The organism is Kitasatospora sp. NPDC058063 (assembly GCF_042885395.1).
In the GTDB taxonomy this organism is placed as follows: Bacteria; Actinomycetota; Actinomycetes; order Streptomycetales; family Streptomycetaceae; genus Kitasatospora; species Kitasatospora lactacystinica.
Map to the genome: position 1 here is coordinate 85680 of NZ_JBHVSD010000012.1, position 57671 is coordinate 143350.

Genomic DNA, 57671 nt, shown 5'->3' on the forward strand with positions numbered 1-57671 from the left:
ACTTATCTTTACCCCGCCCCGCCCCCCCGCCGGGCACCCCCCCAAAAAAAACCCTCACCCCGGGGGGGGGGGGCCGGGGCCCCCCCCGCGCCCCCCCCCCGCCCGAACGCCACCACCCATTACGGGGGCATGCCGGAGATTCAGGGGAAGAGCCAGGGCCCGCACGTCCTCCTCCAGGTCTTCCGTTCCGAGTCTTGGACCTTGCACTCGCCGATCTTGGTCGGCAGGGTGTCCCGGTGCGCGCCGATCTTGTTCCGGACGACCTGTGGGAGCGGGTGGCCCCGCTGCTGCCACCCGCTCCCACCCGACGCCGCCGCCATCCCGGGCGACTTCGCGCACCCGACAGGGCGGCTCTCGCTGGCATCATGTTCGTGTTGCGCACCGGCGTTGCCTGGCGCGACGTCCCCGCCGAAACCGTGGGCTGCTCCGGAGTCACGGCCTGGCGCCGGCTGCGGGACTGGACCGAGGCCGGCATCTGGCCGCGCCTGCACACCGCCCTGCTGACCGAACTGCGCCTCGCGGGCTCACTGAACCTGGACGACTGTGCCGTGGAAGGCTCGCACGTCCGGGCCCTCAGAGGGGGAGAGCACGTCGGCCCTCGCCAGTCGACCGTGCCCGCCCCGGCTCCAAGCACCACCTGATCGTCGACCGCCACGGCACCCCGCTCGCCATCACGCTCACCGGCGGCAACCGGCACGACGTCACCCAGCTTCTCCCGTTGCTGGATGCCGTCCCGCCGATCCGGGGCCTGCGCGGACGCCCCCGCCGCAAACCCCGGCGCCTGTACGCCGACCGCGGCTACGACTTCGACAAGTACCGCCGTCCGCTGTGGAGGCGCGGCATCAAACCACTGATCGCCCGGCGCGGCGTCGCCCACGGTTCCGGGCTGGGCAAGTTCCGGTGGGTGGTGGAGCGCGCGTTGTGCGCCACGAGGCGCTCTGTTTGTATCCCTGGCTCAGCCAGGGATACTCGGAAGGAGGTTCCTGGGCCGGATGACTCACCTGGATCCGAAAGGTGAAGGGGACAAGAGCATGTCAGCAAAACAGTGACCGGGCCCAGCCGGGCGGCGCCAGCAGGTCATGCCCGAGGCGAAGCCGAGTTCCTGCGGGAGGTGTTCCCGGGCGATCCCGGTGTGCAGGACGAACAGGATGCCCTGGAACACCAGCCGGTCCGGATGCCGCTTGCGCCCGGGATGCCGGGTCCGGCGCTTGACCTTGGGCGGCAGCGGCTCGATCACAGCCCACAACTCGTCATCGACTTTCCACGGCTTCGGTCGAGCCACCCCGCACCCCGATCAACGGTCCCGGAGTGATCCAACCACCTCGAAGATCATTTCGTTGGGAGTTCTTATTCCGTCTGGGCGTCGTTGGAAAGCCTGGTCATCGGGTGTGGTGACCTTGTGGAATGACAGGTGCCATCGGCTTGGGGATCTTGATGACGAACGCTGCGATCGTCACCGCCAGCGCCGCGAAGACCAGGCCCATCTGGAACGCGCTGGCGATGCCGTGGACCAGCACCTGTGAGGAGTACGGCGCCGGGAGCCGGCCGGTGGCCCGGGCCTGGGCGAGCTGCTGCGGGGTGGCCTGCCGCAGGAAGGCCCCGGCCTGCTGCCGGGCCTCGTTGCGGCTGGCCGTGCCGAACACGGTGACCAGGATCGACAGGCCGAGCGAGCCGCCCACCTGCTGGGTGGTGTTGAGCATGCCGGTGGCGGCGCCGGTCTCGTGCGGGGCGACGTGGGAGACGACGGTGAGGGTGGCGGGGACGAAGATCGAGCCCATGCCGAAGCCGAACAGCAGGGTCGGGCCGAGGATGCCGCCGATGTAGGTGCTGTTGATGTCGATCTGGGTCGCCCAGGCGACCCCGCTCAGCACCAGCAGCGAGCCGGTGACCAGGAAGGGCTTGGGGCCCCAGCGCAGCTGGTTGCGGGCGGCGAACTGGGCGGCGGCGACGATGGCCACGCTGATCGGCAGGAACGCGAAGCCGGCCCGCAGCGGGCTGAAGCCGAGGATCTCCTGGACGAACAGGGTGATGAAGAAGAAGATGCTGAACATTGTTGCGGCTACGCAGAGCATCAGCGTGTACGCGCCCGAGCGGTTGCGCTCCCGTAGGAGGTGGAGCGGCATGATCGGCTGTCGTGCGTGCCGCTCGTTCGCCACGAACGCCGCAATCAGCGCCACGGCGAGGCTGAAGGCGGTGAGCGTCACGGGGTCCGTCCAGCCGTGGTCGGAGGCGCGGATGAAGCCGTACACCAGGGAGACCATGCCCGCGGTGGCGGTGAAGGCGCCGGTCAGGTCGAAGCGGCCGGGGTGGCGTTCGGACTCGTTGATGTACAGCGGCGCCAGCAGGGCGATCGCGATGCCGATCGGCACATTGACGAAGAGCACCCAGCGCCAGGACAGCCAGGAGGTGAGCATGCCGCCGAGCAGCAGTCCGATCGCGCCGCCGGCTCCGGCGACGGCGGAGTAGACTCCGAAGGCCCGGTTGCGTTCCTGGCCTTCCTTGAAGTTGGTGGCGATCAGCGCCAGCGCGGTCGGCGAGGCGATGGCCCCGCCCACGCCCTGGAAGGCTCGGGCGGCCAGCAGCCAGGCCGAGGACTGCGCGACGCCGCCGAGCAGCGAGGCCAGGCTGAACACCAGCACGCCGACCATGAACACCCGCCGCCGCCCGAGGATGTCGCCGGCGCGCCCGCCGAGCAGCAGCAACCCGCCGAAGGTCAGGGTGTAGGCGTTGATGACCCAGGACAGGTCGGTGGTGTTGAACTTCAGCGCCTGCTGGATATGCGGCAGCGCGATGTTCACGATCGTGATGTCGAGAACGACCATGAGCTGGGTGGCTGCGATGACGGTGAGGGCTATCCCCGGGTGCTGGCCCCGACGTGCGGTCGCGGGCGAAGCCTCGGCCAGGGCGCGCGAGGTGGCCATGGCAGGTCCCCCAATGGGTTCGGGGGTGAACGGCGGGCAGGGGACGGATTCGTTCACCACTACCGACGGTATCCCCGGGGCATAGGGAACACAATCGTTCATTACGGACATGCTCATGCTGCCCGGCCGCCACCGTCCATCGGTGCGGAACCGGGCTGTCGGGGACGGGCGGCTGGCGGCTCGGTCGGGATCAGACCAGGCCGGCGCCCCATGCGCGGGCTCGGTCGAGTTCGCCGGCGTGCAGTGGTCCGTCGCTGGTCCGGGCGCCGGCGGGGCCCGCGCCGCTCACAGCCGGAAGTGCCGGGTCTCGCCGGGCCGGACCGTCGCCTCAGTGCCGCGCAGCCGGATGCGGACCGGCTCCTGGCGGTCCTGGCGCAGGCTCACCGTGACGGTGCGGCGGTCGATGGCGAGGGTGAGGCCCCAGTGGCCCCGGTAGCGCAGGTCCAGTTCCAGACGGCCGAGGGCGGAGGGCAGGTGAGGGTCCAGCCAGAGGGCGTCCTCGCGGACCTCCAGGCCGGTGTAGCAGCGTTGCAGCAGGTCCACCGCGCCCGCCATGGCGCCCAGGTGGACGCCCTCGGCCGTGGTGCCGTGCTGGCTGTCCCGCAGGTCGGCCACCAGGGCGTCGCGGAAGTGGCGCCAGGAGGCGCGGCGGTCGCAGCGGGTGAGCACCCAGGCGTGCACCACCGAGCTGAGTGTCGAGCCGTGGACGGTGCGCCGCAGGTAGTAGTCGGTGGTGCGGCGGAGCAGCTCGTGGGGCGCCGGGTGGCCGAGGCGCCGTAGCAGGTCGCGGACCTCGCGGGCGGAGAACAGGTACCAGAGCATCAGCGCGTCGGCCTGCTTGGAGGCCTTGTAGCGGTTGACGGTGTCGCCCTCGGCCTCCAGGATCCGGTCGAGCCGGCGCAGGTCCGGGTAGCGGCGCCGGTACTGCGGCCAGTCGAGTTCGGCGAGGCGTTCGTAGCCGTCGAACTGGCTCAGGACGCCGTCGTGGAAAGGGACGTGCAGGTGGCGTCCGACCTCCTGCCAGCGGTCCAGTTCCGCGGCGTCGAGGCCCAGGCGCTCGCGCAGCTCGTCGCGGCGGTACCCGGGCAGGGCGTCCAGGGCGTCCTGGGCGCGGGCCAGCACCCAGGAGGCCAGCACATTGGTGTACGCGTTGTCGTCCAGGCCGGGACGGGTCTCCCAGGGGTAGCCGTCGTGGTACTCGTCGGGGCCGAGCACCCCGCGGACGGACCAGTGGCCGCGGGCCGGGTCGTGGACGGCGGCGGAGGACCAGAACCGGGCGATCTCCAGCAGCATCTCGGCGCCGGCTCCGGCGAGGAAGTCCCGGTCCCCGGTGGACTGGTAGTACTGCCAGATGTTGTAGGCGGCGGCCGAGCCGACGTGCCGCTGGAGGTGGCTGTGGTCGGGCAGCCAGCGGCCGGACAGCGGGTTGAGGTGCAGCTGCTGGGACTCCTCGCGGCCGTCCCGGGCGCTCTGCCACGGGTAGAGCGCGCCGCGCAGCCCGAGGTCCCGGGCCTGGCGGCGGGCGGCGTCGAGGCGGCGGTGGCGGTAGCGGAGCACGGCCCGGGCGAGCTCCGGGAAGCGGAGGTTGAGCAGCCGCAGCACGAACAGCTCGTCCCAGAAGACGTGCCCCCGGTAGGCCTCCCCGTGCAGGCCACGGGCGGGGACGCCGACGTCCAGGTCGACGGAGTGCTCGGAGCAGGTCTGGAGCAGGTGGAACAGGTTCAGGTGCAGCGGGCCGGCCCCGTCGAAGTCGGCCTCGATCCGGCAGCGGCGCCACAACTGCGCCCAGCGCACGGTGTGCTCGACGAGCAGCTGGTCGAAGTCGCCCGCCTCGGCGGCGAGCAGGCGGGAGGCGAGCAGCGGGGTCTCGATCGCCCGGTCGTGGGAGGTGTGCACGGCGACGGTCTTCGTCACGGTGACGGGCCGGCCCGCCGAGGCCTCCAGGGCGAGGAGGCGGGACACCCGGCCCTCGCGGCACTCGGTCGTCGCGGTGTGCTCCCGGTCGGCGCGGATTCGGGCGCAGAGGGCGATCCGCAGCGACGAGTCGATCGCGTCGGCTTCGAGCCGGAGCAGACCGCCCTCGTCCACCCCCTGGTCGGCCGGGACGAGGTGGCGCTCGGCCAGGCCCCGGTAGCGGGCGACCCCGGTGTTGGCGACGCGGCCGTCCAGCCCGGAGCGGACCTCCAACGGGCCGGACCAGTTCTCCGGGGTGAAGGTGCTCTCCAGAGCGAGCAGGTGCGGCCGGGCCTGGCTGGCCAGGCGGCGTTGCACGAGCCTGGTGCGCCGGCCCTGCTCATCGACCACCAGGGCGGTGCGGGTCAGCAGTCCCCGGCGCAGGTCCAGTTCCAGGGTCTGCTCGGTGGGCGGCCCGGTGAACCACCCGCCGTCGGCCGGGCGGAAGGTCAGCGGCAGCCAGTTCGGGCAGTTGATCAGGTCCTCATTGGCCACCACGTGCCCGCCGACCGTCGACTCCGCACGGTCGTAGCAGCCGGCCAGGTACGTCCCCGGGTAGTGCACCCCGTCGGCGACCGACTCCGGCGCGGCGCCCCGGCTGACCAGGTAGCCGTTGCCGACCGCGCACAGCGCCTCCCGCAGCCCCTCCTCGGCCGGGTCGAAGCCCTGGTAGCGGAGGGTCCACGGGTCCGGCATGTCGGGATTCCCCGCGGGCGGGTCTGCTGCCACGACGTGACCTCCGTGCGACCGGTCTGCCTCCAGTCTGCGGACGACGGCACCGCGCCGCTCGGCGGTCCGCCCGGGGCCGGTCGGCCCTTCCCCGGACCAGGGCCGGGCGCCGAGGCTGGGAGACGGAGACCGGAGGTGTGCCATGTCGACCGTCCGTCCGCCGCTCGCCACCGCCGAGGCCCTGCTCGCCGACGGCACCACCGTGGAGCTCCGGCCGCTCGGGCCGGACGACCACCGCGCGGTGCTCGACCTGCACGCCGCCGGGATGTCCGAGGAGAGCCGCCGGATGCGGTTCTTCGGTGTCAGCCGCAACGCGCCCCGCCAGGCCGCCGACCGGCTCTGCGGGCCGCCGCGCGCGGGTCTGCTGGCGCTCGGTGCCCGGGCCGGGGAGGAACTGGTCGGCGAGGCGGACTGCGAACTGCTGGACGGCCCGCCGGAGACCGCCGAACTGGCCCTCGCGGTGGCCGACCGCTGGCACCACCGGGGAGTCGCCACCCTGCTGCTGGAGCACCTCGTGCACGCGGCACGGGCCGCCGGCATCCGCTTCTTCGAGGCCGACACGCTGCACGGAAACCACGCCGTCCACCAGGTCTTCGCCGACCTCGGCCTGCCCGTCGAGCGCCGGTACACGCAGGGCGAGGTCAGGATCAGGGTGCCACTGGACGAGAGGGACGAGCGCTACCGCTCGGCCGTGGACGAACGCGGGCGCAGCGCCGACGTGGCCAGCCTCGCCGCGCTGCTGCGCCCTGCCTCGGTCGCGGTGGTCGGCGCGTCCCGGCGGGAGGGCTCGGTCGGTCGGACGGTCCTGACGAGGATCCGGCAGGGAGGTTTCGCCGGTCCGCTGTGGGTGGTCAACCCGCACGCCGACGAGATCGCCGGTACACCCGCCCACTCGTCGGTCTCCGCACTGCCTGCCGTGCCGGACCTCGCCGTGCTGGCCGTTCCCGCCGGCGCCGTCCCCGCGGTGGCCGAGGAGTGCGGTGCCGCCGGAGTGCGGGCCCTGGTCGTGCTCACCTCGGGGCTCGGCCCGCAGGAGGCCCGTGGGCTGATGCGCGCCTGCCGTCGGCACAGCATGCGGCTGGTCGGACCGAACAGCCTCGGCATGGCGCAGACCGATCCGGCCGTCCGGCTGGACGCCGAGTTCGGTGGGGCCTTCCCCAGGCCCGGCACCGCCGGAGTGGCCGTGCAGAGCGGCGGCGTGGGGATCGCGCTGCTGTCGCGGCTGGCCTGGCTGGGCATCGGGGTGTCGAGCTTCGTCTCGCTCGGCGACAAGTACGACGTCAGCGGCAACGACCTGCTCCAGTGGTGGGAGGCGGACGGGCGGACCGACCTCGCGCTGCTCCACCTGGAGTCCTTCGGCAACCCGCGGGCCTTCGCCCGCACCGCCCGCCGGGTGACCGGGAGCATCCCGGTACTGACCGTCGACGCCGGCCGCTCGACGGCCGGCCGCCGCGGCGCGGCCTCGCACACCGCGGCTGCCGCCACCCCCACCGTCACCCGGGAGGCGCTGTTCCGGCAGGCCGGCATCACCGCGACCCGCAGTATCGAGGAACTCGTCGAGGCGGCCGCACTGCTGCGCGCCCAGCCGCTGCCCGCCCCGCGCGGAGCGGTGGCCGTGGTCTCCAACGCCGGAGGCATCGGCATCCTCGCCGCGGACGCCTGCGCCGAGGCCGGACTGGAACTGCCGGAACTCCCGACGGAACTCGGCAAGCTGCTGCCGTCCGGCGCCTCCGTCCGCAACCCGGTGGACACCACGGCGGCGATCGGACCGACCGAACTCTCCCTCTTCCTCCGGGCGTTGGAACGCGAGGAGGCCGTCGACGCGATCCTGGTGTGCCTGGTGCCGACGGCGCTGGGCACCACCCCGGCCCAGGATCCGGTGCGCGCCCTGCTGGAGGGACCGGCCCGGCGCCGCGTCCCGATCGCCGCCGTGCTGCTCGACCAGCAGGTGCCCGTCCGCTACCGCACCTGCGCCGACGGCGGCGTCGTGCCCGCCTACTCGGACACCGTCGCCGCCGCCCGGGCCCTCGCCCACGCCCGGGACCGAGCCCGCTGGCTCGCCGAAGCGCCCCCCGCGCCCGCCGAAGCACCGGACTGCGACCGGAGCACCGCCCGAAGCCTGATCGACGGCTACCTCACCGCCCACCCCGACGGCGGCTGGCTCGACCCGCTGTCCACCGCCGACCTGCTGGAGGCCTACGGACTGCCGCTGACCACCGCGGTGTGGGCCCGCGACGAGCACACGGCGGTCGCCGCCGCGAACGGACTGCGCACGCTCGGGCACGAGGGCAAGGTGGCCCTGAAGGCCTACTGGCCCGGGCAGGTGCACAAGAGCGCGCTCGGCGCCGTCCGCACCGGCCTCGGCACCGAGGCCGAAGTGCGCTCCGCCTACCGGGATTTCACGGAGAGATTCGGCCCGGAGCTGGCCGGAGCGGTGGTCCAGCCGATGGCCGCGCCGGGCGTCGAACTGCTCGCGGGCGTCGTCCAGGACCGGGTCTTCGGGCCCCTCGTGGTGCTCGGGGCGGGCGGCACCGCCGCCGACGTGCTGGCCGACCGGGCGACCCGGCTCGCCCCGCTGAGCGAGCGCGACCTGACCACCATGGTCACCGAACTGCGCAGCGCGCCCCTGCTGACGGGAAGCACCGGGGCACCCGCCGTGGACCTCGCGGCGGTCCGGTCCGTCCTCGCCCGGCTCTCCCGCCTCGCCGACGACTTCCCGGAACTCGTCGAGGCGGACCTCAACCCCGTCATCCTCCGCCCCGACGGCGCGCTCTGCGTGGACGCCCGGGTCCGGCTGGAACGCCGGCCGTCCTTCGACCCCTACCTGCGGCGGCTGCGCCGCCCGGCGGCCGCCGAAGCGGAGTGAGTCCCGTGGACGAGGCCATCCGAACCGAGGCCCTCACAAGCGCGCGGAGGCTCGACGCGAGGCCCGCCCCGGGGCGAGCAGGCCGGCGGTGAGCGCCCATGGGGGTGGGCCGGCGAAAGCACGGCGCAGTCCGACGGTCCTCCTCTCGCTGCGCCGCTTCTCGTTGGTGGGGCCTGGTGCTCTCAAGGAGCGCAAGAGGTGATTCGGAATCAAGTCCTCTCAAACCGGTCAAATGTGAGTACGTGGGCGAATTCTCAAGCATCCGAAATGTGCGCTTGTGGTGCGGAACGGCGGGAGGCGTCTCATTGATTCACTCCGCCGTCGACGAACAGTCACCATCCCGTTGTTCGACGAATATTATGCAATTCCGGTGGCGACACGGTCGGTGAGCGCTGATACTTTACGCATGCTCCGCTCGTGCTGAACAAGCATGCCAACGCCAGAAATCACGCCGACGTTGTCTCGGATTCGAAGGACTTGCTTTGCTTGAATCCGGCAGCGCCAGTGCGGAGGACACCACGGTCAGCGCTCCGTCCTCGTCGAACTGCGCGCCACCGGCTGAACCACCGCACTGCCGCCTTCTCCCGTGGCGGCGGCTTCGCCCGTCACCCGGACCGGCCCGACCGAGAAGTCAACACCCCGCTCGGACCGGGTCCGTGTTCACCGGAGCACGAGGCAGTCAGAGCCCATATCTGGTCCCGGCTGTCGGCGAGCGGCGAGCGCACGCCCTGACCCGCCCAGAACCTCTCTCACCCATCGGAGACCGAACCCTTGTCCCGCAAGCCCATACGCCCCGCCCTCAAGGCCGGCGCCCTCGCAGCGGCCCTCGCCGGTGCCATGACCACGTTCGCCACCCCGCCCGCCGGTGCCACCGCCGGTGACCCCGCCGCCAACGGCTCGTACGCCTACACCGCGCGCATCGCGATCGGCGACAGCTTCCGTGCCTGCACCGGCGCCCTCGTGGACCGGTACTGGGTGATCACCTCGGCCGCGTGCTTCGCCGACAACCCCGCCCAGCCGACCGCGGTGGGTGAGACCCCCAAGTGGGCCACCACCGTGACGGTGGGCCGCACTGACCTGACCGCGACCGGCACCGGCGCGACCAGCAAGGTCGAGAAGCTGGTGGCCCGTCCGGAGCGCGACCTGGTGATGGCCAAGCTCGCCACCCCGATCGACGGCATCGCCACACTGCGGGTCGCCACCACGGCGCCCGCCACCACCGAGAACCTCCGGGTCACCGGCTACGGACGTACCAAGACCGAATGGGTGCCCGACAAGCTCCACTCAGGAGCCTTCACCCTCGACACCGTGAACCCGACCGCCATAGGCACCACCGGCACCGCCGGCTCGGCGCTCTGCAAGGGCGACACCGGCGCCCCCGTGATCCGCGAGACTGCGGCAGGTGCCGAACTGGTCGCCGTGGTGTCCCGGTCCTGGCAGGGCGGCTGCCTCGGTGAGACCGAGACCCGCACCGGCGCCTCCCACACCCGCGTCGACGACCTCGGTACCTGGATCAAGGAGGTGCGCTACAGCACCGCGGACGTGAAGCCGGGTACCCACGTCCAGGTCCTCGGCTCCGACTCCACGCTGTGGGACACCGTCACCGATCACCGGTCCGGCCGCTGGGCCGACCGCTGGTCGATCGCCGACAGTGGCAGCGGCACCGGCACCCAGACCACCGTGGACAGCGTCGCCATCGGCAACGCCGTGCACGTCTACGCAATCGGCACCGACGGCCACGTCTACACCCGCGACGGTGTGGTCGGCGGTACCTGGTCCGCCTGGCAGGAGGTGCCCGGCGGTGCCAGCGGTGTCCAGGACATCACCGCCGCCACCCGTGGCAACACGGTGAGCCTCCAGGTCGTCGGCTCCGACGGTCGCTTGCACACCACCAATGTCGACTACGGCGCCGGCACCTGGGACCCCCGCTGGGTCAAGGTCGACGACAACGCCGTCAAGGCCATCACCAGCAGTGCCACCCCGGACAACACCGTGCACGTCTACGCCATCGGCACCGACCTCAACGTCTACACGCGCGACAACAAGCCCGACGGCACCTGGACCAACTGGCAGCTCGTCCCCGGCGGTGCCAGCGGTGTCCAGGACATCACCGCCGCCACCCGTGGCAACACGGTGAGCCTGCAGATCGTCGGCTCCGACGGTCGCTTGCACACCACCAATGTCGACTACGGCACCGGCACCTGGGACCCCCGCTGGGTCAAGGTCGACGACAACGCCGTCAAGGCCATCACCAGCAGTGCCACCCCGGACAACACCGTCCACGTCTACGCCATCGGCACCGACCTCAACGTCTACACGCGCGACAACAAGCCCGACGGCACCTGGACCAACTGGCAGCTCGTCCCCGGCGGCGCCAGCGGCGCCCAGGACATCACCGCCACCGCAGCCGCCACCGTCGGCTGACCTCACCCGCATTCCAGGGCTCCGTCCGGCACCGGGCAGCAAAACCGTTGTGCGTCGGCCGCATTCGCTCCGCAGGCAGAGCCGGAAGCCCTGGGCTGCACCGGCGACGTCATCGTCACCCGGACGGTCCGCACCACCGGCCCGGCCCGGCTACGCCGCCCCGTGACGCTCGTTGGCCCCGGGGATGCACACCCCGGGGCCAACACCGCAGCCGCCTCGCCGCAGCCGGTGCCCGTTCCTGCACCGCGTGAGGACAACAGGGCACACACGGCGGGTGGGTCAGTTCCAGACGGTGCAGTTGATGTTGGTGCCCCACTGGGGGTTGCCCCACGGGTCGCCCACCGCGAACGACGCGCTGCAGGCCCGTACCCAGTTGCCCGGCCCGTCGTAGGCTTCGGGGGTTTGGAAGTGGGCCTGCCCGGTGACCTGAAGCAGGTTCTTGGCCTGCCACGGCCAGTGTCCGTTGCCCGCGGTCTGCGAGACGTCCAGGTAGGCCCCGTCGCGGTTGTAGTCAGCTGAAATCCGCCGCTGCGTGCCCCGCCGAGCAGCCTTGACGTGACCATGCGTATTCTTTGCGTCTCGTTGCCACGACCGCGAGCTCGCCGACCGGGTCCGCTTCGAGCCGGCCGCCACCCTCGGCCCGGATGCCGCCGTCGAGAGCGACATCCGCTCCGAGAACGGCCGGATCACCCTGACGGGCGAACTGCCGGGCACCCTCTCCGGACCCCTCCTGGAAAGGCTGCTGCGCTCCGTGCCCGGCGTGGTCGACGTGGAACTCCGACTCGGCGCGCCGGCCTGAGCGGAGGCACGGGGACGGTCGCGTTCGCCGCTGGCGACGGCTCCCCGGAGAGCCTGGCCGCCGCCCGCCGGGCCGCCGTCCCGGACGTCCGACGGGCCCGGGCCGCCGACGCGCTGCGCGGGCGGGAACGGGCGCGGAGAATCGGTGGTGTCAGCGCCCCGTGCACCCAGGAGCAGGCCATGGACTCGCCCCAGCCCGTACGGGTGTTCCTGCTCGACGACCACGAGGTGGTCCGCCGGGGCGTCCGCGACCTCCTGGAGGCCGAGCCGGACATGGAGGTCGTCGGCGAGGCCGGCACCTGTGCCCAGGCCCTCGTCCGCGTACCGGCGCTGCGCCCGGACGTCGCGGTGCTCGACGTACGGCTCCCGGACGGCGACGGGGTGACCGTCTGCCGGGACCTGCGGGACCGGATGCCCGGGCTGGGCTGCCTGATGCTGACCTCCTTCGACGACGACGACGCCCTGCTCGACGCGATCATGGCCGGCGCGGCCGGCTATGTCCTCAAGCAGGTCAAGGGCGCCGAACTGGTCGGCGCGGTGCGAACGGTGGCCTCCGGCCGGTCGATGCTCGACCCGGCCACCACCCACAGGCTGATGGAGAGCCTGCGCCACCACGAGGAGAGCGCGACCGACACCGCGCTCGCCGGGCTCACCCCGCGCGAGCGGGAGATCCTCGCCCTGGTGGGGGAGGGCAGGACGAACCGCCAGATCGGCCAGGAGCTCTACCTCGCCGAGAAGACAGTGAAGAACCACGTCTCGCGGCTGCTCGCCAAGCTGGGCGTGGAACGACGCCTCCAGGCCGCCGTCATCGCCGCCCACGCCGAATCCGAGCAGCAGCAGCACCAGCGCCCGCACTGACGCCTCCGTGCCCTGCCCACCGATGCCCACCGACCGGCCCGGGCTCGCCCACCGGGCAGCGGGGCGCAACGGGGTCCATCGGCCCACCGGGAGCACCCCACCGGCCCCCTGGCGACGGGCGCGGCCGTGGAGAAGTCTGGAAGGGCGGGCGGAACCGTCCCGGCTCCGCCCTCCGAGAGGAGTGATCGCGGCATGAAGGCGCTCACCTACCACGGACCCGGCCGCCGCACCTGGGGCGACGTCCCCGACCCGACCGTCCGGGACCCGGAGGACGCCGTCGTCCGGGTGGACGCGGTGACCATCTGCGGCACCGACCTGCACATTTTCAAGGGCGACGTCCCCGAGGTCGAGGAGGGCCGCGTCCTGGGCCACGAGGCCCTCGGCACCGTCACCGAGACCGGCCCGGGCGTACGCACGATCACGGCCGGCGACCGGGTACTGGTCTCCTGCGTCTCCGCCTGCGGCCGCTGCTCCTACTGCCGTACAGCGGCCTACGGGCAGTGCACCGGCGGTGGCGGCTGGATCCTCGGCCACCTGATCGACGGCTGCCAGGCCGAATACGTCCGCACCCCCTTCGCGGACACCTCCCTGCACCGGCTGCCCGAAGGCGTCCGGGACGAGGACGCGCTGCTGCTCGCCGACATCCTGCCCACCTCCTACGAGGTCGGCGTCCGCAACGGCGGCGTCGGCCCGGGCGACACCGTCGCGATCGTCGGCGCCGGACCGATCGGACTCGCCGCCGTCCTCACCGCGCGCCTCTACAGCCCGGCCCGGATCATCGCCGTCGACCTCGCCCGCAGCCGTCTCGACGCCGCGAAGCGCTTCGGTGCCGACACCGTGCTGACCTCCGCCGAGGCCACCCCCGAGGCCGTCCGGCAGCTGAGCCGCGACGGCCTCGGCGTGGACGTCGCGATCGAGGCCGTCGGCGTGCCCGAGACCTTCGAGCACTGCACCCGCCTGGTGCGCCCCGGCGGCCGGGTGGCCAACGTGGGCGTGCACGGCAAACCGGCGGTGCTGCACCTGGAGGACCTCTGGATCCGCAACGTCACCATCACCACCGGCCTGGTGGACACCAGCAGCACCCCGATGCTGCTGGACATGCTGGCCGCCGGCCGGCTCGACACCGGTGGGCTGGTCACCCACCGCTTCGGCCTGGACGAGATGCAGGAGGCCTACGACGTCTTCGCCGACGCGGCCGACACCGGCGCGCTCAAGGTCGCGGTGTTCCGGACCTGAGCGCTATGGACGGAGGAGCCGACACCATGACCGCGCATCCCGACTGCGGCGACATCGCCCGCCGGATCCTCCGACGGAGCGATCAGCTCGGTCTGAGCGAAGGCATGCTGGCCCACCGGGCCTCGATGTCCCCTGCCTACTTGCGACAACTCCTCTACTCGGGGCCGGAGTTCGATCCGCCCGGGTTCGTCCGGATCGCTGCCGTGCTGGGGATGGCCTGGCCGGAGCTGCTGTCGGGGAACCGTCCGGACGCCCCGCCGGGGCAGACCGACACCGGCCGCCGCGGTCAGCTCCTGCGTCTCACCGAACCGCAGTGCTGGGAACTGCTCGGCACCCGCGGCGTCGGCCGGGTCGGTCTGCCCGGCTCCTCGGCGCCCGTCGTGCTCCCGGTCAACTTCGCGGTGGACGACCGGACGATCGCCTACCGCACGGCCCCCAGGGGAGCCGCCGCCCCGGCCGACGGCTCGCCCGTCTCGTTCGAGGTGGACCGGATCGACGAGCACCGGAGCGCGGGCTGGAGTGTCCTGATCCTCGGCCAGGCTCATCTGGTCGACACCTCGGACGAGGAACAGCACCTCGCGGCACTCCCCGGCACCACCCCCTGGGCCGGCGGCGCCCGCCCGCTCTGGGTGCGCATCCGCCCGGCCGCCGTCACCGGGCGCCGCATCGACACGGGGTGACGTACGTCGAACGGCGGCTCGCCCTGGCCGACGACCAGGCCCGCGTCGCGCTCAAGGCCCGCGCCACGATCCTGGGCCGCAACCGCGCCCTCATCGCCCGCAACCTGCCGCTCTTCGACGCCTTCTTCATCGGTCTGCGTCGTCAGCGCCCGAACCGGCCGGATCCGGGCGATCCTCGACGACCGCGGCCTGCTCACCGCCTGGCGCACCGCCGCCGCGGGTGCCTTGGCGACCCACGCCAGGGCCCGGCCCGACGCCGCCACCCTGGCCGTGTTCGGCACCGGGGAACAGGCCCGCCTCCGGGTCGAATGGCCGGCCGGGCTCCGCCCGATCGACACGGTCCTCGTCCACGGCCGCAGCCAGGCCGGGACGGGGGTGTGCGCGCCGAAGCCGTCCGCCGCGGCGGGCCGGAGCGGGCCCACGGTCCGGAAGGATGATCAGTCGGCCGCGGGGAGCCGGATCTCCAGGTGCCCGGAGAGCACCCGGGTCTCCAGCACCGGCTGGGGTGCGGTGGCCGGGCCGTGCACGACTTCGCCGTCCCGGAGCCGGAACGTGCTGCCGTGCCACGGGCAGCGCAGGCAGCCCTCCACGAGGGTGCCCTCGGACAGCGGCCCGGACAGGTGGGCGCAGTGCTCGGCCAGCGCGTGGCAGTGCTCGCCCTCGCGGACCACGACCACGGTCAGTTCGCCGGCCGTCGCCCGTACGGGCGTCCCGTCCGGGAAGTCCTCGACGGGGCCGAGGGCGACCCAGTCGGCCGGTGCCAGGCGGGGTACGGCGGCGGCCCGGTTCGGCCCGGCGGCCTGCCGGTAGGACAGGTGCCCGCCGAGCGCGGCCGCGGCCGAGACGGCGGTCGCCCCGGCCAGGCCGAGCAGCCGGCCGCGGGTCCGGTGCCCCCGGCAGCGCGCGAGGAGCGAGCCGGCGTACAGCAGCACGCCGGTGGTGTTGCCGAGTGCGTGCACCAGGCCAGTGCGGCGGCGCGGCGGGTCGAGCCGGGCCCAGTCCACCCAGCCGGTGAGGGCGGTGGGCCCGGCGGTCAGCAGTCCGGCCGCCACCAGGGCGTCGGCGGACCGGTGTTCGCCCGGGAGGTAGTCCAGCAGGGCGGCGGAGGTCCAGCAGCCGATCGGCAGTTGGATCATCGCGGGGTGGAGCGGGTGGCCGAGCCACACGCCGTGCAGCGCGTCTCGGTACGGCCCGAGCGGGAGGGCCTCGACCGCCTTGGCGAGAGGGCGGGCCGGGGCGTCGAGGAGGTCCCAGCGCTCCGGTGCGTCCATGGCTCGGCGCAGTCGGCGGGACCACCGGCGGGTGTGCAGTGGTGTGTTTTCCATACCAGAGCGGCTAGCCGGGCAGCGGACCGGCAAACCCGGACGGCGGGGTGTGTCCGGGGACCGGTCCGGGTGAGCGCGCGCAGGGGGTCGTAGGCCCGACCGCGGCCGGAGAACGCGCCCGGCCCACGTTCGCGGGACACCTCGCTCCTCTATCCTGCGCCGGGACCGGAGGCCGACACAGTGGCGGGCCGGGAGGCTGAGGAGTGGGCATGGGGACGTCGGCATCCGCCCGGGGCGGGGAGCTGAAGCGCCATCTGGGCGTGTTCGACGCCGTGGTGATCGGGCTCGGCTCGATGATCGGCGCGGGGATCTTCGCCGCCCTCGCCCCCGCCGCGGCCGCCGCCGGCTCCGCCCTGCTGCCCGCGCTCGCCGCAGCCGCGGTGGTGGCGTACTGCAACGCCACCTCCTCCGCCCGGCTGGCCGCCCGCTACCCGCAGTCCGGCGGCACCTACGTCTACGGCCGCGAGCGCCTCGGGCCCTTCTGGGGCTACCTCGCGGGCTGGGGCTTCGTGGTCGGCAAGACCGCCTCCTGCGCGGCGATGGCCCTCACCGTGGGCTCCTACGTGTGGCCCGCCCAGGCCCACGCCGTGGCGGTCGCCGCCGTGGTGGCGCTGACGGCCGTGAACTACGTCGGCGTGCAGAAGTCCGCGTGGCTGACCAGGGGCATCGTCACCGTCGTCCTGGCGGTCCTCGCCGCCGTGGTCACCGCCTGCCTCACCGGCGACGCCACCGACACCGCGCGCCTGGCCATCGGCGCGGACGCCACCCCCGGCGGGGTGCTCCAGGCAGCTGGGCTGCTGTTCTTCGCCTTCGCGGGCTACGCGCGCATCGCCACCCTCGGAGAGGAGGTCCGCGACCCCGAGCGCACCATCCCCCGCGCGATCCCGCTCGCGCTGGGCATCACCCTGATCGTCTACGCGGCCGCCGGGGTGGCCGTCCTCGTAGTGCTGGGGCCGGAGCGGCTCGCCCACGCCACCGCACCGCTGGCAGAGGCCGTGCGCGCCGCCGGCGTCCCGGGACTCGCCCCGGTGGTGCGCGCGGGGGCGGCCGTCGCGGCGCTCGGGTCCCTGCTCGCACTGATCCTCGGGGTCTCGCGCACCATCCTGGCGATGGCCCGCGACCGGCACCTGCCCCACGCCCTGGCCGCCGTCCACCCGCGCTTCCAGGTCCCGCACCGCGCCGAGCTCGCGGTCGGCGCGGTGGTCGCGATACTGGCCGCCACCGGGGACGTGCGCGGCGCGATCGGCTTCTCCTCCTTCGGCGTCCTGGCCTACTACGCCGTCGCCAACGCCTCCGCCTGGACCCTCACCCCCGCCGAGGGCCGCCCCGCCCGGATCGTCCCCGTCGTCGGCGCCGCAGGCTGCGTGGTCCTCGCGTTCGCCCTGCCGCTCGCCTCGGTCCTGTCCGGGGCCGCGGTGATCGCCGCCGGAGCCGCCGCCTACGGCCTGCGCAAGGGCGCCGCCCGCACCTGACCGGCGTCGGCCCGGACTCCACGATCGAGGGCTCCTGCGCCGCCGCGGTCGCCCGGCAGCTCTCCGCCGGTCCTCCCGCGCGGATCCGGGGCCCGGATCAGGTGAGCGGTCCGGCGGACCGCGGTGTCGCGGAGGCGGGCGGGAGGACCGGCGGCGAGGAGGCCGGCGGGCGGCCGCCGCAGGTGCCCGTGGAGTACAGGTCGTTGGAGGTCCGCTGCATCGCGGCGTGGTCGGACAGGTCGTACCGGTTGATCGAGGTGGCGAACTGCCGCTTTCCGGTGACCTCGCCGACCAGCAGGGTGTTGTAGCCGGGGATGCCGCCGCTGTGTCCCCAGAACTCGCCGCAGGGCGTGGTCATCCGCTGGAGTCCGAGGCCGTAGCCGACGGCCTCGCCCGGGCCGCTGGTGCGCTTCATCTCGGCGAGTTCGGCCGGGCCGAGCAGTTGCCCGCCGAGCAGGGCGGAGATGAAGCGGGTGAGATCCGCGGTGGTGGAGATGCCCGCCCCGGCCGAGGACGCCATCGACGGGTTGAGCAGCGTCACGTCGGCGGGGCCGGTGGCGAGCTTGTAGTAGCCGTGCGCGTGCGAGCCGGGAATGAAGGGCGAGTCGATGGGCATCGAGGTGCTCGTCAGGCCCAGCGGCCGGATGATGCGGCGGTCCACCTCCTGCGCCCAACTGCGACCTGTGAGGCGCTCGATGATCATGCCGACGAGCACGTAGTTGGTGTTGGAGTAGTGCCAGCCCTGTCCGGGGGCGAAGTACGGCGGGTACTTGTTGGCGATGTCCACGAGCTGCTGCGGTCGGTAGGACGTCCAGCGCCCACCCGCCAGCCACTGCCGCAGCGTCGCCTCGTTGCCGACGTCGAACGCCGGGTCCTCGGTGAAGTCGTGGATGCCGCTGGTGTGGTTGAGCAGTTGACGCACGGTGATGCCGGCGCCGTTCGGCACCACGCCCGGCAGGCGGCTCTCGACGGAGTCGTCGAGGCCGAGGCGGTGTTCCGCGACGAGCTGGAGGACCACCGTCGCGACGAAGGTCTTGGTGACGCTGCCGATCCGGAACCGGCCGTCCGGATCGGCGGGGGCACCGGTGGCCAGGTCGGCCACGCCGGCCGCACCCTTCCAGACCGTGGAGCCGTTCTCCCGGACACGGGCCAGCGTCGCCGCTGCGCCGCCCTCCCGCACCATGGCCCGGACCACCGCGTCCAGGGCCGCCCCGTCCGCTTTCCGCGCCCCGTCCGCCTCCACCCGGTAGGGCGCCGCCGGGGCGTCCGTCGCACCGGCGGCCGGAGCCAAGGCCGCCAGCAGGCCCGCGCCGGCGAGTACGACGACCGCCGACCGCCCGGCCGTGGCCCGCCACCGCCGACCCTTCGAACCGATCCTCCCGAGTCTCGGATCCGCCGCCCCGTCCGCCATGCCGTCCTCCCGAAATCGACCGACGGATGCCGTCAACATCCGTCACAACAAAGACAGTTGACACTGTGCCAGATCGCCGGGAAGCGAGGCGTCCGTCTGAGGTCCGGAGCATGTCCGCCCCGGGGCCCATCTTCCCGCCCGTCGAAGTCCACCTCAGGTCGAAGGCCGCCCCCGACGGATCCCTGAGCCTCGGCCGACCGAGCGACCGACGACGTGAGCACGGTCGTCTCCGCCCCGGTTCGATGGGGCACCGAAAACCGTCCCGAAGGCCGTAGATTTACCCGTGCCCAGGATGCGGGCACAGGGCGGGTGGGACGGCTGGAGACACTTTTGCGGGACAGTTTTTCCGATGGATTCCTTACGCGGCTGGCACACGACACGCATCCGGTGGACCTGATGTGCCTCTATCTGCTGCACGGCTCGGTCGAACGGATCCCCGGCCTGTTGGTCGATCGGGAGACGCTGTCGTTCGAGTACCTGAGTCGGCATGTCCGTACCGAGAACCGCTCCAGCCATGGCGACGCGGACCTGTTCTCGCTCTGGATCAGGAAGAAGGTCCGGGGACGGCTGTACGGCTTGGAGTTCAGGGTCTATTTCATCGCCGGTGAGCCCTGTGCCGACGCGGTGATTCCGTTCGGTGCCCCTGTCGGCCTGCCCCGGTTCATGCACCACCTTCGTGGGTGCTACGGCTCGGGCGGAGCCCCGGGTGACTGGGACTTCGACGTGTACACCGACGTGCGTGATCTCCGCGAGAGTGTCGTGCTGTTCGGCAATCGGCGCGAGGTCTGGTTCCAGGTCAACCGCGGTCCGGTGGTGGCCGGCGGGTCGAGGTTGATTTCCCGGAGCCGGGGCCGGTTGGTCACCGGCCGTCTGCACGGGAACCAGTTCGGGACGAATGCCCAACTGCACGCGGGGGGAGTGCTGTTCCCCGACCGCCTGGCCGCCGTCGAGGGCGTCTCGGCCGAGGCGCGGGCGTACCGGCGGTATGTGGCCAGGCTGCGCGATCCTCTTCCCTCGCGGGCGGGCCGGTCGGTCCGTCCCGAGTTCGGCGCCACGATGCGGCATCGCTCCGTGAACTGACCGATGCCGCCAGGCCGTTCATCGGCCCCGCCGGACCCACCGCGACGGAGGCGCGGCCGCGGGCCCCGCGGCCGGCCGTGCGCACACCGTCCGGGGCGCCGCGGACCCCGCGACATCAAAACGTAACGTCTCCGCGAGAAGTCGTCGGGCGTAAAGTCTTCCCCAAGTCCTGCCCAATCTGGCATGTTTCCTTCAATTCCCGTGCGATCCCCCTCACGCACGGGCCGAACAGGAGGACACGTGTCACCCCTGATATCCCGGCGGCTCGGCCGCCCGGCCGCAGCCCTCGCCGTGCTCTCGGCCATGGCGCTCGCCACCCCCACCGCGTTCGCGACCGCCGCCACCACGGCCACCACCCCCACCGTCCCCGGCACCGTCTCCGCGCCCGCCGCCCAGGCTCCCGTCGCCCAGGCCCCCGCCGCCGCGGGCGCCGCGGCCGGCTGGGCCGCCGGCACCCGCGCCTACCTGGTGATCAGCGCCCCCGCCGACATCGCCGCCGCCAAGACCGCCGTCGCCGCCAAGGGCGGTACGGTCTTCGCGAGTTACGACGCGATCGGCGTCATCGTCGCCCACTCCACCAGCACCGGCTTCGCCGCCGCGCTGCGGACCGTCACCGGCATCCAGCAGGTCGGCGCGACCCGCACCTCCGACGTGCCGGCCGACGCCTACAACCCGGCCCTGCCCGCCAACCCCGCCCAGGCGGCCACCACGCTCACCGAGTCCAACCGCTGGGACATGACCCAGATCAAGGCCGACCAGGCCTGGAACGTCACCACCGGCTCCCCGTCCGTCAAGGTCGGCGTGCTCGACACCGGCGTGGACGACCAGCACCAGGACCTCGCACCGAACTTCGACGCCGCGGACTCGGCCTCCTGCGCCTACGGCAAGCCCGACACCCGCACCGGCGCCTGGCGCGACGTGGACACCCACGGCACCCACGTCGCCGGCACCATCGCGGCCGCGAAGAACGGCAAGGGCGTCATCGGCGTCGCACCGGGCGTGAAGATCGCCTCGGTCCGGATCGCCGAGCCGACCAGCACCCTCTTCTACGCGGAGAACACCGTCTGCGGCTTCGTCTGGGCCGGCGACCACGGCTTCAAGGTCACCAACAACAGCTACTACACCGACCCCTGGCAGTTCAACTGCCCGAACGACCTCGACCAGGCGGCCATCATCGAGGGCGTCAAGCGCGCCCAGGAGTACGCCGAGGGCAAGGGCTCGCTGCAGGTCGCGGCGGCCGGCAACTCCAACTACGACCTGGCCAACAAGACCACCGACAGCGAGAGCCCGAACGACTCCACCAAGGTCACCCGGACCATCACCAACGCCTGCGTCGACATCCCCACCGAACTCCCCGGCGTGGTGACCGTCGCTGCCACGGGCAGCGGCAGCGGCAAGGCCTCCTACTCCAACTTCGGCCGGGGCGTCATCGACGTCGCGGCGCCCGGCGGCGACGGCGCCACCGGCGTCTACTCGACCCTGCCCGGCGGCAAGTACGGCACCAAGAGCGGCACCTCGATGGCCTCCCCGCACGTCACCGGAGTGGCCGCGCTGATCGCGAGCACCAACCCGTCGCTCACCCCGGCGGACATCCGGGCCCGGCTGGCGAGCCAGGCCAACGACCTGGCCTGCCCCGCCTCCGACAGCCGCTGCACCGGCACCACCGCCGTCAACGGCTTCTTCGGCGAGGGCCAGGTCGACGCGCTGAAGGCGGTCGGTGGCGCCACCCCGCCCACCGGCACGTACTTCGAGAACACCGCCGACGTGGCGATCCCCGACAACACCACGGTGGAGAGCCCGATCACCGTCACCGGCGTCAGCGGCAACGCCCCGGCGGCGCTCAAGGTCGGCGTGGACATCAAGCACACCTACCGCGGCGACCTCGTCCTCTCCCTGGTCGCGCCGGACGGCACGGTCTACCTCCTGGAGGACTTCCCGAACAGCGACAGCACCGACAACGTCGCCAAGACCTACACCGTCAACGCCGCCGCGAGTGCGGCGAACGGCACCTGGAAGCTCCGGGTGAAGGACGGCGCCTCCGGCGACACCGGCACGATCGACGCCTGGAACCTCACTTTCTGAACCGTCTGAACCGTCTGAACCTGCTGAACCCCTTGACCCCGCCGTTCCCCCCGGCCGCCCGACGCCCGAGCGCGTCGGGCGGCCGGATCGCGTGCGGGACGCCGACCACCGTGCGCTACTCCGCGACGAGCACCGCGACACCCGTCACCCGGTCCGCGGCGAGGTCCGCGAGTGCCGCGTCCGCACGGCGCAGGGGGTAGCGGGTGTCGTGGACGACCGGGCGGGTGCGGGCGGCCTCGGCGAGGTAGGCGCGTCCGTCTGCCCGGGTATTGGCGGTGACGCTGCGCAGGGTGCGCTCCTGGAAGAGGTGCCGCCGGTAGTCCAGCGCCGGGATGTCGGTGAGGTGGATGCCGGCCACGGCGAGCGTGCCGCCGCGGTCCAGCGCGGTGAGGGCGACGGGCACGAGCTCGCCGACCGGGGCGAACAGGATGGCGGCGTCCAGCGGCTGCGGGGGCGGGTCGTAGGAGTCGCCGGCGAAGTCGGCGCCGAGGTCCAGTGCCAGCCGGCGGGCCGCCGCGGCCCGGGTGAACACGGCCACCCGGGCGCCCCGGGCGAGGGCGAGTTGGGCGGTCAGGTGCGCGGACGCGCCGAAGCCGTAGATGCCGAGCAGCCCGCCCGCCGGGAGTTCGGCCCGTTCCAGGGCCCGGTAGCCGATGATCCCGGCGCACAGCAGCGGGGCCAGCTCCTCGGCGGGCGGGCCCTCGGGCAGCCGGTAGGCGAAGCGGGCGTCCGCGGTGAGGTGCCCGGCGTAGCCGCCGTGCCGGTCCCAGCCGGTGTAGCGCGACGCGGGGCAGAGGTTCTCCCGCCCGCTGCGGCAGTACCCGCAGCTGCCGCAGGTCCGGGCCAGCCAGGCCACCCCGGCCCGGTCCCCGACGGCGAAACCCTCGACCCCGGCCCCCGCCGCCAGCACGCGCCCGACCACCTCGTGCCCGGGCGTGCACCGGGCCAGCCTGGGGGAGAGGTCCCCCTCCGCGAGGTGCAGGTCGGTGCGGCACACCCCGCAGGCCTCCACCTCGACCAGGATCTCCTGGGGGCCGGGCGCGTCCAGCGGCCGCCGCTCCCGGACCAGTGGCCCCGGCCCCGGCCCGCCGACCGGCCCGGGGCGCTCCACCGCCCAGGCCCAGGTCTCCGCCGGTAGGGGTTGCGTGCTGCTCATCGCCGTCTCCTGCCGCTCGGCCTGCGGGGTCGGTGCGCGCCCGGGGTCCAGTTTCCCGCTCCGCGGCGGCCGCCGCGTGCTCGACGGCGGAGAAGCCGTCCGGGGAGGGTGGCGATCCGGTCAGCCCCAGTACCCCGTGTGCACGGCGGTGGCCTCCTCGAAGAGGTGCGGGCCGGAGACCTCCACGGTGCCGCCGCCGGCCGCGAAGACCTGGCGGCAGGGCAGGTCGAGCACCGGCTCGTCCGGGTCCACTCCCGCGATGGCGTTCAGCTCGGTGGCGGCGAGCGCGTAGACGACCTTCCGGATGCCGCTCCAGTGGATCGCACCGGCGCACATCGCGCACGGCTCGGTGCTGCTGTACAGGACGGTCGCGGAGAGCTGGTGCGGGGCCAGGGTGCGGCAGGCCTGGCGGACCAGGTTGGTCTCCGCGTGCGCCGTGACGTCGTGGTCGGTCAGCACGGTGTTCTCGGCCGTGAGCAGGACGCCTCCGGACTCGTCGGTCAGCAGCGCGCCGAAGGGGTGGTTGCCGTGCGCGCGGGCGGAGGCGGCGAGTTCGATGGCCGCGAGCAGGTGCGGGCGGGTGAGGTCGGTCATCGGCGTGCTCCTCGGGGGCGGACCGGACGGGGTGACGGGGACAGGGCCAGGGCGTACGGCGGACAAGGACGGGGCGCGGAAGGGCGGGGCGCGGATCCCGACGGCGTCACCGGCCGCCACCACGGCGCTGCCGCAGCCGGGCAGCGGATGCGTGACAGGAGGGCCGCGCGCACGACGACCGGCTCTGTCGGCCTCCACGGCCCGCTCCCGATGCCCCGGCGGACGCTGCCGGTCGGACGGTCGCACCCGCGGTGCGCGCGGTGGCGGTGCGTGCGGTGCCACTACGTCGCCAGGAAGGCGAGCAGCGCCGCGTTGACCTCCTCGGCATGGGTCCAGAGCAGGCCGTGCGGCGCGCCCTCGACCTCCACGTACTCGGCGGAGGGCAGCGCCCGGTGGAAGGGGCGCCCGGTGCTGTCGATCGGCAGGATGCGGTCGGCGGTGCCGTGCAGGATCAGGGCGGGCACGTCGATGCGCGGGATGTCGGCCCGGAAGTCCGTGTACCAGGTGGACGGCGCCGCCGCGGCGGCGAAGAAGCCGCCGCTCGCCGCGACGTTCCAGCTGTTGCGGACGGCCTCCTCGCTGATCCGGCTCCCGAGGTTCTCGTCGAGGTTGTAGAAGTCCCGGTAGAAGGCGGTGTAGTAGGCGTACCGGTCGGCCTTGACGGCGGCGACGATGCCGTCGAAGAAGTCCTTCGGACCGGCCCCCTCCGGGTTGTCGTCGGTCTTCAGCAGGCAGGGCTCCAGGGAGCCCAGAAAGGCGGCCTTGGCGATGCGGCCGGAGCCGTACCGGGACACGTAGCGGGCGACCTCCCCGGTGCCCATCGAGAAGCCGACCAGCACGGCGTCCCGCAGGTCGAGGGTCTCCAGCACGGTGTGGAGGTCGGCGGCGAAGGTGTCGTAGTCGTAGCCGGTGGTGGGCTGGGAGGACTGTCCGAAGCCGCGGCGGTCGTAGGTGATCACCCGGTGGCCCGCGTCCAGCAGGGCGGCGCTCTGCCGCTCCCAGGAGTGCCCGTCGAGCGGGAACCCGTGGATGAGGACGACGGGCTGCCCGGAGCCGTGGTCCTCGTAGTAGAGGTCGATGGGGGTGGAGTTCTCCTGGCCGACGGTGATGTACGGCATGGTGTCCGGTGTTCCTCTCGTCATGGGGCCCGGACGATGACCACGGGGCAGGCGGCGTGCTGCGCGCAGTGGATGCTCACCGAGCCGAGCAGGGTGCGGGTGAAGCCGCCGCGGCCGTGGCTGCCGACCACCAGCAGCTCGGCACCCCGGGCCGCGTCCAGGAGGATCTCGGCGGGGTCGCCCATGACCATCGTCTGGCGGACGTTCACCGGGGAGTCGTCGCCGAGCACGGTGTGCAGTTCCTCGGCGAACCGCCGCTCGGCCAGCTCCCGGTCGAAGGTGCTGTCGACCACGGGCGCCGACCAGCCGAAGTGGCTGGGGGGTTCCCAGGCGCCGACCGCGTCCACCACGCCGCCGATCAGCGTGGCGTGCCGGGCCGCCCAGCGCAGCGCGGCGTACGACGACGGCGAGCCGTCGACGCCGACCACGACGCGGGGAGCGGAGTCGTTCGCGTTCATCTGCACCGTCCCTGGCTGACCGTCCTGCGGATCGTCGCCCCCCGACCACGGTGCTGGCCGCCGGACGGCGCCGCCACCACGGCCCGCCACCCGGGTGACGGCCGACGGCCGGGCGGGTACCGTCGGTGGCCGCCGAGCGCCCGTGACCGGGCGCGGCCGTCACCGGAACGGGGGAGGACGGGTGCGAGTCGAACACGCGGTGCCGGGCCCGGCGCTGAGGCCCTGGATCGACCGCTACTGGTGGTACCGGGCAGGCCCCGGCGACCTGCCCCGGCTGCTGCCCGGAACGGGTGCCGAGCTGTGGATCCACTGGGCCGGCGGGGTCCACCTGGACGACGGGGCCGGGCCGGTGCCGCTGCCCGCCGCGCACCTGGTCTGCCTCCGCGGGGCCCGCTGGGAGCCGGTCTCGCGGGAGGCGGGCGGCTTCGTGGCGGTGCGGTTCCGGGCCGGCGCCCTGCGGCACTTCCTGGCGCCGGGGGTCGACGAGGTGGCCGACCGGGTGGTGAGTGCCGCCGAGGTCTGGGGGCCGTGGGCCCGGCGGACGGCCGAGCAGGTGTGCCTGGCGTCCGGGCCGGCGGAGCAGGCGGCGGTCCTCGACCGGGCGCTCGCCGAGCTGCTCGCCGCCCACCACCGGGCCGACCCGTGGCTGGACGCCGCGGTGCGGCTCGTCCACCGGCGTCCCGGCGAGGTGCGGGTGGACGCGCTGGCCGAGCACCTCGGGGTCACCGTCCGCCGGTTGCAGCGGGCGTTTCCGGCGGCGGTGGGCGCGGGTCCGAAGGCGTTCCAGCGGGTGGCCCGGTTCCAGCGGCTCACCCGTGCGCTGCTGCTGTCCGGCGAACGCCGTTACCTGCCAAGGGCGTTGGAGGCGGGCTACTACGACCAGGCGCATGTCGTCCGGGAGTTCCGGCATTTCACCGGTCGGCCCCCGACGGCCCTGCTGGGTCAGGGCCTGTCGCATTTCTACTATGAGCGGCTGCCCGCTCCCCGCCAGGCTGGGCCCTGACCGAAGGAACCGACGGAGAGCGGACGTGCGATGACCATGGTGGTGGCGATCCTGCAGGCCAGGACCGGACGGGAGGAGGCCCTCGCGGCAGCCCTGCGCGAGGTCGCGGAGCGCACCCGGGAGGAGCCGGGGGCGCTCGCCTACGCGGTGGGCCGCCAGGAGGGCGGCCGGTTCGTGGTCACGGAGCGGTACGCCGACCGCCCGGCGCGCGAGGCCCACTTCGCCTCCTCCTACGTGACCGACCTGCTGGCGCGCTTCCCGGAACTCCTGGCGGACGAGCCGCAGGTCGAGTTCACCGACGTGGTGACGGCCTTCGCCCGGTGACCACCCGCAGGCCCGCGTGCGCCCGGCACGGCCTCAGGCCCGGATGCCCAGCTGGGCCAGCAGGGTCGCGTTGTCCTCGATGTGCCAGTCCTCGGTGATCCGGTCGGCCCCGACGTGCTGGATGTCGATGGCGTTGAACTCGATGTTCTGGCCCTGCCCCCGCACGCCGTCGAAGGTACCGGTGAAGTGGCCGCGGAAGACCAGTCGGGCGGTGATCCTGTCGCCGCTGATCAGGACGTCGGACAGCTCGCAGGTCAGGTCCGGCACCGCGGCGCGGAAGTTCTTCGAGGCGAAGGTCGGTCCGGCGGGGCCCTGCGGGCGGCCCGGCGGCAGCGTGTTGTCCCGGAACCGCGGGCTGATCGCCGCGTCCAGGTACCGCTGCTGCCCGGTGTTCCAGAACGTGTACAGCTGCTGTGCCAGGTGGACCTCCTGGGCGGCGCGCCGGGCGCCGATCGAGCGGTCCGCGGTGAGCGCCTTCGGCTGGACGAGGCCGGGCGAACGGTCGATCAGGCGCTGCGGCCAGTCGCGTGCGGAGTCGTGGTGGCCGCTGTCGTGGACGGGGGCGGCCGCGGCGGTGCCGCCCGCCAGGCCGGCCGCCGCCGCGAGGACGGCGGCGGTACGGATCAGGGTGCGCGAGCGCATGGGAACAGCTCCTCGGTTCGGGGGCACGCCGGCGGATCGGGGCGTGCGGGGGTGGTCGGCCGGTCGGAAGCTCCGGCCGGCCGGGGCGGGGGAACCATGCCGCCGGAGGCGGACCGGCGGACCGGCGGGTCAGGCGGTCAGGCGAGCCGGCCGCCGCCGTCGACGTGCAGCACCGTGCCGGTGACGTACGGGTTGTCGATGGCGTAGCGAACGGCCTTGACCAGGTCCTCCGGGGTGCCGACGCGCCGGGCCGGGTTGCGCTCGGCGACCCCGCGCAGGAACGCGTCCTTGTCGGCACCCAGGCCGTCCCAGGAGCCGGTGTCGACGATGCCGGGGGAGACGGCGTTGACCCGGACCGGCGCGATCTCCACCGCCAGCGCCTGCACCAGGAAGGCCAGCGCGCCGTTGGTGGTGGCCATCACCGTGCGCGCGGGCGCCGGGCGCCACGCGGCCACACCGGAGAAGAAGGTGAACGAGCCGCGCTCGGAGACCTGCCCGACCAGGTGCTTGGCCAGCAGCAGCGGGCCGATCACCTTCGCCGCGAACGCCCGCTGCACGTCGGCCGCTTCGAGCTCCCGCAGCGGGCCGTTGGCGGGCATCGCGGCGGTCGAGACCAGGTGGTCGAAGCGGCCGGCCCGGGCGGCGAAGGCGGCGATCGACGCCTCGTCGGCGATGTCCAGGGCGATCACCTCGGACGGTCCGGACAGCTCGCCGGCCGTCCACTCGAGCTTGCGAGGGTCAGGGCCGGCCAGCACCAGGGCGGCGCCGGCCGCCGAGGCGGACTTGGCGACGGCCTGCCCGGTGCGTGAACCCGCACCGACCACGACGAGCCGCTGACCCCGGAGGGAGGTGGTGTCGGACATGGTGGAACTCCTTCGGACGATCGGGGAACCGGCCGCCCGCTGCTTCCCGCGGCGGCCGCACCTCGACCCTCTCCCGACCAGCGCTGATGAGTCCAAGGCTTGTTTTCTACCCCGGCGATAAAATCTGTTCATGGCAACGCCGACGCTCAGACAGCTCGAATACCTGGCCACCGTGGTCGACACCGGATCGTTCACCCGTGCGGCCGAACAGCTGCACGTCACCCAGCCCGCGCTGTCCCACCAGATCCGTGCCCTGGAGGGCGCCCTCGGCGGCCCGCTGCTGGAGCGCCTGCCGCGCTCGGTGCGGCTCACCCCGATGGGCCGGGCGGTCCTGCCGCACGCCCGCGCCGCGCTCGCCGAGGCCGAACGGCTGCAGGCGGCGGCCCGCCGTTCGGCCGGCCTGGAGGAGGGCGAACTGGAGGTCGCCGTCGTCTACTCCGTCAGCCTCGGCATCCTGCCGCCCGTGCTGCGGGAGTGGCGCCGCCGCCACCCCGGTGTGCGGATCCGGCTGCGCGAGTACCCGCACACCGACGCGCTCCGGGAGGCCATGGCGGCGGGCCGCGCCGACCTCGCCATCGGCCCGGCGCCGAGCGGCTGGGAGGGGCCGATCCGGGAGCTCGGCGTCGAGGAGTTCACCGTCGTCCTGCCCGCCGACGACCCGCTGGCCGACCGTCCGGCCGGCACCGTCGCCCTCGCCGAACTCGCCGACCGCGACTGGGTCCACTACGCCCCCGACAACGGCCTCGCCGACCTGCTCGACCAGGTCTGCGCCCGGGCGGGCTTCCACCCCCGGGCGGCGATCCGCGCCGAACAGACCTCGGCCGCCCCGCTGCTGGCCGCGGCCGGGCTCGGCCCCGCCCTGGTGCCCGCCAACATCGTCCCGGCCCACTTCGAGGGCGCCCTGCTGCGCCCGGACCCCCCGATCCTGCGCACCCTCACCGCCTACACCCGCACCCGCCCCGATCCGCTCACCGTGGCGTTCGCCGACCTGCTGGCCCGTCAGGCCCGGCTCGGCCCCGTGGTCTCCGGCCGGTCGGCCGGGTCCGGGCCCGGCGGCGGAACGCGCGCCTGAGGTCCGACGGGACACTCGTGCGAGGCCCCGAGGACACCGTGCCTGAGGTCCGATCGGGCGCCGTGGCGCGTCAGCGCGCGGCGCCGCCGACCGGCTCGTGCTCGTCGTCCGCGTCCTGCGGGTCGACGGCGTCGCTGAGGCCCAGCCGCAGGTGCTCGATGTGGTAGACGGCCTGGTCGAGCAGTGCGGCGACGTGGTTGTCGTAGAGCGCGTAGACGACCTGCCGGCCGTTGCGGCGGCCGATGACCAGGCCGAGGTTGCGCAGCAGGCGCAGCTGGTGGGAGCAGGCGGACTGCTCCAGGCCGACCTCGGCGGCGAGTTCGGTGGCCGCGCAGGGGCCCTCGCGCAGCCGGGAGAGGATCAGCAGCCGGGAGGGTGTGGCGAGGGCTTGCAGGGTGGTGGCCACCCGGGCAGCGCTGGTCGCGTCCAGGCGCGTGTGCGGGACGGCGGTGGCGGGGGTGGCTCCATGACCCATGCGGGCCATCCTACAACTCATAGATGAACGAGCCTTCATATGTTCATGTATCGTGAACGAGTCAACGGCCCCGCCCTGCCCAGGCCTGCCCGAAGGGTCCCCCCGCCATGTCCACCACCACCCTGACCGGGCGTTCCGCGCCCCCGGCCGCGCCACGCCCGGACACCGTGCCCGCACGGCGCACCCGGGTGCTGTCGCTGCCCGAGGCCCGCTGGGCCGCCGCCGCGACCGTGCTCTTCCTGATCGCCCTGCCGCTCCAGCTGACCGGCGCCCCCGCCTGGGCCTGGGGCCCGCTGTACGCGCTCGCGTACGCCACCGGCGGCTGGGAGCCTGCCTGGGCCGGGCTCCAGGCACTGCGGGAGAAGACCCTCGACGTCGACCTGCTGATGATCGTGGCCGCGTTCGGCGCCGCCGCCGTCGGGCAGGTCATGGACGGCGCGCTGCTGATCGTCATCTTCGCCACCTCCGGCGCCCTGGAGGCGCTGGCCACCGCCCGTACCGCCGACTCGGTGCGCGGACTGCTCGACCTCGCCCCGGCCACCGCCACCCGGCTGCTGCCCGACGGCCGCGAGGAGACCGTGCCCACGGAGGAGCTCGCCGTCGGCGACACCGTGCTGGTGCGGCCCGGTGAACGGATCGGCGCCGACGGGCGGGTGCTCGACGGCGCGAGCGAGGTCGACCAGGCCACCATCACCGGCGAGCCGCTGCCCGTCCTCAAGGAGACCGGCGACGAGGTGTTCGCCGGGACCCTCAACGGCACCGGGGCGCTGCGGCTGCGGGTCGAGCGGGACGCCTCGGACACCGTGATCGCCCGGATCGTCCAGCTGGTCGAGGAGGCCTCCGGGACCAAGGCGCCCACCCAGCTGTTCATCGAGAAGGTCGAGCAGCGCTACTCGCTCGGCATGGTGGCCGCCACGCTCGCGGTCTTCGCGGTCCCGCTGGCCTTCGGTGCGGCCTTCACCGGCTCGCTGCTCCGGGCGATGACCTTCATGATCGTCGCCTCCCCGTGCGCGGTGGTGCTGGCCACCATGCCGCCCCTGCTCTCCGCCATCGCCAACGCCGGACGGCACGGCGTCCTGGTCAAGTCCGCCGTCGTGATGGAGCGTCTGGGCCAGGTCGACGCCGTCGCACTGGACAAGACCGGCACCCTCACCGAGGGCACCCCGCGCCTCACCGACCTCCGGCCGCTCACCGGCTCCGGCCTCTCCGAGGAACGGCTGCTGGCGCTGGCGGCCGCGGCCGAGCACCCCAGCGAGCACCCGCTGGCCCGCGCCGTCGTCGACGCCGCCCGCGCCCGCGGCCTGACCCCGGCCGCCGCCGAGGACTTCACCTCCACCCCCGGCGTCGGCGTCACCGCCACCGTCGACGGCCGGGTCCTCGCGGTCGGCGCGCCGGCCCGGCTGATCCTGGGGCGCACCGACGCGGCCTCCGCCGAAGCCGCCGCGCTGGCAGCGGAGTTGGAGGAGGGCGGGCGCACCGCCGTCCTGGTCGAGGCGGACGGCGAACCGGTCGGCGTGCTCGGCCTCGCCGACCGGCTGCGCCCGGATGCCGCCGCCACCGTCGCGTCGCTGCGGGCGCTGACCGGCACCGCGCCGATGCTGCTCACCGGCGACAACCCGCGCGCCGCCGCCCACTTGGCCGCCGAGGTCGGCATCACCGACGTCCGGGCCGGACTGCTGCCGCAGGACAAGGTCGCCGCCGTCCGGGAGCGGGAGGCGGCCGGAGGCAAGGTGCTGGTGGTCGGCGACGGCGTCAACGACGCGCCCGCGCTGGCCGCCGCCCACGCCGGCCTCGCGATGGGCCGGGCCGGCTCCGACCTCGCCCTGGAGACCGCCGACGCGGTGATCGTCCGCGACGAACTCGCCACCGTCCCGGCCGTGGTGGCGCTCTCCCGGCGGGCCCGCTCCTTCGTGGTGCAGAACCTGGTGATCGCCTCGGTGTTCATCACCGTCCTGGTCGTCTGGGACCTGGTCGCCACCCTCCCGCTGCCGCTGGGCGTGCTCGGCCACGAGGGCTCGACCGTCATCGTCGGCCTCAACGGCCTGCGACTGCTGCGCGAGAGCGCCTGGAGCAGGGCCCGGGGACAGCGGGAGGCCCTCGACTGAACGGTTCCGCGCGGAACTTCAACGAGGGGAGGGGTCCGATCGGTCGGACCCCGCCCCTCGCGCGCACGCCGTCACCGCAGCCGCCCTCGTCATCCGGCTCCGCACATGATCGCCCGGACAGCTCCGCCCGGTACTCCGGTGAGAGTTCTCCAATGGGCCCCGCTCACCAGGTCACGGGCAGTGACCGCATCCCGTAGATGAACGACTCGGTACGGAACTCGCGCTCGCCGGCCGGCCGCAGCCCCGGCAGCCGGCGGAACAGCGTCTCCAGGGCGATCTGGAGTTCGGCGCGGGCCAGCGGCTGGCCCAGGCACTGGTGCACGCCGAAGCCGAACGCCAGGTGCCGCCGGGCGTCCCGGTACAGGTCCAGCTCGTCCGTCGCCCGATGGCCGGCGCCGCCGAACGCCGCCTCGTCCCGGTTGGCGGTGGAGAGCATCGCCATCACGCCCTCCCCGGCCCGGACGGTGACGCCGCCCAGCTCGACGTCCTCCAGCGCCACCCGGGGCAGGCCGGTGTGCACGATGGTCAGCAGCCGCAACAGCTCCTCCACCGCGCCCGGCAGGGTGGCCGGGTCGGCCAGGCCGGGGATCTGCTCGGGGTGCTCCAGCAGCAGCGCGGTCGACAGCGCGATCATGTTCGCGGTCGTCTCGTGCCCGGCGATCAGCAGCAGCACGCCCATGGCGGCCGCGTCGTCCGGGGTCAGGTCGTCCCGCGTGGCGAGTCGGCTGAGGACGTCGTCCTCCGGCTCTGCGCGCTTGCGGGCCGTCAGGTCGCGCAGGTAGTCCAGGACCTCCTCCTGGGCCTCCCGGAGCTGCTCCACGGTGCTCTCCCGGTTGAGCATCGTGCGGCTCAGGCTCTGGAAGCGGTCGTGGTCCTCGTACGGCACGCCGAGCAGCAGGCAGATCACCAGCGAGGGCACCGGCAGCGCGAAGTCGGTGACCAGGTCGGCCGTGGTCCGGCCCGCGGTCATCCGGTCCAGTGCCTCGTCCACGATCCGCTGGATCTCCGGGCGCAGCACCTCCACCCGCTTGACCAGGAATTCCCCGGTGAGCATGCGGCGCTGGCGGGCGTGCTCGGGGTCGTCGAGCCGCAGGAAGTCCGGATTGTCGGTGATCAGCTCGCGAGCGCCGGCGACCAGCAGCGGGAAGGCGGGGTGGCGTATGTCGGCACTGAACCGGCGGTCGGACAGCACGGTGCGGACCTCGGCGAGGCCGGTGACCAGCCAGCAGAGGTCGCCGTCGGGCAGCTTGGCCCTGGTCACCGGCCCGGTGGCGGCAGCCTCGGTGTACGCGGGCGGCGGGCCGAACGGGCAGCCGCCGGAGTGCCGGGCCGGCACTGGGAGGACGGGGGTGGTGGGTGCGGTGGTCAAGGCGGGGGTCTCCTCACGTCGCGGGTGTTCTCGTGGGGTTCGGGCCCGGGAAGGTTCCCGGCGGCCTGCGGGGCCGGCGGCGGGGGTCCGTCAGGCCCCGGTCAGCGCGGGCTCGTCCCCGGTGACGGTGATCGCCCGGCCCGGGCAGAGCTCGGAGGCGAGTCTGACGTCGTCGAACTGCTCGGGCAGCAGGACGGTCTGACGGAGCATCACAAGACTGTCCCGGTCGTCCTGGTCGAAGACCGCGGGGGCGTTCGTCACGCACAAGCCGGAGCTGCAGCAACGGTCCCGGTCGACGCTCACCTGCATGTCGGGCACCTTTCGCCAGGGCGGCGCCGGCTGCCCGGCGGCCGCCTCTCGTTGTCACGGTCAAACTAGCCGTCGCCGGTCCGTTTACGGACGGGTACGGTGGCCGGACCGAGAACGGCTGATTCGGCCCCTGTGGGTGAACCCCCATGGCGGCACAATGCGTTCAACCCGCGGTACTTCGCCGGGCGGGTCGGCGGACCCGTCCGCGCGGACGGCCTCACAGGCCTCCGACGGTGGCCAACTCCCGTACGGAGGCCACCGTGTCGGCCTCGGCGGCGCTCCTGTCCCGCCGGTAGCGCACCACCCGGGCGAACCGCAGGGCCGGCCCGGCGGGGTGGCGGGGGCTGCGCCGGAGGCCGTCGAAGGCGACCTCGACGACCGGTTCCGGCCGGACCGGCACCGTCCGGGCGTCCCGCCCGGTCTCCCGGGCGAGCAACTCGGCGCTCTGCCGGGCGAGCGTCCGGTCGGTCGGCCCCTTGAAGGTCTTGCCGAGCATCACCCACGGGCCGAGCCCCGGCTCGCCCGCCGCCCGGGCGGCCGGCGAGGCCCTCGGGCGGTCCCGAGGCGGTCGCACCACCAAGATCCACCTGAGCGCGGAGGGCCGCTGCCGGGCGTTGGCCCTGGCCATTGCGCCGGGACAATGCGCCGACTGCACCCAATTCGAGCCCGTCATGGACAAGATCCGGGTTCCGCGTCTCACGACCGGCCGTCCTCGCACCACGCCTGACAGCGTCAGTGCCGACAAGACACCCCAGGCGGCTACGGGGTCAAGCAGCTGCGGCGAGCCGTGACGGCTTTGGTTGGGTGAACGCGATTGTCTCATCGAACTTCTGGCGGCTGGTCAGGCAGTGGTGGAGCCGGCCGAGCGTGCGGTTGAACAGGTTTCGCAGGGCCGGGTAGTAGCGGTCGCCGGTCTCCCGTCGGCGGTTGTCGTGGTCGTGGTCGTGGGCTCCGGGTGAGGCGGTGAGTGCGGCGAAGGCCCGGTGTCTGCCGGTCGCGGCCGGGCGGCCGAGATCCGGATCAGCTTGCCCTGCTCGTCGGTCAGGGCGAGGAAGTGCAGGCCGTGGCGGCGGTGCTTGCCGGAGTAGTTAGGCCGATTCGCCTTCCCGGTGCGGCGCTGGGTCGGGATCAAGGTGCCGTCGATCAGCACGACCCCTTCGCCCCGCGCGGCTATCCTGCGAAGCGCCCGGTCCAGGCGCGGAGCCTTCGCGGCGAGCAGGTCGATCATCTCGTCGCGCCAGCGCCGCAGGGTCGACTCGGGCACGCTGTTGCCGCCGGCCAGGTCCAGCAGGCGCTGGTCATGCCGCAGCATCGCCGGCACCAGCACCGCTGTCCGGCCCGCAGGCTGCGACCGTAACGGGGATCGGATCGCCTTCAGGCGGGATCGCAGCAGGTCACGGAGTAGACGTTGGTGCTCGTGGACAGGTTCAGGCGGCATTGGTGGACAAGGGAGATGCCCGCGGCGGGCTCGTCGGTATTCGTCGCACAACTCCAACGGCCGCCGGGGGCAACGTGGTTACGGCCGACCCTCCACGGCGCCGCAGGTCACAGGCGCGTGGTGAACTTGCCGTCGGGCAGCTTGCGCAGCGGGCCCGGCGAGCTTGGACAGCTTCCCGCGCGGCGGCTCCAGCTTGCCCCGCACCGCTACCTCCAGCCCGAGTTCCTCGCCGACCTGCTTGACCGCCACCGGCCCGCCCGCGTCGCGCACGATCGCGAGGATGCGCTGGTGGTCCGGTGGCAGCGTGTCATCACCAACTCCGAAGTTGGCGGATCCTCTCTCTGGACGGAACCGGCTGAGCCCGTCAGACTTTCGCCGTCCGGGCGCGGCTGACCGGCCGTCGACCATGACGTGGAGCAATGGGGACATGGAAGTCACGTTCAGGCAGTTCTATGACACGGTCAGGACGGCCATCAGTGGTGACGAGAGGCAGCGAGGCGGCGCCCTGCAACGGCTGTTGACACGCGCGTCCGAGTTCGGGCCGGCGTGGATGGAAGCTCACTTGCACGCCATGCTGGCTGATGTCGAGGCGGCGTACGACGAGAGCAGCGCGCTCAGGCACCTGAGCAAGGCCGTGGACCTCGGCTGGAACGACTGCGTCGCCATGTGGTCCGGCGGTGGGTTCCACCGACTCGCAACCTCGTTCACAGTCCCGACCGCGACGGATATCTCGACCGGGAACAGCCTCCTGGACAGGATTGGTCCTCCGACCGCGATTGCATTCAACCTGCTCTATCGCCGTATCACAGTCTCGCCGGCCGACCTGGAGGAACTCCAGTGGCTCCACAGGGAGACGGATCAGGTCATACAGGAGATGTTCTCGGTCACGGTCGACAACATCGGCCGCGTTGACGGGATGCTGACGGAAATCCCCCAGTGCCCGGTGCCCGGCCGCGCCACTCACAGTGTCGGCGTCCGCGGCGCCCGGGCCTTCCTGGCAGTTGTACAACTGTGGGAGCGGCAACTGATCGGTGCCGAGGACCTTCGCCGCAACACAATGCAGGCCGCGGTCGACCTCATTGGCGGCCCCGATTACTCCTACTGGGATCAACAACGAGACGGATCCCGTGCGGACGACTTGGCTGCCGATCGGCGCCTCGCCGTCGCCCGGCGCAGCTTCCGGCCGTCCCCGAGACTCTCGGCGGTGCCGGAGAAGGCTCCGGCATATCGTCGCCTCTGATTCCGTCCGCGGGTCGGAGCGGCGTGCGCGTGTGGAAGTGATCGGTCAAAGCTTCGAGCAGGCGCCGACGGCGGGTCAACGCGCCGAAGTCGCAGTTGAGGTTTCCATGATCGCTTCTGCCCAGCTCCGGGAGACCTGAGAAGTGCCCTCCTCCTTTCCGGGCAGGTTGGTCACGAAGAATTGCGAGGAATTGGACGAGTTTGAGGTCCAGTTGAAGGACTTGACCCGGCCGCCCTCCCCTTGGAATATGGAGAATCTCACGCATTCCGCCCGAGGCACACCGGCGAGCCTCGCGCAGTCGGGCTTCCAGGACGGCTTCGGCCAGCAGGGCGTCCGCGTCGGAAAGGGCGCTGAGGCCGTCCCAGTCCAGGCGCAGGAGGGGGCGGCCGAGCGCGTGCGCGGTCGCCGCGGCGACGGTCTCGGCTTCCCCGCCGACGTGCCCGGGCCGGTGGCGGACGTGGACGGGGCGGCGATCGGGTGCGCCCAGGATCGCCGCGAGGCGGTCGGCGGTCGCCTGGGCCGGGCCCGGAAGCGGTGGCGGCGTCGGGAGGGGGTTCAGGAACGGGCGCAGCCGACGGGGGAACGCGTCGTGGACGAGGAGGTGGTCGGCGGCCCGGTCGGGAACGCACAGGACTCTGGCTCCAACGCCAGATCCACGAGGTTGAACACCGAGTTCCCTTCGTCCCGGGGCCGGGCGGCGCAGTCCGGCCGGTCCGCAGCACCTGCAGTGTCCGGCCTGGGTGGCGACACGCCCGGCAGGGGACGGGGGAGTCCGCCCGTCCGGCCCGTCCGGCCCATCCGGCCCGTCCGGAACGGAGGTCGGGACCCGGGGACGGTCCGGCCCCGTGCTCGCACGGACCGTCGCGGGGCGGGTGTTGGCGGCAGAAATATTAGGTTAGCCTCACCTAAGCTGCGATGTGCGCCGGGAGAGTACGAACCGGCGCGGCCGCGGCGTCCGCCCGTACCGATGGAAGGAGCCCGCCCTGTCCACCGTCACCGCTCCCGCCCGCTTCGCGCTCTTCCCCCTGCGCGTCGCCCGCACCGCGCGCCTCACGCCGCACCTGGTCCGGATCACGCTCACCGGGGAGAGCCTCACCGGGTTCGTCAACGGCGGCCTCGACCAGCGGATCAAGCTGCTGCTGCCGCTCGCCGGCCAGACCGAGCCGCTGATCCCGCCCGGCGACGGCGACTTCGGCTGGTACCACAGCTGGCGGGAGATGTCCCCGGAGGTGCGCCCGGTGCTGCGGACCTACACCGTCCGCGGCCGGCGCCGCGAGCCCGACGAGATCGACATCGACATCGCCGTGCACGGGGACGCCGGCCCGGGCTCCCGATGGGCCGTCAGGGCCGCCCCGGGCGATCGGGTGGCGGTGTACGGGCCGGCCGTCGAGCGGGCCGGCGGGGTGGAGTTCACCCTGCCCGCCGACCCGGACTGGGTGCTGCTGGCCGGGGACGAGTCGGCGCTGCCGGCCATCGCCGCCATCCTGGAGGAGCTGCCCGGGGACCTTCCCGTCCGGGTCTTCGCCGAGGTGGACGGGCCGGGGGAGGAGGCCTACCTGTCGCCCGGCCGCGCCGGCGTCGAGACCGTCTGGATTTACCGCCGGGACGGCGCGCCGGGCCTGACCGGGGCGGTGCGCGCCGCCGAACTGCCGGGCGGCCGGCCGTACGCCTGGATCGCCGGGGAGGCGGCCGGGGTCCGCGAGCTGCGCCGCCACCTGGTCGGCGAGCGGGGGATGGACCGGCGCGCGGTCTGCTTCATGGGGTACTGGCGGGCCGGGCGCACCGAGGACCAGCGCGGCGAGGACGGCCCGGAGGAGGAGGCGTAGGGCCGGTTCGGCAGGGAGCGGTCCGGAGGCGTCAGCCGGTGGCGCCGCGCCGCCGCTCCTCCGGCAGCGGCACGATCGGGACGACCGGTTCCGGGCCGACCGCGCGGATCCGTCCGACCGCCGTCGGCCACCCCGTCCACGCCACCGGAACCCGTCCGTCGTGCCAGGACAGGGCGAGCGCGGAGCCCGACTCCAGCGACACCTTCCGTCGGCGGAGCGGTTCGAGGCGGTCGGGGCCGGCGAAGGCTCCGGGGGAGAGGCGGAGCCGGTCGAGGCCGTCGATGCCGACCGAGACCAGGTCCCAGCCGTCCCTGCGCCCGCCGCCGTCGGTGGGCGGTACGGCGAACTGGACGGTGGCCCCGGCGGTCGAGCGCTCGTGCTGGTGCTCGTCGAAGTCGACCGACAGCAGCCGCAGGACGGCCGTCCGGGGCAGCTTCGGTGGCGACTCGGGCGGTGGGGTCCAGGGCCCGGGCGGTCGCGGGCCGGAGCGCCGGGTCAGTTCGACGGCCAGCTTCCGGGCCCAGGCGCCGGTCGGGCCGCGGCGGCTGTTCACGTGGAGGATCCCGGCGAACCAGTCGGTCAGCGGCTCCCCGCCGCGTTCCACCCAGCGCAGGATCAGCCGGCGGAACGCCCGTCCGCCCTGCGCGCCGGCGGCGAGCAGTTCCGTTCCGGCGCCTTCGAAGACCCGGCAGAGCGTGAGGATGTGCCGCTGGTCGACCCGTTCCACCCCGCGGGCGCGGGAGATGCCGGCCAGCGCCTGCCGTACCAGCGCGGAGGCCAGCCGGCTGCCCGCGTGGTGGGGGAAGGCGAGGGCGAAGGCAGGGCCGAGCGGCCACTCCTCGGGGCGGCGCTCGCGGTGGTGGCGAGGTGTCACGGCGGCGGCGGCCCGGCCGGGTTCGCTGAGGTGCCAGAAGGCGTCACCGATCCGCAGGACGGCGCGCTCGGCGACCAGCCGGCCGTGCTCGCCGGCCAGCACCTCGACCCGGCCGTTCCCGGTGTGCCAGGCGAGGGCGCCGGTGGGGCCGCTGCCGCTGGTGAAGGAGAGCTCGGAGACGGCTTCGAGTTCGATGCCCAGCCGGGCCCCGGCACGGACGCGTTCGCCGGCGTCGTACCGGCGCGGCAGCTGAACCGTCAGGGCCGCGTCGAGCCGGTCCCGGCGGAACTCCGCTTCGAGGCCGAGGAACCGGCAGTCCGCCGGATCGTACGGGGAGAGGGCGGCTCGGGCGTCCTCGCCGAGGGGCTGGCTCCAGGGCGGCGCGATGTGGCCCCAGGTGTCCCAGGAGGGCAGGGCCGGATCCTCGGGCCGCGGGGGGAGCAGCAGCCCCGCCGTGCCCGGGTCCTCCGCCGCCCAGGTGTGGCGGTCCTCGCCGTGGCCGGCGATCCACCGCAGCGTCCGCCGGGCGAGCAGCTCCCGCCCCGTCCCGGGGCGGGCGGCGAGGGCGGCGACGGCCGGTTCGACATCGCTCCAGAAGCCCGTCTCCCGGGCGATCAGGGCCCGGTCGAAGGTGCGGGCGTCGACGGCGGCGGCGGCGATCCGGGCGAACGTGCGGTCGATCAGCCGGGCCAGGGCGCGCAGTGCTGTTGGCGGCACGATCCCCCCAGTGGTGTCGCCGTACGGGCGTGGGCTCGATGGTACGGAGCCCGCCGGCCGTCCGGAGCCCGTTGGGGGGATTTCGGCCCGCCGGAGCCCACCGGGGCCCGCCGGAGCCCACCGGGGGCACCGGAGCCTGCTGGGCCGGCGGGGCCTGGTGGGCCCGGCCAGGCGCCGGCTCAGGTGTCGATGCCCTCCCAGCCGCGGCGCGGCGCGCGCTCGGCCGGCTGCCCGGCGGGGCGGCTGCGGTAGACCAGGTACGGGCGGAACAGGTAGAACCACGGCGCGCTGAACATGTGCACCAGCCGGGTGTACGGCACGACGGCGATCACCAGCATGCCGAGCACGGCGTGGGCCTGGTAGGTGGTGGGGACGCCGGCCCACAGGCCGGTGTCGGGCCGCAGGGTGAACAGGCTGCGGGCCCAGGGGGCGATGGTGGAGCGGTAGTCGTAGCCCTCGCTCGGGCCGGAGTTGGTGAGTTTGCTGTACAGGCCGAGGCAGATCTCGCCGAAGAGCAGCAGGTACATCGCCTTGTCGTTGCGCGTGGTGCCGCGGAAGACGGGCGTGTTGGTGCGCCGCCGGTAGAGCAGGGTGGCGAGGCCGGCCACCGCCAGGACGCCGGCGGCGGTCCCGCCGATCAGCGAGAGCAGGTGGTAGGCGTGCTCGTCGATGCCGAGGGCGTCCGTCCAGCCCGCGGGGACGAACAGGCCGAGCAGGTGTCCGGCGAGGACGAGGAGGATGCCGTAGTGGAAGGCGGGCGAGGCCAGGTTGAGCAGCCGGGACTCGTACACCTCGCTGGAGCGGGTGGTCCAGCCGAACCGGTCGTAGCGGTGCCGCCAGAGCAGTCCGAGGACGAGGGAGGCGAAGGCGAGGTAGGGCAGCACGCCCCACAGGAAGGCGTCCATCAGCGGTCTCCGGTGATCACGGGGAGCTGGTGCAGGTGTCCGTAGGGCGCGAGCGGTCCGTCCGCCGGCGGCTGCCCGTGCGGCGGTAGGCCGCTCCCGGCGCCGACCTCCTCGCGGGGCGGGCCGGAGCGGGCGAGCGCGAGGGCCTGGGCGCGGTCGGCGGGGCTCGGGCCCGGCAGGGTGGCGCAGACGGCTTCGAGCGGGCCGGCGTAGGGGGTGCCGGCCTCCAGCAGGGCCAGGCGCAGCAGTTCCAGTCCGGGCCGGTGGTCGCGCAGCAGGTCGTCGGTGTGGGTGGCGGCGGCGAACTCCAGGACGACCGGGAGGAAGTCCGGCAGTTCGCCGTCGAGCTGGTCCAGGCCGTGGTGCCGGTAGGTGTCGCGGAACCGGAGCAGGGCGGCGCCGCGCCGCCGGGTGTCGCCGTCGGTCCACCAGCTGAGGTGGAGGCTGTGGCGCTCGGTGAAGTCGAAGACCTCGACGTAGTGCTCGGCCAGGGCGGCCGGGCCGATGCGTTCGGCGTGGTCGAGGAAGCGCAGCAGCCCGTCGGCCCCGGGGAGGGTTCCGGCGAAGACCCCCGGGAGGGCGAGGGCCTCGCGCAGCAGCGGCAGCCGCTCGTACAGCTCGGCGTCCGGGTGGACGAGGCAGAGCGCGGCGGCCTGGCGGACCACGGCGCGGCGGTGGGCGCCGCGGCTGTTCGGGCCTCCCCGGCGGGTGATCCGGAGTCCTCGGCCGGTCATCGGGTGTCCTCCTCGCGGTCGGCGCGCTGGCGGCGGCGCAGCGCGTGGAAGGACTCCAGGGAGACCATCGGCAGGGCCCGGCGGCCGGAGTTCTCCCCGAACGGGCCGCTGCCGCCCGGTGCGTCCTGGTGCTCGACGGCGCATTCGGAGGGGACGGCCGACTCCTCCAGCGCGCGGGCGTCGGCGAGGGCGGCGGTGGGGACGACGTACCGCTCCTCGTACTTGGCGATGGCCAGCAGCCGATACAGCTCCTCGATGTCCGGTGCCGTGAGCCCGACGGCGGCGGGCACGGCCGGGTCGGGTTCCTCGCCGAGGTTGCGGGCACGCAGGTGGGTGCGCATGGCGGCGAGCCGGCCGAGGGCCGTGCGGACGGGCCCGGGGTCACCGGCGGTGAACAGCCCGGCCAGGTACTCGACGGGGATGCGCAGCGCGTCGATGGCGCCGAAGAGGTTGCCGGCGTCCTCGCCGTCGAAGCCGGTCGCGGTGAGCGCCTCGACGACGGGGGAGAGCGGTGGGACGTACCAGACCATCGGCAGGGTGCGGAACTCCGGGTGCAGCGGCAGGGCGACCCGGTGGCGGGCGATCAGGGCGTGCACCGGGGAGCGCCGGGCGGCCTCGATCCAGTCGTGGGTGATGCCGTCGCGTTCGGCGGCGGCCCGCACCGCCGGGTCGGCCGGGTCCAGGAAGACGCCCAACTGGGCCTCGTAGAGGTCCTGTTCGTTCTTCACCGAGGCGGCGGCGGTGACCTTGTCGGCGTCGTACAGCAGGACCCCGAGGTGGCGCAGCCGGCCGACGCAGGTCTCCGAGCAGACGGTGGGCAGGCCGACCTCGATCCGCGGGTAGCAGAAGGTGCACTTCTCGGCCTTGCCGGTGCGGTGGTTGAAGTAGACCTTCTTGTACGGGCAGGCGGTGACGCACTGCCGCCAGCCCCGGCACTGGTCCTGGTCGACCAGGACGATGCCGTCCTCGGCGCGCTTGTACATCGCCCCGGAGGGGCAGGCGGCGACGCAGGAGGGGTTGAGGCAGTGTTCGCAGATCCGTGGGAGGTAGAACATGAAGCTCTCCTCGAAGGCGAACCGGACCTTCTCCTCGGCCTGCCGGCGGACCCGGGCGACCATCGGGTCGGCGTCGGCGTGCTCGGGCAGGCCGCCGAGGTTGTCGTCCCAGTTGGAGCTCCACTCGATCTTCATCGGCTTGGCGGTGAGCATCGAGCGCGGGGTGGCCACCGGGTAGTCGTCGCCGAGCGGGGCGTCGGTGAGCCTGTTGTAGTCGTACGTCCAGGGCTCGTAGTAGTCCTTGATCGTGGGGAGCACCGGGTTGGCGAAGATCCTGGCCAGCCGTTCGACCCGGCCGCCGGAGGTGAGGGTGAGCCGGCCCCGGCGGTTGAGGCTCCAGCCGCCCCGCCACCGCTCCTGGTCCTGCCAGCGGCGCGGGTAGCCCTGGCCGGGCCTGGTCTCGACGTTGTTGAACCAGACGTACTCGACGCCGGCCCGGGTGGTCCAGGTCTGTTTGCAGGTGACCGAACAGGTGTGGCAGCCGATGCACTTGTCGAGGTTCATCACCATCGCGACCTGTGCCATCACACGCATCAGTACTGCACCTCCTGGGAGCGGCGGCGGATCACCGTGACCTCGTCGCGCTGGTTTCCGGTCGGCCCCAGGTAGTTGAAGCCCCAGGACAGCTGGGCGTAGCCGCCGATCAGGTGGCTGGGCTTGAGGAGGATCCGGGTGAGCGAGTTGTGGACGCCGCCGCGCCGGCCCTCCCGCTCCGTCCGGGGCACGTTGACGGTGCGGTCCTGGGCGTGGTGCAGGTAGACGGTGCCGGGCGGCATCCGGTGCGAGACCACGGCGCGGGCGACGACCGTGCCGTTGCGGTTGACCGCCTCGATCCAGTCGTTGTCGGCGACGCCGATGGCGGCGGCGTCGCGGTCGCTCATCCAGATCAGCTGGCCGCCGCGGGAGAGCGCGAGCATGAACCAGTTGTCCTGGTACTCGGAGTGGATGGACCACTTGTTGTGCGGGGTCAGGTAGCGGACCGTCACCTCCCGCTGCCCGTCCGGGCCGAGCCGGGGTTCGCCGAACAGCCGGTGCATGTCCAGCGGCGGACGGTAGACCGGCAGGGCCTCGCCCAGCTCGTGGATCCAGTCGTGGTCGAGGAAGAAGTGCTGGCGGCCGGTCAGGGTGTGCCAGGGCTTGAGGTGCTCGGTGTTGAGCGTGAACGCGGTGTAGCGCCGCCCGCCCGCCTCGCTGCCCGACCACTCCGGCGAGGTGATCACCGGGACGGGCGCGGCCCGGGTGTCCGCGTAGGTGACCCGCTTGCCCTCGTGCTCGGCCGCGAGCCGCGCCATCGGCTGCCCGGTGCGCCGCTCCAGGGTGTGGAAGCCCTGGACGGCGAGGCGGCCGTTGGTGGTGCCGGACAGTGCGAGGATCGCGTCGGCGGCCTTCACGGCGGTGTCCAGCAGCGGGCGGCCGTCCGCCGCCCCGCCCCGGGCGGTGCCGTTGGACGCGGCCAGGGCCGCGATCTCGGCGTCCGGGTGCAGCGCGATGCCCTTGGCGGGCAGGCCGAGCCGTTCGGCGAGCGGCCCGAGGGCGGCCATCTTCGCGGCGACCGCGGTGTAGTCGCGTTCGACCACGGTGAGACCGGGCAGGGTCCGCCCGGGGACGGGTGCGCAGTCGCCGGCCCGCCAGTCCGGGGCGGTGCCGCCGGGCTGGGCGGTCTCGCCGGGGGTGTCGTGCTGGAGCGCGGTGGCGACCAGGTCGCGGCGGGTGCCCAGGTGGGTGACGGCGAGCTCGCTGAACCGCTGCGCGATGGCGTGGAAGGCGTCGAAGTCGGTCCGGGCCTGCCAGGGCGGGTCGATCGCGGGGGCGAAGGCGTGGACGAACGGGTGCATGTCCGTGCTGGACAGGTCGTGCTTCTCGTACCAGGTGGCGGCCGGCAGGGTGACGTCCGACAGCAGGGTGGAGGAGGTCATCCGGAAGTCCAGCGAGAGCAGCAGGTCGAGCTTGCCCTCCGGGGCCTCGTCGCGCCAGCGCACGTCGCGCGGACGGACCGACTCGGGGGCCTCGGCGGCGCGCAGGCCGGAGTGGGTGCCGAGCAGGTGCCGGGAGAAGTACTCGGCGCCCTTCGCGGAGGAGCCGAACAGGTTGGAGCGCCACAGGGTGAGCACCCGCGGCCAGTTCCCGGGGGCGTCCGGGTCCTCGCCGGCGAAGCGCAGCGTCCCGGCCCCGAGCTCCGCCACGGCGGAGGCCACCGGGTCCTCGGCGTCCCCGAGGTCCAGCGGGTTGCGGTCGAAGGTCGGGTAGGAGGGCATCCAGCCGGTGCGGGCGGCCTGGGCCAGGCAGTCGGCGGCGGTCATCCCCCGGAAGGCCCCGGAGCCCAGCGGGGAGGCGAGCACCTCGGCGCGGAAGTGGTCGTAGCGCCACTGGTCGGTGTGGAGGAAGAACCAGCCGGTGCCGATGGCCTGCCGCGCGGGGCGGGCCCAGTCGGCGGCTCCGGCCAGCGTCGCCCAGCCGGTGGACGGGCGGCACTTCTCCTGCCCGACGTAGTGCGCCCAGCCGCCGCCGTTGCGGCCCTGGCAGCCGGTCAGCTGGAGCAGTGCCAGGAAGGAGCGGTAGATCGTCTCGGAGTGGAACCAGTGGTTGGTGCCCGCACCCATCAGGATCACGCAGCGGCCCCGCGACTTCTCCGCCGTGGTGGCGAACTCGCGGGCGATCCGGGCGCAGGCCGAGGCCGGCACCGAGGTGTGCCGCTGCTGCCAGGCGGGGGTGCCGGGCGCCTCGGCGTCCTCGTAGCCGGTGGGCCAGTCACCGGGCAGGCCGGGGCGGCCCACCCCGTACTGGGCGAGCAGAAGGTCGAAGACCGTGGTCACCAGCGGCCCGTCCGCGCCGCCCAGGCGGCGGGCGGGCACGCCCCGGCGCAGCACCTCGCCGCGCCCCTGGCCGTGCTCGCCGCCCTCGGTGTCGAAGCGCGGCAGCAGCACCTCGACGGCCTCGCCCGCGCGTCCGTGCAGGGACAGGGCGGGCCGCAGCGCGCCGAGGTCGAGGTTCCAGCGGCCCTCGCCGGACGGTGTCCAGCGGAAGCCGAGCGATCCGCCCGGGACGGCGGGCTCGGCGGTGGCCTCGTCCAGCAGCACCGTCTTCCAGTCCGCGCCCTCGCCCCCGTCGCCGAGGTCGGCCGCCCGGAGGAACTTGTGCGGCACGTACCCGCCGTCCCGCTCGGCCAGCGTGACCAGGAACGGCAGGTCGGTGTACCGCCGGACGTAGTCGGTGAAGAAGGGCACCTCGCGGTCGACGAAGAACTCCTTGAGCAGGACGTGCCCCATGCCGATCGCCAGCGCGGCGTCGGTGCCCGGGTGGGGGTGCAGCCACTCGTCGGCGAACTTCGCGTTGTCGGCGTAGTCGGGCGCCACCACCACGACCTTCTGACCGCGGTAGCGGGCCTCGGTCATCCAGTGCGCGTCGGGGGTGCGGGTGACCGGCACGTTCGAGCCCCACATCAGCAGGTACGCCGCGTCCCACCAGTCGCCGGACTCGGGCACGTCGGTCTGGTCGCCGAACACCTGCGGGGAGGCCACCGGGAGGTCCGCGTACCAGTCGTAGAACGACAGCATCGGGGCGCCGATCAGCGCGTGGTAGCGGGCGCCCGCCGCGTGGGAGACCATCGACATCGCCGGGATCGGGGAGAAGCCGGCGATCCGGTCCGGCCCGTACGCCTTGATGGTGTGCACCTGGGCGGCGGCGACGATCTCCACCGCCTCGTCCCAAGTGGCCCGCACCAGGCCGCCCTTGCCGCGGGCCCGCTGGTAGCGGCGGCGGCGCCGCGGATCGGCCTGGAGGTCCGCCCAGGCCAGTACCGGGTCCCCGAGCCGGGCCTTCGCCTCGCGGTACAGCTCCAGCAGCACCCCGCGGACGTACGGGTGGCGCACCCGGGTCGGCGAGTAGGTGTACCAGGAGAACGCCGCCCCGCGCGGGCAGCCGCGCGGCTCGTACTCCGGGCGGTCCGGACCCACCGACGGGTAGTCCGTCGCCTGGGTCTCCCAGGTGATGATGCCGTCCTTGACGTACACCTTCCAGCGGCACGACCCGGTGCAGTTCACCCCGTGGGTGGAGTGCACGACCTTGTCGTGGCTCCACCGGTCGCGGTAGAAGGCGTCGCCCTCCCGGCCGCCCTCGACCTCCACCCGGTGCAGGTCGGCGGCGGCCGTGCCCGGGCGGAAGAACCGCCCGGCCCGCAGCAGGAGCTCTCCCGGTTCCGACGTCGACTCAGCCATGACGGACTCCTGACCACTGCTGCCCACGGATCGACCGGGGACCAAGCTATGCGGACGAAGCGGACGAACCATCACAACGGCGGCACCGGCGTGGCGGCTCCGGCCTCCCCGCCCGGAGTTCCGCTCGAATGGGCACATGAACTCTGCGACCAGCCCCCGGAGCGCGCGCCCCGACGCCCGGAACGGGTGGTGGAGCACCGTCCCGCCCGCGGCCGGGGCAGCGGTGATGGCCACCGGGATCGTCTCCGTCGGCCTCCACCTGACCGGGCAGGAGGTGCTCTCGTACGTCCTGCTGGCCCTCGCCGCCGGCCTCTGGGCGCTGCTCGCCACGGCCTTCGCCCTGACCTTCCTGAACGCCCGCGGCGAATGGACCCTCAAGGCAGCCACCCCGCCCGCCCTCACCGCCGTCGCCTCCACCGGCGTCCTCGGCACCCGGATCTCGCTGCTCGGCGAACAGGGCGCCGCCCTCGCGCTGCTCGCCCTCGCCACCCTGGCCTGGCCGTTCCTGCTGGCCTCCGTCGTGCGCCACTGGCGCCGCGGCATGCCGGGAGCCGTCTTCCTGGTCTGCGTCTCCACCCAGTCGCTCGCCGTCCTCGCCGCGACCGTCGCCCCGGCCGGCGGGCCCGACCTGCTGGCGCCCGCCGCGCTCGCCGCCTTCTGCCTCGGCCTCCTGCTCTACCTCGGGGCCCTGGTCCGCTTCGACCTCCGCCAGGTCCTCACCGGGGCCGGCGACCAGTGGGTGATCGCCGGGGCGCTGTCCATCTCGGCCCTCGCCGCCGGCAAGCTCACCGCCCTGCCGGACCGGATGCCGGGCCTCCACGACGCCCTGCGCACCGCCACCTGGGTGCTGCTCGGTCTGGCGCTCGCCGGCTACGCCGTCCTCCTGGCGGCGGAGCTGCGCAACCCGCGCCCGGACTACGACCTCCGCCGCTGGGCCACCGTGTTCCCGCTCGGCATGACCGCCGTCGCCGCCCTGACCGCCGCGACCGCGACGGGGGTGGACTGGCTGCGCCCGCTCGGCCGGGTGCTGCTGTGGATCGCGGCGGGCGCCTGGCTGCTGACGGCGGCCGGCTTCCTCGCCGCCGCGTCGCGGTGGCCCCGGGTGCGCCGCGCCCTGCGGCGCGTTCGCTGACGTTCACCCGGATTTCCCCGCGAGGACGGTACGCGCCCTTCCCGCGCCCGGGGTTCCGTCATATCGTCGTCCCCCGTCGACGGCGCCGGTGCGCCCGGTCACGGCCCGAGCCACCTCATCACAGCGGGGACGATCATGAAGAGTCTTGCGGCGCGCCTGCTCGCCCTGGCCGCGGCCCTGCCGGTGCTCGCCGTCCTGGCGGCGGGCCCCGGGGTCGCGGCGCCGGAAGACGGACCCGAGGCCCGGCCGGCCGCGTCCTGGACCGGACCGCTGAGCACCCGCGGGCGCTACGTGGTGGACGCCAACGGCGAGCGCTTCAAGCTGAAGTCCGCCAACTGGGCCGGCGCGCAGGGCACCTGGCAGGGCAGCGGGAGCGCCGACGATCCGGCGAACAACCAGGCCGGGCAGGTGTCGCACAACATCCCGTTGGGTCTGGACCGGGTGCCGGTGGCCCGGCTGCTGGCCGACTTCCACGGGCTCGGCGTCAACAGCATCCGGCTGCCGTTCGCCAACGCGATGATCCACGACACCGTCCCCGTCCCGGACTCCGCCGTCGCCGCCAACCCCCAGCTGCGCGGCCGGACCCCGCTCCAGGTCTTCGACGCCGTGGTGGCCGCGCTCACCGCCGACGGCTTCGCGGTGATCCTCAACAACCACACCACGAGCTACCGCTTCTGCTGCGGCCTGGACGGCAACGAGCGCTGGAACAGCGGCCAGTCGACCGCGCAGTGGGAGGACGACTGGCTGTTCATGGTGAACCGCTACAAGGCCGACAAGCGGGTGGTCGGCGCCGACCTGCGCAACGAGGTCCGCCGGGACGTCTGGGACGACCCCAACTGGGGCCTGGGCGACGCCCACGACGAGTACGCCGCCTTCGAGGAGGCGGGCAACCGCATCCTCCGGGCCGACCCGGACCTGCTGGTCGTCATGGAGGGCATCAACTGGTACGGCGTCCCCGCCGCGGGGTTCAGCCACGGCCGCCCGATGCTCACCCCGGTGCGCAACCTCTCCAACACGCTGATCGACTCCGGGAAGCTGGTCTACTCCGCGCACTTCTACGCCTACACCGGCCCGGCCAACACCGGTGCGGGCAGCGGTCCGGGATCCACCGCCGACCCGCGCTACCAGGACTTCACCCCCGAGCAGCTCGCCCGGGTGGTGGACGACGAGGCGCTGTTCGTCACCGGGGCCGGGCAGCACTTCACCGCCCCGGTGTGGATCAGCGAGTTCGGCGCGGGCGGCCGGGGCTCGACCGACGCCAAGGAGCAGGCCTGGCTGCACGCGTTCACCGACATCCTGGTCCGCGAGGACACCGACTTCGCCGTCTGGCCGCTGGTCGGCTGGGCCGACACCACCGGCCGCCCGCTGGACAGCTGGGCGCTGATCTCCTACGGCCCCGACGGCAGGCGCACCGGCCTCACCGACCCCGGCGACTGGCGGGCCGCCGACTGGACGAGGCTGATCGACGCCCCGGCGGCGAGCGGCCCGGTGCCCGCGGTGACCCACTGGAACATGCTCGCCCTCGACCACGGCGACCAGGACCTCTCCCGGCGGATGCTCGCCCGCGCGGACTGGAGCCCGGGCAACCGCAAGGGCAACTGCCCGGACGGCCAGCGGCTGACCGCCCTCGCCCGCGGCGACAGCCGGGCGCTGTGCACCGACGCGGGCGAACCGGCCGCCGGCAGCGGCGACTGGACCACCGTCACCGACGAGCGCTACGTCACCGGGGGCGACTGGGCGTCCGGCTACGACAAGCTCCAGTGCCCCGACCGCACCTTCGCGGTCGGCTACGGCGTGCGCGGCAACGGCATGGCCGCCCTGCTGTGCGCACCCGCGGCCGCCCCGCTGCCGCTGAACGGCCGCACCCTCTGGTTCGACCGGGGCGACAACCGGCCCGCCGCCGGCGGCTCGGTGGCGAGCGACTGGGCGCCGGGCCGCTACAAGGGCCAGTGCGCGGACGGCGAGTACCTGGCCGGTGTCGCCTCCACCTGGCAGCGCCTCCAGTACGGGGCCCCGGCCGCCCTGCTCTGCCGCCCGCTCGCCTGATCCGGAGCCCGTCCGGGGCGGGTCCGCGGCGCCCCGCGGACCCGCCGGAGTAGCGCCGGGGTGGCGCCGGGGCGGCGCGCCCCGGGCGGGCGCGGCCGGGCGAGGGCGCGGGGCCGTCGGTGCCCCGTGGTCCGGTCGGCGGGCGGTACGACGATGACGAACGATCAGAAGGCCTGCCGGGACGGCATTCCCGCAGGCTGGACGCGTTCATGACGCCTTTGTCAGCGGGGTGGACGACCCTTGACGGCGGTGGGCATCTCTGCCAACCTCTCGGCAGGTCTGGACCAAGATCGGTCTTTTTCATCGGGGGAGAGGACCGGCTCCGAACCGGTCGTGCGCAGGGGGGATCTGCGGGCCGGGAGGGTCGAGGCCGGAGCGGCCCGTCGGCCGGCCGGGGGCCGGTCGGACGCCACCCGGCGGCCGGGTCGCCAGAGCATCCGCGGCGCCGGCCACGTCGGCGCCCGGCCACGGGGAACGCGCCATTCACCGACTGCCGAATCGAGCCGCACATGCCACACTCCCTCCCCCTGCCCGCCTCGCCCTTCCAGCGGGGCGTCTGGTTCACCGAGCGCCTCGGCCAGGCGCACGGGGTGTTCCACATGCCCGTCCTGCTCTCCTTCGACCGGGTCGACGCCGAGGCCCTCGCCCGGGCCGTGTCGACGGTGACGGCACGTCACCCCGCCCTGTCCCGGGTGTTCGTGGAACGCGACGGCAGCCTCGTGCTGGAGCCCGGCCCCGCCCCGGTCCTCGACGTGGTCGACGCCTCCGAGGAGTGCGCGCGGGGCCGGGAGAAGCGGCTGGCCGAGGAGACGGCACGACCGTTCGACCTCCAGGCGGGCCCCCTGGCCCGGTTCACCCTCTACCGCGGCAGCGGTGAGGCGGCGGAACTGCTGGCCGTCGCGCACCACGCGGTCTTCGACGGGGAGTCGAAGGACGTCCTGGTGGCGGAGCTCGCCGCGGCCTACGCGCAGGCCGTGGGCGAGGCCGCCCCGGCCGCCGACCGGATCCCGTCCGCGCCCCTCTCCCCGCCCGACCCCGACCTCGTCCGCCGGGCCGCCGACTGGTACGGCCCGCGGTGGGCCGCGGCGACGGAGCCCGTCCTCCCGGGACTGCCGCACGCCGTCACGGCCCCGGCGTCCGGCGGGTCCGACGCGTGGCGGATCGACGCGCGGGGCCGGGCGGAGCTGGCCGAGGCCGCCGAGCGCTGCGGCGTCACCGTCTTCGAGTTCCTGCTCGCCGCCCTGCACGCCCTGCTGCTGCGCTACGGCGGCGAGGCCGTCCCGGTCGCCGTACCGCTGTCCGTCCGGACCCCCGAACAGGCCGGGGAGATCGGGCTGTTCGTCAACGAGCTGCCGGTGCACGCACCGGCCGGGGTGACCGCCCGGACGTCCTTCGCCGCCTTCGCCCGGGCCGTGCGGGCCGAGGTCCGTGGCGGGTACCCGTTCCGCCCGGTGCCCTTCGGCGCGGCGGTCGGCGGCCTCACGCCGCGCGCCGGACTGGCCCCCGTGTCGTTCGGCTACCGGCGCGGCGCGGCCGCGGACCCGGTGTTCCCGGGAAGCACCGTCCGGGTGGACCGCGCGGTGTTCAACGGCGCCGCCCGCAACACCCTGCACCTCCAGGCGGTCGACACCGCCGACGCGATCGCGTTCTCGCTCCAGTACGCTCCGGCGGTCCTGTCGCCGGACGCCGTGGACCGGATCGCCGGGCACTGGACGGCCCTGCTGGAGGCCGCGACGGCCGCGCCCGACACCGCGCTGAGCGCCCTGCCGCTGCTGGGCGAGTGCGAGCGGCACCTGGTGACCGAGGAATGGAACGCCACCGCCCGGGCCTACCCGCGCGAGCGCACGGCGCTGGACCTGGTGCGGGAGCGGGCCGCCGAGACGCCGGACGCCGTCGCCGTCGGCGCGGGCACCGAGCGGCTGACCTACCGCGCGCTGGTGGAGCGGATCGACGAACTGGCCACCGTCCTGGCCGGGGCCGGGGTCCGCCGCGGTGACGTCGTCGCCCTGCACCTGGAGCGCTCCGCCGACCTGCCCGCCGTCCTGCTCGCGGTGCACGCCGCCGGCGCCGCCTACCTGCCGCTCGACCCCGGCCACCCCGCTGAGCGGCTCGCGTTCCTGCTCGCCGACTCGGGCGCCGCCCTGCTGGTCGCCGACCGGGAGCCCGCCGCCGACGTGGTGGCGGCGGCACCGGCCGTCCTGCGCCTCGGCGGCGGCCGCACGGAACCGACGGCCCCGGGGGCGGAGCCGGCCCCGCCCGGCGACCTCGCCTACGTGCTGTACACCTCCGGCTCGACCGGGCGGCCCAAGGGCGTGGAGATCGGGCACCGGGCCCTGGTGAACCTCCTGACCTCCTTCGCGGAGCGGCTGGGCTCGGGACCGCAGGACGTCTGGCTCGGCCTGACCTCGCTCTCCTTCGACATATCCGGGCTGGAGATCCTGCTGCCGCTGGTCACCGGCGGCCGGCTGGTCCTCGCGCCGGACGGCGCCGCCCTGGACGCGCCGGGCACCGTCGGGCTGATCCGGCGGGAGGGCGTGACCCATCTGCAGGCGACCCCCTCGGGCTGGCGCGTGCTGCTCAGCGCCGGGCCGCTGCCGGCCGGGCTGACCGGGATCGTGGGCGGGGAGGCGCTGCCGCTCCCGCTGGCCCGCGAGCTCCGGGGCTCCCTCGGCCGGCTGATCAACGGGTACGGCCCGACCGAGGCGACGATCTACGCCACCTGCGCCGACGTCCCCGCGGAGCCGGACGCCGTGGTGATCGGCCGGCCGGTCGCCAACACCAGGGCGTACGTCCTGGACGCCGACGGCCTCCCGGTGCCGATCGGGATCCCCGGAGAGCTCCACCTGGGCGGCGACGGCCTCGCGGACGGCTACCGGGGGCGGCCCGAACTGACGGCGGAACGTTTCGTCGGTGACCCGTTCGCCGACGGCCGGATGTACCGCACCGGCGACCTCGTGGCGTGGACGCGGGACGGCGAACTGGAGTTCCACGGCCGGATCGACGACCAGGTGAAGATCCGCGGCCACCGGATCGAACTCGGCGAGATCGAGGCCGCGCTGCTCGACCACCCGGCCGTCGCCGCGGCGGCCGTCGCCGTCCGCGAGCAGGCCGAGGGGGAGCCCGCCCTCGTCGGCTACCGGGTGCCCGCTCCCGACAGCGCACCGCTGCCCGACGCGGACCTGCGGGACCACCTGCTGCGCACCCTGCCCGCGATCATGGTGCCCCGGCAGTTCGTCACCCTCGACCGCCTGCCGCTCACCCCGAGCGGCAAGCTCGACCGGCGCGCCCTGCCCGACCCGCCGCGCGCGCGGGCCGCGGGAGCGGCGGAGGCCGACGACGTCACGGCGGGTGTCCTGGCGATCTGGGAGGAGGTCCTGGGCGTCTCCGGCCTCGGCCCCGAGGACGACCTCTTCGACCACGGCGGACACTCGCTGACGATCATCCAGATCACCGCCCGGATCCGCGCCGCCTACGGGGTCGAGCTCGCCTTCGACCTGATCTTCGACGCCTCCACCCCGGCCGCCCTGGCCGCCGTCGTGCGAGAGCGGCGTTGACCGCCGCCGACCGCCCCTGCGCGTCCTCCCCGCTCCACGCCCGAACGGACTGCCGATGACCGACACCCAGGACCTGCCCGCGGGCTGGTCCGCCACCAAACGATCCCTCCTCGCCCAGCGCCTGCGCGGCGCCGCGGCCCCGGTGCGGGTGGTCGAGCCCCGCCCGGAGGGCAGCGCCCCGCCCCTGTCCAGCGGACAGGAACGGCTCTGGTTCATGGACCAGTTCTCGCCCGGCGGGACGGCCTACACGCTCGCCCCGGCCCGGCGGCTGCGCGGCCCGCTGGACCGCTCGGCGCTGGACACCGCCCTGGCCGCCCTGGTGGCACGGCACGAGGGCCTGCGGATGACCTTCCCGGTCACGGAGGACGGCAGGGCCGAGGTCGTGGTCGCCGAACCGGGGCCCTTCGCCGCCGCCTTCGTGGACGCCTCGGACGATCCCGACCCCGGCCGAAGAGCCGCCGACGAGATCGGGGCGCTGGTCGCCAGACCCTTCGACCTCGCCACCGGGCCGCTGCTGCGCGCCCTGCTCGTCCGGCTCTCCGCCGAGGACCACGTCCTCGCCCTGGTCATGCACCACATCGTCGGCGACGGCTGGTCGATCGACATCCTCAACCGCGAACTGGACCTGCTCCACGCCCGGTACGCCCACGGCGCGGAGCACGAACTCCCGCCCGTCCCCGTCCAGTTCGGGGACTACGCACGCTGGCAGCGGGACCGGCTGGACAGCGGCGCCCTGGCCGCCTCCCGCGACTACTGGCGCACCGAACTCGCCGACGTCCCCGCCCTGGAACTGCCCGTCGACCGGCCCCGGCCGCCACTGCTCACCTTCGACGGCGCCGCCGTGGAACTGCACTGGAGCCCGGAACTCGCCCGCGCCGTCGCCGAGTGCGCCCGCGCCCGCGGCGCGTCGACGTACATGGTGCTGATGGCCGGGCTCCAGGTGCTGCTCGGCCGGCACACCGGTCAGCGGGACTTCGCGATCGGCTCGGCCGTGGCCGGCCGTCTCCACCGGGAACTGGAGGCGGTGGTCGGGGCCTTCGTCAACATGCTGCCGATCCGCGCCCGGCTGGAGGAGGGACTCACCTTCGGGCAGCTGGTCGGTCGGGTGCGGGAGACCACGCTGAACGCCTACACCCACCAGGAGGTGCCCTTCGAGCAGATGGTCGCCGATCTGGACATCGAGCGGGACGTCAGCCGCTCGGCGGTGTTCCAGGCCACCTTCGCGTTCCAGAACTACGGCGACCGCGCCGCCCCCACCGCACCCGCCGCCGGCGCGGAGGGCTTCGGGCACGCCGCCACCACGAGCCACTCCGACCTCGCCTTCTACCTGCGGGAGAAGAAGGACGGCGGGCTCTTCGGGCTGATCACCTACCGGACCGACCTCTTCGACGCCGACACCGTGCGACGCCTCACCGAGCGCTTCGAGGTCCTGATGACGGCGGCCACGGCCGATCCGGACCGGGCCGTCGAGGACCTGCCGGTGACGACCCGCACCGAGCACCGCGACCTGGTCGAGGAGTGGGCGGCCGGCCCGCCGCTCCCCGAGGACGGGCCCGGAACGCTGACCGCGCTGCTCGCGGCGGCGGCCCGGCAGGCGGGCGACCGCCCCGCGCTGGTCTTCGAGGACGCCACCGTCACCCACCGCGAACTCGACGCGCGGGCGACGGCCCTGGCCCGGCGGCTGCGGGCCCTGGGCGTCGGCCGGGACGACCGGGTGGCGGTGTGCCTGGAACAGTCCCCGGACCTGGCGGTCGCCCTGGTCGCCGTGCTGAAGGCCGGCGGCTGCTACCTGCCGCTGGACCCGGAGCAGCCGCCCGCGCGGCTCTCCCACCTGGTGGCCGACGCGGACGTGCGGGTGCTGGTGACGGACACGGAGCTGCGGGAGCGGTTCCCCGCGTACGGGGGCGCGGAGCTGCTGGTGGACCGCGCCGACGCCGCGCCGGACGGAGTGCCGCAGGACGCGCCGCTCGCCGAGGCGTCCGGGCCGGACGACCTCGCCTACGTCATCTACACCTCCGGCTCCACCGGGCAGCCCAAGGGCGTCGCGGTGCAGCACCGCGAGATCCTCAACTACCTGGCCGGCGTGCGGGAACGGCTGAGGATCGAGCCCGGCGCCCGCTACGGGCTGCTGCAGTCCCTGTCGTTCGACTTCAGCATCACGATGCTCTACCTGGCGCTCACCACCGGCGGCCGGGTGCACCTGCTGCCGCGGCGCATCGCCGGCGCCGAACTCGCCGCGCACATCGAGGCGTCGGCGCTCGACTACCTCAAGATGACGCCCTCCCACCTGGCCGCGCTGTCCGCCGACGCCCCGCTCGAACGCCTGCTGCCGCGCCGCGCTCTGGTGCTCGGCGGGGAGGCCTCGTCCTGGGCCTGGGCCGCCGATCTGGCCGGCCGGGGCGACTGCGCGGTGTTCAACCACTACGGCCCCACCGAGGCGACGGTCGGCGTCACCGTCCACGAGGTCCTGCCGGGGGAGCACGGCCCGGGGAACACCCCGATCGGCACCCCGCTCGCAGGCGCGCGCTGCTACGTCCTGGACGCGGCCCGGCGGCCGGTGCCGCCCGGCGTGACCGGCGAGCTGTACCTCGGCGGGGACCGGCTGGCCCGCGGCTACCTGGGCCGTCCCGAGCTGACGGCGGAACGTTTCGTCGAGGACCCCTTCGCCGGCGGCCGGATGTACCGCACCGGCGACCTGGCCCGCTGGCGGCCGGAGGCCGGCGGAGGCGTGCTGGAGTACCTGGGCCGCGCCGACGACCAGATCAAGGTCCGCGGCTACCGGGTCGAGCCCGGCGAGATCGAGGCCGCGCTCACCGCGCTGCCCGGCGTCACCCAGGCCTTCGTCACCGTCCGCGGCGAGGGGATCCGGCAGAACCTCGTCGCCTACCTCGAACGCGCGGCCGGTGCGGCCGTCCCCGCCGCGGCCGAACTGCGGGTGACGCTCGGCGAGGTCCTGCCGGACTACATGGTCCCCGCCCGGTTCGTCGTCCTGGACCGCCTGCCGCTGCTGGCCCACGGCAAGGTCGACCGCAAGGCGCTGCCCGAACCCGAGGACACCGCCCCGGCCGCCGGACACGTCGAACCCGAGGGCGACACCGAGACGCTGATCGCCGCGATCTGGGCCGAGGTGCTCGACGTCGCGAAGGTCGGCGCCCTCGACGACTTCTTCGAGATCGGCGGGCACTCGCTGCTCGCCACCCAGGTCGTCGCCCGGCTGCGCCGCACCTTCCCCGACCTGCCGACCCCGGTCGGCGTGATGGACCTCTTCCGCTTCCCGACCGTCCGGCAGCTCGCCGGGCTCGTCACCGACCCGGGCGCCGACCGGGGGCCGCAGGGGCTGCTGCACCGGCTCACCCCCGAACGCCGCCGCACCACCGCGAGCGTCGTCTGCGCCCCCTACGGCGGCGGCAGCGCGCTGATCTACAAGCCGCTCGCCGACGCCCTGCCCGAGGACTGGGCGCTGCACTCCATCGCCGTCCCCGGCCACGAACTCGGCGAGGAACCGATGGACGTCGACGAGGTCGCCGACCGGTGCGCGCGCGAGATCGTCGAGGGCGTCGAGGGCCGGATCGTGCTGTACGGGCACTGCGGGGTGGGCGTGCGCCTCGCCGTCGAGATCGCCCGCCGGGTCGAGGCCGCCGGCCGGGAGATCGACGCGGTCCACCTCGGCGGCATCTTCCCCTTCGCCCGCCCCAGGGGACGCGGCGCGGCCGTCGGCGAGCGCTGGGCCGAACTCCTCGACCGGATGCGCAGCGACCAGGACATGATCAACGGCCTGGCCGCCGCCGGGATGGACACCGACGACCTGGACCCGGAGCAGCTGCGGCTGATCGTCCGCAACCGCCGCACCGGCACCAAGGACGTCGAACGGTACTTCACCCGGATGTTCGGGACCGAGGGCGGACGGATCAAGGCCCCCGTGATCGCGGTCTGCGGCGACCGCGACCCGGCCACCGAGTTCTACCAGGAGCGCTTCCGCGAGTGGCACCGGATCGCCGACACCACCGCCGTGGTGGTCCTCGACGAGGCCGGCCACTTCTACCTCAAGTACCGGGCCGCCGAGCTCGCGGCCGTCGTCACCGGCGTCCACCGGTCGATCGCCGCGGGGCAGGAGGACCGCCACCGCCGGACGGAGGGCGCCACCTGGTGGCTCGCCGGGCTCTCCCGGGACGCCGAACGGCCGGTCGCGCAGGACGCGCAGGCGCCCGTCCGCCCGACCATGCGCCGCTTCCTCACCGTCGCCTCCGGGCAGCAGGTGTCGATGATCGGATCGGCGCTCACCGAGTTCGCCCTCCCGGTCTGGATCTACCTGCGCACCGGCTCCCTCGCCCAGTTCGGGCTGCTGGCCGCCTGCGGCCTGGTGCCCGGCATCCTCGCCGCCCCGATCGCCGGAGCGATCGTCGACCGGGGCGACCGGCGCCGGACCATGCTCCTCGGCGACTTCGCCGCCGGCCTCACCCAGGTCGTCCTGCTCCTGCTGTACGCCACCGGCGGACTGGAGGTCTGGCACGCCTACGCGCTCGTCGCCGTGCTGTCCGCCGCCCTCTCCTTCCAACGGCTCGCCTGGAACGCGGCCGTGCCGCAGCTCGTCCCCAAGCGCTACCTCGGCCGCG

At 74.0% G+C, this 57671-nt stretch carries 40 protein-coding genes and 4 pseudogenes (1 of these 44 only partly in view); 22 read left to right on the forward strand and 22 right to left on the reverse strand.

All coding sequences use genetic code 11. The annotated features are described in order from the left end of the window. Positions 1–236 precede the first annotated feature (236 nt). Positions 237–919: pseudogene (locus ACFVUY_RS22155) on the forward strand (IS5 family transposase); the annotation flags it as partial. A gap of 138 nt (positions 920–1057) precedes the next feature. Here ACFVUY_RS22155 and ACFVUY_RS22160 read toward each other — a convergent pair. From ACFVUY_RS22160 to ACFVUY_RS22170, 3 genes and pseudogenes are all read right to left on the reverse strand, one after another. Beyond that, positions 1058–1282 (reverse strand): annotated as a pseudogene (locus ACFVUY_RS22160) (transposase); the annotation flags it as partial. Positions 1283–1379: 97 nt separating this feature from the next. Continuing rightward, positions 1380–2921 (reverse strand): MFS transporter, encoded by a 1542-nt coding sequence (locus ACFVUY_RS22165; protein WP_387732326.1) that lies wholly within the window; start codon positions 2919–2921, stop codon positions 1380–1382. A gap of 285 nt (positions 2922–3206) precedes the next feature. Continuing rightward, positions 3207–5570: a glycoside hydrolase family 65 protein gene (locus tag ACFVUY_RS22170; protein ID WP_387732329.1), complete on the reverse strand. Its 2364-nt coding sequence runs from the start codon at positions 5568–5570 to the stop codon at positions 3207–3209. Between the two features lie 175 nt (positions 5571–5745). On the opposite strand from ACFVUY_RS22170, the gene ACFVUY_RS22175 reads away from it, so the two are divergent. Both ACFVUY_RS22175 and ACFVUY_RS22180 read left to right on the forward strand, forming a co-directional pair. Further along, on the forward strand, positions 5746–8469 hold the full coding sequence (locus ACFVUY_RS22175; protein ID WP_387732332.1) for a GNAT family N-acetyltransferase: 2724 nt from the start codon (positions 5746–5748) through the stop codon (positions 8467–8469). Between the two features lie 771 nt (positions 8470–9240). After that, a complete protein-coding gene (locus tag ACFVUY_RS22180) occupies positions 9241–10893 on the forward strand; it encodes a trypsin-like serine protease (protein ID WP_387732335.1) in 1653 nt (550 codons plus the stop codon). Positions 10894–11172: 279 nt separating this feature from the next. On the opposite strand, the gene ACFVUY_RS22185 is transcribed toward ACFVUY_RS22180, so the two are convergent. Next, on the reverse strand, positions 11173–11607 hold the full coding sequence (locus tag ACFVUY_RS22185; protein ID WP_387732337.1) for a hypothetical protein: 435 nt from the start codon (positions 11605–11607) through the stop codon (positions 11173–11175). 264 nt (positions 11608–11871) lie between these two features. Between ACFVUY_RS22185 and ACFVUY_RS22190 the strand changes: the two genes are divergently transcribed. The 4 genes and pseudogenes from ACFVUY_RS22190 to ACFVUY_RS22205 all read left to right on the forward strand — a co-directional run. Continuing rightward, positions 11872–12549, forward strand: coding sequence for a response regulator (locus tag ACFVUY_RS22190; protein ID WP_387690375.1), 678 nt, complete (start codon positions 11872–11874; stop codon positions 12547–12549). A 192-nt stretch (positions 12550–12741) separates the two neighbouring features. Then, a complete protein-coding gene (locus ACFVUY_RS22195; protein ID WP_387732339.1) occupies positions 12742–13785 on the forward strand; it encodes a zinc-dependent alcohol dehydrogenase family protein in 1044 nt (347 codons plus the stop codon). A 26-nt stretch (positions 13786–13811) separates the two neighbouring features. Further along, the gene (locus ACFVUY_RS22200) at positions 13812–14465 is read left to right on the forward strand and encodes a pyridoxamine 5'-phosphate oxidase family protein (protein ID WP_387732342.1); all 654 of its coding nucleotides are present in this window, start codon (positions 13812–13814) and stop codon (positions 14463–14465) included. Between the two features lie 138 nt (positions 14466–14603). Beyond that, a pseudogene (locus ACFVUY_RS22205) lies at positions 14604–14840 on the forward strand (ornithine cyclodeaminase family protein); the annotation flags it as partial. A gap of 62 nt (positions 14841–14902) precedes the next feature. Here the strand turns inward: ACFVUY_RS22205 and ACFVUY_RS22210 are convergent. Beyond that, positions 14903–15790, reverse strand: coding sequence for a Rieske 2Fe-2S domain-containing protein (locus ACFVUY_RS22210; protein WP_387732345.1), 888 nt, complete (start codon positions 15788–15790; stop codon positions 14903–14905). 209 nt (positions 15791–15999) lie between these two features. Between ACFVUY_RS22210 and ACFVUY_RS22215 the strand changes: the two genes are divergently transcribed. After that, positions 16000–17262 carry an APC family permease gene (locus ACFVUY_RS22215; protein WP_387732348.1) on the forward strand — a complete coding sequence of 421 codons (1263 nt, stop codon included), beginning with the start codon at positions 16000–16002 and terminating at the stop codon, positions 17260–17262. A 97-nt stretch (positions 17263–17359) separates the two neighbouring features. On the opposite strand, the gene ACFVUY_RS22220 is transcribed toward ACFVUY_RS22215, so the two are convergent. After that, entirely contained in the window at positions 17360–18673 is a 1314-nt protein-coding gene (locus tag ACFVUY_RS22220) for a serine hydrolase domain-containing protein (protein WP_387732351.1), read from the reverse strand. A gap of 213 nt (positions 18674–18886) precedes the next feature. Here ACFVUY_RS22220 and ACFVUY_RS22225 point away from each other — a divergent pair, with 213 nt between their 5' ends. Together ACFVUY_RS22225 and ACFVUY_RS22230 are read left to right on the forward strand one after the other, a co-directional pair. Beyond that, positions 18887–19753 carry a hypothetical protein gene (locus ACFVUY_RS22225; RefSeq protein WP_387732353.1) on the forward strand — a complete coding sequence of 289 codons (867 nt, stop codon included), beginning with the start codon at positions 18887–18889 and terminating at the stop codon, positions 19751–19753. Between the two features lie 291 nt (positions 19754–20044). After that, positions 20045–21835: a S8 family serine peptidase gene (locus tag ACFVUY_RS22230; protein ID WP_387732578.1), complete on the forward strand. Its 1791-nt coding sequence runs from the start codon at positions 20045–20047 to the stop codon at positions 21833–21835. Positions 21836–21950: 115 nt separating this feature from the next. Here ACFVUY_RS22230 and ACFVUY_RS22235 read toward each other — a convergent pair whose 3' ends face one another. From ACFVUY_RS22235 to ACFVUY_RS22250, 4 genes are all read right to left on the reverse strand, one after another. Next, positions 21951–22991, reverse strand: coding sequence for a zinc-binding alcohol dehydrogenase family protein (locus ACFVUY_RS22235; protein WP_387732355.1), 1041 nt, complete (start codon positions 22989–22991; stop codon positions 21951–21953). Between the two features lie 120 nt (positions 22992–23111). Beyond that, complete coding sequence (locus ACFVUY_RS22240; RefSeq protein ID WP_387690125.1) at positions 23112–23585, reverse strand: nucleoside deaminase; 474 nt, start codon at positions 23583–23585, stop codon at positions 23112–23114. 281 nt (positions 23586–23866) lie between these two features. Further along, positions 23867–24703, reverse strand: a complete 837-nt coding sequence (locus ACFVUY_RS22245; RefSeq protein ID WP_387732357.1) for an alpha/beta fold hydrolase — start codon at positions 24701–24703, stop codon at positions 23867–23869. Between the two features lie 20 nt (positions 24704–24723). Continuing rightward, entirely contained in the window at positions 24724–25161 is a 438-nt protein-coding gene (locus ACFVUY_RS22250) for a universal stress protein (RefSeq protein ID WP_387690129.1), read from the reverse strand. Positions 25162–25342: 181 nt separating this feature from the next. Between ACFVUY_RS22250 and ACFVUY_RS22255 the strand changes: the two genes are divergently transcribed. Beyond that, positions 25343–26164 carry a helix-turn-helix domain-containing protein gene (locus tag ACFVUY_RS22255; protein WP_387732359.1) on the forward strand — a complete coding sequence of 274 codons (822 nt, stop codon included), beginning with the start codon at positions 25343–25345 and terminating at the stop codon, positions 26162–26164. Between the two features lie 30 nt (positions 26165–26194). Further along, the gene (locus ACFVUY_RS22260) at positions 26195–26488 is read left to right on the forward strand and encodes a putative quinol monooxygenase (protein ID WP_387732361.1); all 294 of its coding nucleotides are present in this window, start codon (positions 26195–26197) and stop codon (positions 26486–26488) included. A 33-nt stretch (positions 26489–26521) separates the two neighbouring features. Here ACFVUY_RS22260 and ACFVUY_RS22265 read toward each other — a convergent pair whose 3' ends face one another. Both ACFVUY_RS22265 and ACFVUY_RS22270 read right to left on the reverse strand, forming a co-directional pair. After that, positions 26522–27130 carry an ester cyclase gene (locus tag ACFVUY_RS22265; protein WP_387732364.1) on the reverse strand — a complete coding sequence of 203 codons (609 nt, stop codon included), beginning with the start codon at positions 27128–27130 and terminating at the stop codon, positions 26522–26524. 137 nt (positions 27131–27267) lie between these two features. Continuing rightward, positions 27268–27993: an SDR family oxidoreductase gene (locus tag ACFVUY_RS22270; protein WP_387732366.1), complete on the reverse strand. Its 726-nt coding sequence runs from the start codon at positions 27991–27993 to the stop codon at positions 27268–27270. Positions 27994–28123: 130 nt separating this feature from the next. On the opposite strand from ACFVUY_RS22270, the gene ACFVUY_RS22275 reads away from it, so the two are divergent. Then, entirely contained in the window at positions 28124–29065 is a 942-nt protein-coding gene (locus ACFVUY_RS22275; protein ID WP_387732368.1) for a LysR substrate-binding domain-containing protein, read from the forward strand. A 70-nt stretch (positions 29066–29135) separates the two neighbouring features. Here ACFVUY_RS22275 and ACFVUY_RS22280 read toward each other — a convergent pair whose 3' ends face one another. Next, positions 29136–29540, reverse strand: coding sequence for an ArsR/SmtB family transcription factor (locus tag ACFVUY_RS22280; RefSeq protein ID WP_380352967.1), 405 nt, complete (start codon positions 29538–29540; stop codon positions 29136–29138). A 107-nt stretch (positions 29541–29647) separates the two neighbouring features. On the opposite strand from ACFVUY_RS22280, the gene ACFVUY_RS22285 reads away from it, so the two are divergent. Next, positions 29648–31645: a heavy metal translocating P-type ATPase gene (locus ACFVUY_RS22285; RefSeq protein WP_387732370.1), complete on the forward strand. Its 1998-nt coding sequence runs from the start codon at positions 29648–29650 to the stop codon at positions 31643–31645. Between the two features lie 163 nt (positions 31646–31808). Here the strand turns inward: ACFVUY_RS22285 and ACFVUY_RS22290 are convergent, their stop codons facing one another. From ACFVUY_RS22290 to ACFVUY_RS22300, 3 genes are all read right to left on the reverse strand, one after another. Beyond that, positions 31809–33014 (reverse strand): cytochrome P450, encoded by a 1206-nt coding sequence (locus tag ACFVUY_RS22290; RefSeq protein ID WP_387732372.1) that lies wholly within the window; start codon positions 33012–33014, stop codon positions 31809–31811. A 90-nt stretch (positions 33015–33104) separates the two neighbouring features. After that, a complete protein-coding gene (locus tag ACFVUY_RS22295) occupies positions 33105–33323 on the reverse strand; it encodes a ferredoxin (RefSeq protein WP_387732374.1) in 219 nt (72 codons plus the stop codon). A gap of 217 nt (positions 33324–33540) precedes the next feature. After that, positions 33541–33951 (reverse strand): hypothetical protein, encoded by a 411-nt coding sequence (locus tag ACFVUY_RS22300; protein ID WP_387732376.1) that lies wholly within the window; start codon positions 33949–33951, stop codon positions 33541–33543. Here ACFVUY_RS22300 and ACFVUY_RS22305 point away from each other — a divergent pair. Next, positions 33872–34069, forward strand: a pseudogene (locus tag ACFVUY_RS22305) (IS5/IS1182 family transposase); the annotation flags it as partial. The gene ACFVUY_RS22300 and the pseudogene ACFVUY_RS22305 sit on opposite strands and share 80 nt — an antisense overlap. 95 nt (positions 34070–34164) lie before the next feature. On the opposite strand, the gene ACFVUY_RS22310 reads toward ACFVUY_RS22305, so the two are convergent. Continuing rightward, entirely contained in the window at positions 34165–34635 is a 471-nt protein-coding gene (locus ACFVUY_RS22310) for a transposase (protein WP_387732581.1), read from the reverse strand. A 243-nt stretch (positions 34636–34878) separates the two neighbouring features. Between ACFVUY_RS22310 and ACFVUY_RS22315 the strand changes: the two genes are divergently transcribed. The 3 genes from ACFVUY_RS22315 to ACFVUY_RS22325 all read left to right on the forward strand — a co-directional run bounded on the left by ACFVUY_RS22315 (position 34879) and on the right by ACFVUY_RS22325 (position 37827). After that, positions 34879–35154, forward strand: coding sequence for a hypothetical protein (locus ACFVUY_RS22315; RefSeq protein ID WP_387732379.1), 276 nt, complete (start codon positions 34879–34881; stop codon positions 35152–35154). Between the two features lie 34 nt (positions 35155–35188). Continuing rightward, entirely contained in the window at positions 35189–36001 is an 813-nt protein-coding gene (locus tag ACFVUY_RS22320; RefSeq protein ID WP_387732381.1) for a hypothetical protein, read from the forward strand. Between the two features lie 917 nt (positions 36002–36918). Then, positions 36919–37827, forward strand: coding sequence for a siderophore-interacting protein (locus ACFVUY_RS22325; protein ID WP_387690153.1), 909 nt, complete (start codon positions 36919–36921; stop codon positions 37825–37827). Between the two features lie 31 nt (positions 37828–37858). Here the strand turns inward: ACFVUY_RS22325 and ACFVUY_RS22330 are convergent, their stop codons facing one another. From ACFVUY_RS22330 to ACFVUY_RS22350, 5 genes are all read right to left on the reverse strand, one after another. Further along, entirely contained in the window at positions 37859–39418 is a 1560-nt protein-coding gene (locus ACFVUY_RS22330; RefSeq protein ID WP_387732383.1) for a hypothetical protein, read from the reverse strand. Between the two features lie 179 nt (positions 39419–39597). Beyond that, the gene (gene narI / locus ACFVUY_RS22335; RefSeq protein ID WP_387732385.1) at positions 39598–40323 is read right to left on the reverse strand and encodes a respiratory nitrate reductase subunit gamma; all 726 of its coding nucleotides are present in this window, start codon (positions 40321–40323) and stop codon (positions 39598–39600) included. Further along, a complete protein-coding gene (gene narJ / locus ACFVUY_RS22340) occupies positions 40323–41057 on the reverse strand; it encodes a nitrate reductase molybdenum cofactor assembly chaperone (protein ID WP_387732387.1) in 735 nt (244 codons plus the stop codon). The genes narI and narJ overlap by 1 nt, the downstream gene beginning before the upstream one ends. After that, entirely contained in the window at positions 41054–42646 is a 1593-nt protein-coding gene (gene narH, locus ACFVUY_RS22345; RefSeq protein ID WP_387690159.1) for a nitrate reductase subunit beta, read from the reverse strand. Before narH ends, narJ begins: the two co-directional genes overlap by 4 nt. Further along, complete coding sequence (locus tag ACFVUY_RS22350) at positions 42646–46326, reverse strand: nitrate reductase subunit alpha (protein WP_387732389.1); 3681 nt, start codon at positions 46324–46326, stop codon at positions 42646–42648. Before ACFVUY_RS22350 ends, narH begins: the two co-directional genes overlap by 1 nt. Positions 46327–46462: 136 nt before the next feature. Between ACFVUY_RS22350 and ACFVUY_RS22355 the strand changes: the two genes are divergently transcribed. From ACFVUY_RS22355 to ACFVUY_RS22370, 4 genes are all read left to right on the forward strand, one after another. Then, on the forward strand, positions 46463–47458 hold the full coding sequence (locus ACFVUY_RS22355) for a tellurite resistance/C4-dicarboxylate transporter family protein (protein WP_387732391.1): 996 nt from the start codon (positions 46463–46465) through the stop codon (positions 47456–47458). Positions 47459–47593: 135 nt separating this feature from the next. Further along, a complete protein-coding gene (locus ACFVUY_RS22360; protein ID WP_387732393.1) occupies positions 47594–49504 on the forward strand; it encodes a glycoside hydrolase family 5 protein in 1911 nt (636 codons plus the stop codon). A 509-nt stretch (positions 49505–50013) separates the two neighbouring features. Then, complete coding sequence (locus ACFVUY_RS22365; RefSeq protein ID WP_387732395.1) at positions 50014–53058, forward strand: amino acid adenylation domain-containing protein; 3045 nt, start codon at positions 50014–50016, stop codon at positions 53056–53058. Positions 53059–53113: 55 nt separating this feature from the next. Beyond that, a protein-coding gene (locus ACFVUY_RS22370) for an amino acid adenylation domain-containing protein (protein ID WP_387732397.1) crosses the window boundary here: on the forward strand, positions 53114–57671 show its 5' portion. 1004 nt of this gene lie beyond the right edge of the window; 4558 of the gene's 5562 nt are visible here — the first part of the coding sequence; its start codon is at positions 53114–53116; its stop codon lies beyond the right edge, outside the window.

Coding starts and splice junctions, on each gene's coding strand:
- ACFVUY_RS22165 (WP_387732326.1), bottom strand. CDS start 2,921: ATGGCCACCTCGCGCGCCCTGGCCGAGGCTTCGCCCGCGACCGCACGT.
- ACFVUY_RS22170 (WP_387732329.1), bottom strand. CDS start 5,570: ATGCCGGACCCGTGGACCCTCCGCTACCAGGGCTTCGACCCGGCCGAG.
- ACFVUY_RS22175 (WP_387732332.1), top strand. CDS start 5,746: ATGTCGACCGTCCGTCCGCCGCTCGCCACCGCCGAGGCCCTGCTCGCC.
- ACFVUY_RS22190 (WP_387690375.1), top strand. CDS start 11,872: ATGGACTCGCCCCAGCCCGTACGGGTGTTCCTGCTCGACGACCACGAG.
- ACFVUY_RS22195 (WP_387732339.1), top strand. CDS start 12,742: ATGAAGGCGCTCACCTACCACGGACCCGGCCGCCGCACCTGGGGCGAC.
- ACFVUY_RS22200 (WP_387732342.1), top strand. CDS start 13,812: ATGACCGCGCATCCCGACTGCGGCGACATCGCCCGCCGGATCCTCCGA.
- ACFVUY_RS22210 (WP_387732345.1), bottom strand. CDS start 15,790: ATGGAAAACACACCACTGCACACCCGCCGGTGGTCCCGCCGACTGCGC.
- ACFVUY_RS22215 (WP_387732348.1), top strand. CDS start 16,000: ATGGGGACGTCGGCATCCGCCCGGGGCGGGGAGCTGAAGCGCCATCTG.
- ACFVUY_RS22220 (WP_387732351.1), bottom strand. CDS start 18,673: ATGGCGGACGGGGCGGCGGATCCGAGACTCGGGAGGATCGGTTCGAAG.
- ACFVUY_RS22235 (WP_387732355.1), bottom strand. CDS start 22,991: ATGAGCAGCACGCAACCCCTACCGGCGGAGACCTGGGCCTGGGCGGTG.
- ACFVUY_RS22240 (WP_387690125.1), bottom strand. CDS start 23,585: ATGACCGACCTCACCCGCCCGCACCTGCTCGCGGCCATCGAACTCGCC.
- ACFVUY_RS22245 (WP_387732357.1), bottom strand. CDS start 24,703: ATGCCGTACATCACCGTCGGCCAGGAGAACTCCACCCCCATCGACCTC.
- ACFVUY_RS22250 (WP_387690129.1), bottom strand. CDS start 25,161: ATGAACGCGAACGACTCCGCTCCCCGCGTCGTGGTCGGCGTCGACGGC.
- ACFVUY_RS22260 (WP_387732361.1), top strand. CDS start 26,195: ATGACCATGGTGGTGGCGATCCTGCAGGCCAGGACCGGACGGGAGGAG.
- ACFVUY_RS22265 (WP_387732364.1), bottom strand. CDS start 27,130: ATGCGCTCGCGCACCCTGATCCGTACCGCCGCCGTCCTCGCGGCGGCG.
- ACFVUY_RS22270 (WP_387732366.1), bottom strand. CDS start 27,993: ATGTCCGACACCACCTCCCTCCGGGGTCAGCGGCTCGTCGTGGTCGGT.
- ACFVUY_RS22275 (WP_387732368.1), top strand. CDS start 28,124: ATGGCAACGCCGACGCTCAGACAGCTCGAATACCTGGCCACCGTGGTC.
- ACFVUY_RS22280 (WP_380352967.1), bottom strand. CDS start 29,540: ATGGGTCATGGAGCCACCCCCGCCACCGCCGTCCCGCACACGCGCCTG.
- ACFVUY_RS22285 (WP_387732370.1), top strand. CDS start 29,648: ATGTCCACCACCACCCTGACCGGGCGTTCCGCGCCCCCGGCCGCGCCA.
- ACFVUY_RS22295 (WP_387732374.1), bottom strand. CDS start 33,323: ATGCAGGTGAGCGTCGACCGGGACCGTTGCTGCAGCTCCGGCTTGTGC.
- ACFVUY_RS22300 (WP_387732376.1), bottom strand. CDS start 33,951: ATGGCCAGGGCCAACGCCCGGCAGCGGCCCTCCGCGCTCAGGTGGATC.
- ACFVUY_RS22310 (WP_387732581.1), bottom strand. CDS start 34,635: ATGCTGCGGCATGACCAGCGCCTGCTGGACCTGGCCGGCGGCAACAGC.
- ACFVUY_RS22320 (WP_387732381.1), top strand. CDS start 35,189: ATGGAAGTCACGTTCAGGCAGTTCTATGACACGGTCAGGACGGCCATC.
- narI (WP_387732385.1), bottom strand. CDS start 40,323: ATGGACGCCTTCCTGTGGGGCGTGCTGCCCTACCTCGCCTTCGCCTCC.
- narJ (WP_387732387.1), bottom strand. CDS start 41,057: ATGACCGGCCGAGGACTCCGGATCACCCGCCGGGGAGGCCCGAACAGC.
- narH (WP_387690159.1), bottom strand. CDS start 42,646: ATGCGTGTGATGGCACAGGTCGCGATGGTGATGAACCTCGACAAGTGC.
- ACFVUY_RS22350 (WP_387732389.1), bottom strand. CDS start 46,326: ATGGCTGAGTCGACGTCGGAACCGGGAGAGCTCCTGCTGCGGGCCGGG.
- ACFVUY_RS22355 (WP_387732391.1), top strand. CDS start 46,463: ATGAACTCTGCGACCAGCCCCCGGAGCGCGCGCCCCGACGCCCGGAAC.
- ACFVUY_RS22360 (WP_387732393.1), top strand. CDS start 47,594: ATGAAGAGTCTTGCGGCGCGCCTGCTCGCCCTGGCCGCGGCCCTGCCG.
- ACFVUY_RS22365 (WP_387732395.1), top strand. CDS start 50,014: ATGCCACACTCCCTCCCCCTGCCCGCCTCGCCCTTCCAGCGGGGCGTC.